This window comes from Enterococcus rivorum (genome assembly GCF_001742285.1).
In the GTDB taxonomy this organism is placed as follows: domain Bacteria; phylum Bacillota; class Bacilli; order Lactobacillales; family Enterococcaceae; genus Enterococcus_L; species Enterococcus_L rivorum.
This window is the reverse complement of record NZ_MIEK01000056.1, coordinates 1-57,671: the sequence shown is the minus strand read 5'-3', so window position 1 is coordinate 57,671 and position 57,671 is coordinate 1. Positions and strand designations below refer to the sequence as shown.

At 35.8% G+C, this 57,671-nt stretch carries 55 protein-coding genes, 1 tRNA gene, 2 pseudogenes and 1 other annotated feature (1 of these 59 running past the window's edge); of the genes and pseudogenes, 48 read left to right on the top strand and 10 right to left on the bottom strand.

From position 1 onward, the window contains the following. The 12 genes from xdh to nifJ form a co-directional block, all read left to right on the top strand. Nucleotides 1-658: the end of a selenium-dependent xanthine dehydrogenase gene (gene xdh, locus BCR26_RS15060; RefSeq protein WP_069699794.1), read on the top strand. It extends 1,919 nt beyond the left edge of the window; only the last 658 of its 2,577 coding nucleotides appear in the window; its start codon lies off the left edge, out of view; it ends in the stop codon at nt 656-658. Nucleotides 659-810: 152 nt separating this feature from the next. Then, a complete protein-coding gene (locus BCR26_RS15055; RefSeq protein WP_069699793.1) occupies nt 811-1,386 on the top strand; it encodes an NTP transferase domain-containing protein in 576 nt (191 codons plus the stop codon). A gap of 27 nt (nt 1,387-1,413) precedes the next feature. After that, nucleotides 1,414-2,568, top strand: a complete 1,155-nt coding sequence (gene sclA, locus BCR26_RS15050) for a selenocysteine lyase SclA (RefSeq protein WP_069699792.1) — start codon at nt 1,414-1,416, stop codon at nt 2,566-2,568. 21 nt (nt 2,569-2,589) lie between these two features. Continuing rightward, on the top strand, nt 2,590-3,612 hold the full coding sequence (gene selD, locus BCR26_RS15045; protein ID WP_069699791.1) for a selenide, water dikinase SelD: 1,023 nt from the start codon (nt 2,590-2,592) through the stop codon (nt 3,610-3,612). 16 nt (nt 3,613-3,628) lie between these two features. After that, a complete protein-coding gene (yedF, locus tag BCR26_RS15040; RefSeq protein WP_069699790.1) occupies nt 3,629-4,219 on the top strand; it encodes a sulfurtransferase-like selenium metabolism protein YedF in 591 nt (196 codons plus the stop codon). An 18-nt stretch (nt 4,220-4,237) separates the two neighbouring features. Continuing rightward, nucleotides 4,238-4,495 carry a putative Se/S carrier protein gene (locus BCR26_RS15035; protein WP_069699789.1) on the top strand — a complete coding sequence of 86 codons (258 nt, stop codon included), beginning with the start codon at nt 4,238-4,240 and terminating at the stop codon, nt 4,493-4,495. Continuing rightward, nucleotides 4,483-5,217 (top strand): selenium cofactor biosynthesis protein YqeC, encoded by a 735-nt coding sequence (yqeC, locus tag BCR26_RS15030; protein ID WP_069699788.1) that lies wholly within the window; start codon nt 4,483-4,485, stop codon nt 5,215-5,217. Before BCR26_RS15035 ends, yqeC begins: the two co-directional genes overlap by 13 nt. Then, nucleotides 5,202-6,023 carry a selenium-dependent molybdenum cofactor biosynthesis protein YqeB gene (gene yqeB / locus BCR26_RS15025; protein ID WP_069699787.1) on the top strand — a complete coding sequence of 274 codons (822 nt, stop codon included), beginning with the start codon at nt 5,202-5,204 and terminating at the stop codon, nt 6,021-6,023. Before yqeC ends, yqeB begins: the two co-directional genes overlap by 16 nt. 414 nt (nt 6,024-6,437) lie before the next feature. Further along, the gene (locus tag BCR26_RS15020) at nt 6,438-6,881 is read left to right on the top strand and encodes a flavodoxin (protein ID WP_069699786.1); all 444 of its coding nucleotides are present in this window, start codon (nt 6,438-6,440) and stop codon (nt 6,879-6,881) included. A 62-nt stretch (nt 6,882-6,943) separates the two neighbouring features. Beyond that, nucleotides 6,944-7,783 (top strand): sulfide/dihydroorotate dehydrogenase-like FAD/NAD-binding protein, encoded by an 840-nt coding sequence (locus BCR26_RS15015; protein WP_069699785.1) that lies wholly within the window; start codon nt 6,944-6,946, stop codon nt 7,781-7,783. Continuing rightward, entirely contained in the window at nt 7,776-9,203 is a 1,428-nt protein-coding gene (gene gltA, locus BCR26_RS15010) for an NADPH-dependent glutamate synthase (protein WP_069699784.1), read from the top strand. Before BCR26_RS15015 ends, gltA begins: the two co-directional genes overlap by 8 nt. A 21-nt stretch (nt 9,204-9,224) precedes the next feature. Beyond that, nucleotides 9,225-12,761 (top strand): pyruvate:ferredoxin (flavodoxin) oxidoreductase, encoded by a 3,537-nt coding sequence (nifJ, locus tag BCR26_RS15005; RefSeq protein ID WP_069699783.1) that lies wholly within the window; start codon nt 9,225-9,227, stop codon nt 12,759-12,761. Between the two features lie 231 nt (nt 12,762-12,992). Here nifJ and BCR26_RS15000 read toward each other — a convergent pair whose 3' ends face one another. Further along, on the bottom strand, nt 12,993-14,393 hold the full coding sequence (locus BCR26_RS15000; protein WP_069699782.1) for a TrkH family potassium uptake protein: 1,401 nt from the start codon (nt 14,391-14,393) through the stop codon (nt 12,993-12,995). A gap of 223 nt (nt 14,394-14,616) precedes the next feature. Between BCR26_RS15000 and BCR26_RS14995 the strand changes: the two genes are divergently transcribed. From BCR26_RS14995 to upp, 6 genes are all read left to right on the top strand, one after another. Next, on the top strand, nt 14,617-15,201 hold the full coding sequence (locus tag BCR26_RS14995; RefSeq protein WP_069699781.1) for a thymidine kinase: 585 nt from the start codon (nt 14,617-14,619) through the stop codon (nt 15,199-15,201). A 146-nt stretch (nt 15,202-15,347) separates the two neighbouring features. After that, nucleotides 15,348-16,421, top strand: coding sequence for a peptide chain release factor 1 (gene prfA, locus BCR26_RS14990; RefSeq protein WP_069699780.1), 1,074 nt, complete (start codon nt 15,348-15,350; stop codon nt 16,419-16,421). After that, nucleotides 16,414-17,259 carry a peptide chain release factor N(5)-glutamine methyltransferase gene (gene prmC / locus BCR26_RS14985; protein ID WP_069699779.1) on the top strand — a complete coding sequence of 282 codons (846 nt, stop codon included), beginning with the start codon at nt 16,414-16,416 and terminating at the stop codon, nt 17,257-17,259. Before prfA ends, prmC begins: the two co-directional genes overlap by 8 nt. Nucleotides 17,260-17,306: 47 nt before the next feature. Continuing rightward, nucleotides 17,307-18,326 (top strand): L-threonylcarbamoyladenylate synthase, encoded by a 1,020-nt coding sequence (locus BCR26_RS14980; protein WP_069699778.1) that lies wholly within the window; start codon nt 17,307-17,309, stop codon nt 18,324-18,326. 71 nt (nt 18,327-18,397) lie between these two features. Continuing rightward, a complete protein-coding gene (gene glyA, locus BCR26_RS14975; RefSeq protein WP_069699777.1) occupies nt 18,398-19,636 on the top strand; it encodes a serine hydroxymethyltransferase in 1,239 nt (412 codons plus the stop codon). Nucleotides 19,637-19,745: 109 nt separating this feature from the next. Then, entirely contained in the window at nt 19,746-20,375 is a 630-nt protein-coding gene (gene upp / locus BCR26_RS14970; RefSeq protein ID WP_069699776.1) for a uracil phosphoribosyltransferase, read from the top strand. A 94-nt stretch (nt 20,376-20,469) separates the two neighbouring features. On the opposite strand, the gene BCR26_RS14965 is transcribed toward upp, so the two are convergent. Then, nucleotides 20,470-20,724: a hypothetical protein gene (locus tag BCR26_RS14965; RefSeq protein ID WP_069699775.1), complete on the bottom strand. Its 255-nt coding sequence runs from the start codon at nt 20,722-20,724 to the stop codon at nt 20,470-20,472. 122 nt (nt 20,725-20,846) lie between these two features. On the opposite strand from BCR26_RS14965, the gene BCR26_RS14960 reads away from it, so the two are divergent. Continuing rightward, nucleotides 20,847-20,919, top strand: a tRNA-Thr gene (locus tag BCR26_RS14960). Nucleotides 20,920-21,099: 180 nt separating this feature from the next. On the opposite strand, the gene BCR26_RS14955 is transcribed toward BCR26_RS14960, so the two are convergent. After that, complete coding sequence (locus BCR26_RS14955) at nt 21,100-21,501, bottom strand: VOC family protein (RefSeq protein ID WP_069699774.1); 402 nt, start codon at nt 21,499-21,501, stop codon at nt 21,100-21,102. A gap of 696 nt (nt 21,502-22,197) precedes the next feature. On the opposite strand from BCR26_RS14955, the gene BCR26_RS14950 reads away from it, so the two are divergent. Beyond that, complete coding sequence (locus tag BCR26_RS14950; RefSeq protein WP_139124966.1) at nt 22,198-23,922, top strand: glycerophosphodiester phosphodiesterase family protein; 1,725 nt, start codon at nt 22,198-22,200, stop codon at nt 23,920-23,922. A 246-nt stretch (nt 23,923-24,168) separates the two neighbouring features. On the opposite strand, the gene BCR26_RS14945 is transcribed toward BCR26_RS14950, so the two are convergent. Continuing rightward, complete coding sequence (locus tag BCR26_RS14945) at nt 24,169-24,597, bottom strand: universal stress protein (protein WP_069699772.1); 429 nt, start codon at nt 24,595-24,597, stop codon at nt 24,169-24,171. A 241-nt stretch (nt 24,598-24,838) separates the two neighbouring features. Between BCR26_RS14945 and BCR26_RS18610 the strand changes: the two genes are divergently transcribed. From BCR26_RS18610 to BCR26_RS14875, 15 genes are all read left to right on the top strand, one after another. Further along, nucleotides 24,839-24,997, top strand: a complete 159-nt coding sequence (locus BCR26_RS18610) for a hypothetical protein (protein WP_169818903.1) — start codon at nt 24,839-24,841, stop codon at nt 24,995-24,997. A 246-nt stretch (nt 24,998-25,243) separates the two neighbouring features. After that, nucleotides 25,244-26,428 carry an FtsW/RodA/SpoVE family cell cycle protein gene (locus tag BCR26_RS14940; protein WP_069699771.1) on the top strand — a complete coding sequence of 395 codons (1,185 nt, stop codon included), beginning with the start codon at nt 25,244-25,246 and terminating at the stop codon, nt 26,426-26,428. A gap of 21 nt (nt 26,429-26,449) precedes the next feature. Next, the gene (locus BCR26_RS14935; protein ID WP_069699770.1) at nt 26,450-26,806 is read left to right on the top strand and encodes an arsenate reductase family protein; all 357 of its coding nucleotides are present in this window, start codon (nt 26,450-26,452) and stop codon (nt 26,804-26,806) included. Then, nucleotides 26,806-27,144, top strand: a complete 339-nt coding sequence (locus BCR26_RS14930) for a glycine cleavage system H family protein (RefSeq protein WP_069699769.1) — start codon at nt 26,806-26,808, stop codon at nt 27,142-27,144. Before BCR26_RS14935 ends, BCR26_RS14930 begins: the two co-directional genes overlap by 1 nt. 50 nt (nt 27,145-27,194) lie before the next feature. Beyond that, nucleotides 27,195-27,440 (top strand) — a binding site (T-box leader). Between the two features lie 99 nt (nt 27,441-27,539). Then, nucleotides 27,540-28,574, top strand: coding sequence for a methionine ABC transporter ATP-binding protein (locus BCR26_RS14925; RefSeq protein ID WP_069699768.1), 1,035 nt, complete (start codon nt 27,540-27,542; stop codon nt 28,572-28,574). A 52-nt stretch (nt 28,575-28,626) separates the two neighbouring features. Continuing rightward, nucleotides 28,627-29,256, top strand: coding sequence for a methionine ABC transporter permease (locus tag BCR26_RS14920; RefSeq protein WP_069699870.1), 630 nt, complete (start codon nt 28,627-28,629; stop codon nt 29,254-29,256). A gap of 31 nt (nt 29,257-29,287) precedes the next feature. After that, the gene (locus tag BCR26_RS14915) at nt 29,288-30,136 is read left to right on the top strand and encodes a MetQ/NlpA family ABC transporter substrate-binding protein (protein WP_069699767.1); all 849 of its coding nucleotides are present in this window, start codon (nt 29,288-29,290) and stop codon (nt 30,134-30,136) included. A 171-nt stretch (nt 30,137-30,307) separates the two neighbouring features. Next, nucleotides 30,308-31,843 (top strand): flavocytochrome c, encoded by a 1,536-nt coding sequence (locus BCR26_RS14910; RefSeq protein WP_069699766.1) that lies wholly within the window; start codon nt 30,308-30,310, stop codon nt 31,841-31,843. A 107-nt stretch (nt 31,844-31,950) separates the two neighbouring features. Beyond that, the gene (locus BCR26_RS14905) at nt 31,951-32,565 is read left to right on the top strand and encodes a Type 1 glutamine amidotransferase-like domain-containing protein (RefSeq protein WP_069699765.1); all 615 of its coding nucleotides are present in this window, start codon (nt 31,951-31,953) and stop codon (nt 32,563-32,565) included. Between the two features lie 294 nt (nt 32,566-32,859). Further along, entirely contained in the window at nt 32,860-33,630 is a 771-nt protein-coding gene (gene sufC / locus BCR26_RS14900; RefSeq protein WP_069699764.1) for a Fe-S cluster assembly ATPase SufC, read from the top strand. A gap of 14 nt (nt 33,631-33,644) precedes the next feature. Beyond that, complete coding sequence (gene sufD / locus BCR26_RS14895; RefSeq protein ID WP_069699763.1) at nt 33,645-34,931, top strand: Fe-S cluster assembly protein SufD; 1,287 nt, start codon at nt 33,645-33,647, stop codon at nt 34,929-34,931. Then, nucleotides 34,928-36,163, top strand: coding sequence for a cysteine desulfurase (locus BCR26_RS14890; RefSeq protein WP_069699762.1), 1,236 nt, complete (start codon nt 34,928-34,930; stop codon nt 36,161-36,163). Before sufD ends, BCR26_RS14890 begins: the two co-directional genes overlap by 4 nt. After that, complete coding sequence (gene sufU / locus BCR26_RS14885) at nt 36,150-36,617, top strand: Fe-S cluster assembly sulfur transfer protein SufU (RefSeq protein ID WP_069699761.1); 468 nt, start codon at nt 36,150-36,152, stop codon at nt 36,615-36,617. Before BCR26_RS14890 ends, sufU begins: the two co-directional genes overlap by 14 nt. Nucleotides 36,618-36,795: 178 nt before the next feature. Then, nucleotides 36,796-38,190 carry a Fe-S cluster assembly protein SufB gene (gene sufB / locus BCR26_RS14880; RefSeq protein WP_069699760.1) on the top strand — a complete coding sequence of 465 codons (1,395 nt, stop codon included), beginning with the start codon at nt 36,796-36,798 and terminating at the stop codon, nt 38,188-38,190. A gap of 525 nt (nt 38,191-38,715) precedes the next feature. Further along, the gene (locus BCR26_RS14875) at nt 38,716-39,585 is read left to right on the top strand and encodes a hypothetical protein (RefSeq protein ID WP_069699759.1); all 870 of its coding nucleotides are present in this window, start codon (nt 38,716-38,718) and stop codon (nt 39,583-39,585) included. A gap of 141 nt (nt 39,586-39,726) precedes the next feature. Here the strand turns inward: BCR26_RS14875 and BCR26_RS14870 are convergent. Beyond that, nucleotides 39,727-40,843 (bottom strand): annotated as a pseudogene (locus tag BCR26_RS14870) (ISL3 family transposase). A 521-nt stretch (nt 40,844-41,364) separates the two neighbouring features. Here BCR26_RS14870 and BCR26_RS14865 point away from each other — a divergent pair. From BCR26_RS14865 to BCR26_RS14845, 5 genes are all read left to right on the top strand, one after another. After that, nucleotides 41,365-42,840, top strand: coding sequence for a TIGR02677 family protein (locus tag BCR26_RS14865; RefSeq protein WP_069699758.1), 1,476 nt, complete (start codon nt 41,365-41,367; stop codon nt 42,838-42,840). Further along, nucleotides 42,837-43,961: a TIGR02678 family protein gene (locus tag BCR26_RS14860; RefSeq protein ID WP_069699757.1), complete on the top strand. Its 1,125-nt coding sequence runs from the start codon at nt 42,837-42,839 to the stop codon at nt 43,959-43,961. The genes BCR26_RS14865 and BCR26_RS14860 overlap by 4 nt, the downstream gene beginning before the upstream one ends. Then, complete coding sequence (locus tag BCR26_RS14855) at nt 43,951-48,027, top strand: TIGR02680 family protein (protein ID WP_069699756.1); 4,077 nt, start codon at nt 43,951-43,953, stop codon at nt 48,025-48,027. Before BCR26_RS14860 ends, BCR26_RS14855 begins: the two co-directional genes overlap by 11 nt. Further along, a complete protein-coding gene (locus tag BCR26_RS14850; RefSeq protein WP_069699755.1) occupies nt 48,020-49,279 on the top strand; it encodes a DUF2399 domain-containing protein in 1,260 nt (419 codons plus the stop codon). Before BCR26_RS14855 ends, BCR26_RS14850 begins: the two co-directional genes overlap by 8 nt. A 203-nt stretch (nt 49,280-49,482) precedes the next feature. Continuing rightward, a complete protein-coding gene (locus tag BCR26_RS14845; RefSeq protein WP_069699754.1) occupies nt 49,483-49,716 on the top strand; it encodes a hypothetical protein in 234 nt (77 codons plus the stop codon). A gap of 366 nt (nt 49,717-50,082) precedes the next feature. Here BCR26_RS14845 and BCR26_RS19030 read toward each other — a convergent pair. Together BCR26_RS19030 and BCR26_RS19025 are read right to left on the bottom strand one after the other, a co-directional pair. Further along, nucleotides 50,083-50,241, bottom strand: a pseudogene (locus tag BCR26_RS19030) (tyrosine-type recombinase/integrase); the annotation flags it as partial. 74 nt (nt 50,242-50,315) lie between these two features. Then, the gene (locus BCR26_RS19025; RefSeq protein ID WP_069699753.1) at nt 50,316-50,552 is read right to left on the bottom strand and encodes a site-specific integrase; all 237 of its coding nucleotides are present in this window, start codon (nt 50,550-50,552) and stop codon (nt 50,316-50,318) included. 344 nt (nt 50,553-50,896) lie between these two features. On the opposite strand from BCR26_RS19025, the gene BCR26_RS14835 reads away from it, so the two are divergent. After that, on the top strand, nt 50,897-51,574 hold the full coding sequence (locus BCR26_RS14835; RefSeq protein ID WP_069699752.1) for a hypothetical protein: 678 nt from the start codon (nt 50,897-50,899) through the stop codon (nt 51,572-51,574). Between the two features lie 36 nt (nt 51,575-51,610). Continuing rightward, nucleotides 51,611-51,787, top strand: coding sequence for a hypothetical protein (locus BCR26_RS18605; RefSeq protein ID WP_169818902.1), 177 nt, complete (start codon nt 51,611-51,613; stop codon nt 51,785-51,787). A gap of 101 nt (nt 51,788-51,888) precedes the next feature. On the opposite strand, the gene BCR26_RS14830 is transcribed toward BCR26_RS18605, so the two are convergent. Both BCR26_RS14830 and BCR26_RS14825 read right to left on the bottom strand, forming a co-directional pair. Further along, complete coding sequence (locus BCR26_RS14830) at nt 51,889-52,353, bottom strand: DUF3592 domain-containing protein (RefSeq protein ID WP_069699751.1); 465 nt, start codon at nt 52,351-52,353, stop codon at nt 51,889-51,891. 19 nt (nt 52,354-52,372) lie between these two features. Then, complete coding sequence (locus BCR26_RS14825; protein ID WP_069699750.1) at nt 52,373-52,852, bottom strand: hypothetical protein; 480 nt, start codon at nt 52,850-52,852, stop codon at nt 52,373-52,375. Between the two features lie 188 nt (nt 52,853-53,040). Here BCR26_RS14825 and BCR26_RS14820 point away from each other — a divergent pair, with 188 nt between their 5' ends. After that, on the top strand, nt 53,041-53,508 hold the full coding sequence (locus BCR26_RS14820) for a DUF1307 domain-containing protein (RefSeq protein WP_084387160.1): 468 nt from the start codon (nt 53,041-53,043) through the stop codon (nt 53,506-53,508). 123 nt (nt 53,509-53,631) lie between these two features. On the opposite strand, the gene BCR26_RS18600 is transcribed toward BCR26_RS14820, so the two are convergent. Then, the gene (locus BCR26_RS18600; RefSeq protein ID WP_169818901.1) at nt 53,632-53,787 is read right to left on the bottom strand and encodes a hypothetical protein; all 156 of its coding nucleotides are present in this window, start codon (nt 53,785-53,787) and stop codon (nt 53,632-53,634) included. 510 nt (nt 53,788-54,297) lie between these two features. Between BCR26_RS18600 and BCR26_RS14815 the strand changes: the two genes are divergently transcribed. The 5 genes from BCR26_RS14815 (at nt 54,298) to BCR26_RS14795 (ending at nt 57,428) form a co-directional block, all read left to right on the top strand. Next, nucleotides 54,298-54,549, top strand: coding sequence for a hypothetical protein (locus tag BCR26_RS14815; RefSeq protein ID WP_069699748.1), 252 nt, complete (start codon nt 54,298-54,300; stop codon nt 54,547-54,549). A 10-nt stretch (nt 54,550-54,559) separates the two neighbouring features. Continuing rightward, entirely contained in the window at nt 54,560-54,922 is a 363-nt protein-coding gene (locus BCR26_RS14810; protein ID WP_069699747.1) for a hypothetical protein, read from the top strand. Then, on the top strand, nt 54,913-56,511 hold the full coding sequence (locus tag BCR26_RS14805; RefSeq protein ID WP_069699746.1) for an HNH endonuclease: 1,599 nt from the start codon (nt 54,913-54,915) through the stop codon (nt 56,509-56,511). The genes BCR26_RS14810 and BCR26_RS14805 overlap by 10 nt, the downstream gene beginning before the upstream one ends. A 15-nt stretch (nt 56,512-56,526) precedes the next feature. Further along, a complete protein-coding gene (locus BCR26_RS14800; protein ID WP_069699745.1) occupies nt 56,527-56,979 on the top strand; it encodes an SMI1/KNR4 family protein in 453 nt (150 codons plus the stop codon). Between the two features lie 89 nt (nt 56,980-57,068). Continuing rightward, nucleotides 57,069-57,428, top strand: a complete 360-nt coding sequence (locus BCR26_RS14795) for a hypothetical protein (protein ID WP_069699744.1) — start codon at nt 57,069-57,071, stop codon at nt 57,426-57,428. Nucleotides 57,429-57,671 lie beyond the last annotated feature (243 nt).

Here is a 57,671-nt window from a genome sequence, read left to right as displayed (position 1 = left end):
AATGATTATTGCTGAAGCACCAGATACTCGCCGGACACCAAACTCTGGAACGACAACTGCTTCAAGACAATCACTCTTTACAGGGGAAGCAATAAGACGGGCTGCTGTGCAGTTGCGTTATGAATTAGATATGGGAAGAGCCTTAAATGACTTGGAAGGACAGGAATTTTATGGTGAATACTCTGCTGTAACAGATCCACTAATCAATGATAAAACAAATCCAGTCAGTCATGCTGGTTATGGTTATGCTGCTGAAGTAGCAATCCTAGATGAAAAAGGAAAAGTTGAAAAATTTGTGGCTGCCTATGATATGGGGCAAGTCGTTAATCCAAAATCTGCCGAAGGACAAATCGAAGGTGGAATTGTTATGGGAATGGGTTACGCTTTAACTGAAAAATTCGCAATGGATCAGAGTTATGTAAAAGCAAAATATGCGACATTAGGTTTATTGAATGCTACACAAGTACCGCCAATTGAAACAATTTTGGTACAAGCAAAAGAAATTCATGATGGACTTGCTTATGGAATTAAAGGGGTTGGTGAATTAGCAACAATTCCAACTGCACCAGCATTGGCAGGTGCCTATTATGCACTCGATGGGAAATTGAGACCAACCTTACCAATGGAAGATACTTTCTATCAAAAAAAGAAAAAATAAAAGTTAAACATAAATAAGCGATAGTGTAATCGAATTATTTACAAAAGCAAGAAATACATTCATACTTAGTACGTAGCTAGTGAATGTGTTTCTTGCTATACATAGTGTTTTTTAGAAAAAGTAAATAAATAGTTAGAGGAAAGGAGACGATAATGATTGATGTAAGTGTTATTATTATGGCTTCTGGTTATTCTAAACGAATGGGAGAAAACAAACTATTTTTAAAATATAAGAATAAGACCTTTTTAGAACATACCTTAACTTTAGTCAATAAAGTTGATTTTTTTGAGCGAATCCTTGTTATTTCACCTGAAAATGTAAAGGATATTGTGCTACCTGAGAACATAACTGTTGTTCTCAATAGTGAGCCTGAGCTTGGTCAAAGTGCTAGTGTTCGTTTGGGAACCAAAGTAGCTTCAGGTCAAGGCTACTTATACTTGCCGATTGACCAACCATTATTGAATAAAGAAATTATTGAGCAGTTATTAAAAGTTTCCACTAATGAAAATATTGTCTTTCCAGTTCATGAAAATGGTCATCCAAGTAGCCCTGTTTTTTTTGGAAAAGATTTTCGTTCAGAGTTATTGGCGGTATCTGGAGCGTCAGGAGGGCGAGAAGTTCGGAAAAATCATCCAGAAGTCTGGAAAAAAGTGAAGATCGATGAGCCAGAAAGGTTATTGGACATTGATACTCAGGAAGATTTTACCTTTTTAAAAACATTCAATTAATTTTACAACGACACCTAGGAGAAGAATATGAATGAACCTGTCTACTTAAATTATGCAGCGACCTCAAATAAGCGACCAAAAGTAGTAATCGATCAACTTTGTAACTATTTACAAAATAATAACAGCAAAGCAAGCAATCGTGGACTTCAAGAAAATGATGATGCCAGTATTGCTTTTGAAACACGCCTAATTTTATCTTCTTTTTTTAACGCACCTGATCCAGCCCATGTCCTTTTTACACAAAATATAACGACTTCATTAAATATGTTGCTTAATGGGCTTTTACAAAAAGGCGACCATGTAGTCACCACTTCCATAGAGCATAATGCCGTTGCGCGTCCATTGCACTTATTAGAAAAAAAGAGGGCGATTTCTGTTACCTATGTGAATTGCTCTTTAGAAGGACAATTGACCGCTAAACAAATAGAAACAGCCTTTCAACCAGAAACAAAGCTTTTAGTGATGAATCATGCATCCAACGTTTTAGGAACTATTTTGCCGATTAAAGAGTGTTTTGAGATTGCGAAAAAGCATGGCATTATTACTGTTTTAGATACTGCGCAAACAGCTGGTTTTTTGCCAATTGATATGAAAGAAATGAACATTGATATTTTAGCTTTTACTGGGCATAAAGGATTAATGGGAATCGCTGGTATTGGTGGTTTTGCATTAGGAAAAGGAATCTCAACAACCATTTCTCCTTGGCTGACAGGAGGGACAGGAAGTACGTCTCAGTCCTTTCAACAACCTGATTTCCTACCTGATAAATTTGAACCAGGAACGCCAAATACACTAGGGATTCTAAGTTTAGGAAGCTCAGTCAGCTATCTTCAAGAAGTTGGTTTAGAAACTATTTACACGCATGAAAAAAAGCTGACAGAACAATTTTTAACAGGAATCACAGGGTTGCCTTTAAACATTTTAGGAACAAAAAATGCGGCGTTGTCAGTTCCAGTCGTTTCCATTGTTGATTTTAAAAAAGATCCTGGGGAGTTAGCCCAGCAATTGTATGAAGACTATGGCATTATTACTCGTTGCGGCTTACATTGTTCTCCTTTAGCTCATCAAACTGCTGGAACCATTGAGACTGGGGCGGTTCGTTTTAGCTTTGGTTGGCATACAACGCCGAGTGAAGTGGACTATGCAATTTCTGTATTAAATAAGATTTACCGAAAATCATAATGGTTTAGAGGAGAGGAAAGAATGAATTTTTTATCTGAATGTACATCAGGAGGCTGTGGAGCTAAAATTGGTCCAAATGAACTAGCTGGATTTTTAACGAAACTACCTAAAGTAACAGATCAAAACCTACTGGTAGGATTTGATTCTTCTGACGATGCAGCTGTTTATAAAATTTCAGAGAGTCAAGCATTAATTGCTACAATGGACTTTTTTTCACCGATGGTTGAAGATCCCAAAAGATTTGGCAAAATTGCTGCTGCAAATGCTATGAGTGATGTTTACGCGATGGGTGGAGAAATTTTATTTGCTTTGAATATTGTTTGTTTTCCTGAAAGAATGGATAAGGAAGTTCTCTCAGAAATTCTGCTTGGTGGTGCTGAGAAGATGCAAGAAGCAGGTGTTTCACTTGTTGGAGGACATTCTATCTATGATCATGAACCCAAATATGGCTTGTCTGTAACCGGACAAGTTCATCCAGAACAAGTGATTCGCAATGATACCGCTCAAGTAGGTGATGTTTTAATTCTTACAAAAGCATTAGGCGTTGGCTTAATCTTATCTGCGCTAAGAGGTGGGGTAGGAGCACCAGAAGCAGAAAAGGCAGCATTAGACTCGATGGAACGATTAAATAAATATGCTGCCGAAAAAATGAAAGATTATGATGTTCATGCGTGTACGGATGTTACGGGATTTGGTTTGCTTGTCCACGCAGCAGAAATGGCTGGGGTAGATAAAACATTTGTCATTGATACCGCTCAGTTACCATTATTACCACATGCTTATCAATACGCAGAAGAATTTTTAGCCACTGCTGCAGGACAGCGGAATCGAAACGCCATGGAAACACAAGTTGATTTAAAAAATATAAGTCCCGCTTTTCAAGAGATTCTTTTTGATCCCCAAACGTCAGGGGGGTTACTAATTAGTGTGGCAGGAAAAGATGCGTCGGCTCTTTTGGAAAAAATAAAAGAAGCAGATCCGGCGGCAGCCATTATTGGCGAAGTCATAGAAAAAGAAGCAGATCAAGTCATCATTGTCTTATAGGAAAGAAGGAAATCTGATGGAAAAAATAAACGCATTAGGCAAACCTTGTCCCATCCCTGTTATTGAAACAAAAAAGGCGATTCGAAAATTAGCTGGGCAAGCTGGAACTATTGAAGTATTAGTTGATAACGATATTGCTCGGCAGAACATTGAAAAAATGGCTACTGGAATGGGGATTCAAACGATCTATAAAATTCAGGAAAATAATGAAATTCTTGTGACACTGACTGTTGCAGCAGCAGATGAACTTAGCCCTGAAACAAAATCAGATAGCGGATTTGTTGTTGCATTTGGCAAAAAAACGATGGGAGAAGGGGCACCAGATCTGGGAGAAATGCTTTTGAAAAGTTACATTTATTCTTTGACAGAGCTAGATACGCCACCAGAACATTTGCTATTTTTTAACAGTGGTGCTTATTTAACCAGTCAAGGTTCTGATGTAATAAAAGATTTAAAAACATTATCAGAAAAAGGAACAATGATTAGTACTTGTGGAACTTGTTTAGATTTTTATGGTATCCAACAAGATTTAGCCATTGGAGAAATTACGAACATGTATGGCATTTCAGAAATCATTGCGCAAGCAAATAAAGTAATGACTTTTTAAAAAGAGAGTGTGACTAGAATGGAATATCTTTTTACTTTTCAAAATACCCACTATGCTATTCATAGCGAAAAAATCTTGAAAAAGGGCCATCTCCCAGTCTATGTGATGTCATTACCTTCAAAGCTAGGCGATTTTTGTGGTATTTGTTTGAGAGTAGAGCCTGAACATTTTTTAGAAGGGAAAAGCCTATTAGAACAGCAAAACATTCCCATAAAAAAAGTATTTACCATAGAACAAATCAATGGTGAAAGGATTTATAAGCCATGGAAGAATTAAGTAGATGCTTTGATTTTCAAGGACAGCAAATTATTTCTATTATTGGTAGTGGTGGCAAAACTAGCTTAATGTGGTATCTAGCAAATTGCTATCGCCAAGAAAAAGTCCTAGTCAGTACGACCACTAAAATCGGTTATCCAGTGAAAAGAAGGCATGATTTTTTTTACAGCAGTCATTTTTCAGCTTTGGAAAAGGTCGGTCAGGGTATTACTCTTGCTGGAACTCTGGTAGCAGATGGAAAAAAATTAGGCATGATTCCTCTGAAAGCGTTAAAAAAGAACCTTTTAACCTTTGATAAAATCTTTTTAGAAGCTGATGGTTCTAAACAATTACCCTTAAAAGGCTGGGCAGATTTCGAACCGGTTATTTTACCTGAAACGACCGTTACAATAGGAATCTTACCAATTATCGCTCTTGGAAAAAAGGCTAATGAAGAAACGGTTCATCGACTGCCTATCTTTTTGAAAACAACTGGAATGGCAGAAGGGGATACTATTACTGAAAAAAGTATGGCTTTGATTATTTCTAGCGCCTTTGGTTTATGGGAAAAGAGTCGAGGGGAAAAGATTTTATGCTTAAATCAAGTAGAATCCACAGAACAATTAAATCAGGCGAAAAAAATTGTTGCTTTACTACCAAGCGATTGCTTAAAAAGCGTAACAAAAGTTATCGCTTGCAGCGTTAAAAATGGAAAAGGTGTGATTATATGGAACAAAAACTAGCAGAGACGATTGTTGCTGTCAGAGGTGGGGGGGATTTAGCTACTGGAGTTATCCAAAAATTATATCGTGCTGGATTTAAAGTCGTTATTTTAGAAACGGCTATTCCATTAGCTATTCGGAGAACCGTGGCTTTATGTTCAGCGATTATCCATGGGAGTTTTAAAGTGGAAGATGTAGAAGCCGTTTGTATTTCTGACATTTCTCAATGTTCTGACATTTGGCATAATAATCAAGTGCCGATAATTATTGATCCCGAGGGAAACTCAATAGACAAACTGCAACCAACGATTGTTGTAGATGCAATTTTAGCTAAAAGAAATTTAGGAACAAAAAAGGCAATGGCGCCAATCGTTATTGCTTTAGGTCCCGGCTTTTCTGCACCCCAAGAAGTAGATGTTGTAATCGAAACAATGAGAGGTCATCAGCTAGGGAGACTCTATTTTGATGGCATGGCTATTCCTAACACAGGAATTCCTGGAGAAATTGGTGGGAAAAGTGCAGAACGAGTAGTTCATTCTCCAGCTACAGGAAAGGTCAAGCATATTCGAGAAATTGGCGATATTGTGCAAGAAAATGATGTTCTATTTTATGTGAATCAAGTGGAAGTCCGTTCTCCAATAGATGGTGTTCTAAGAGGGCTAATTACAAACGGCATTGAAATTACCAAAGGATTGAAATGTGCGGATGTCGATCCGCGTTCGGCAGATAAAGTTGATTGCTATACAATATCCGATAAAGCTAGGGCTTTGGGTGGGGCAGTACTAGAGGGAGCTCTCTATTTAGGAAGACAAAAGAATTTATTTTAAATAGTTAAAATATTAATAAAAATCTCTTATTTCTATAATATATTTATAGAAATAAATAGGTTGTTTTCACTTTACTTGAATTAAAGTAAGAATAAAATCGGACACTAAAAATTATTTTTTTTAACTAAAAAATATTGTTTTATTTCCGCTGTATGGTATAGTATAGATAACGTTTGCATCCCGATAATTTGCGTTTAAAACAATAAGTTATAAGTTACTTTTCTCCTCTTGTGAAAATAGTAACTTAATGGTATATTCAATTAAAAGATTTTCAATTTTCTAAATAATTTACTTAGAAATATGGTTCAAACAATAGGTTATTAAGTACTAACGAATGAAAGTGGTTACACAATCGTCGTAGTACTTTAAAATATTAAACACTAAATAAAAGACAAATGGAAAGGATGAGTACAAATGGCACTAGTAAAAATCGTTTATGCAAGCATGACTGGAAATACGGAGGAGATTTCTGAAATTTTAGAAAGCACCATTCAAGAAGCAGGATTTGATGTAGAGAGAGAAGAATGTTCGGAAGTGGAAGTAGATTTTTTTGATGATGCAGATGCATGTGTAATTGCAACCTACACATATGGAGATGGAGAACTGCCATTTGAGTTCGAAGATTTCTTTGATGAATTAGAAGATAAAGATTTATCAGGTAAAATTTTTGGCGTTGTAGGTTCAGGGGATAAAGAATATGGAGACTTGTACTGTAAATCTGCTCATGATTTTGTTGAAGCATTAGAAAAAACTGGTGCTGAAAAAGTTGCAGAAACCGTTGAAATTGAAAATAATGCTGAAGAAGAAGATATTGAAGCACTGAAAAAATTTGTTCAACAATTAGCTGCTAAACTATAAAAGAGTAGATAGGAGATCAGTTGATTAGACGCAACTTATCTGAAAAGGGGTAACTAGTAAATATGTATAAAATAGTAAAAACCGCGAAGCTCTCTGAAAACCAGTATGATTTCTGGATTGAAGCACCCAAAATAGCAGCAAAAACTAAACCTGGACAGTTTATCATTCTTCGTACTAACGAGGAAGGAGAACGGATTCCATTCACTGTTGTTGAAACAGATCAAGACAAGGGATTGATTCGTTTTATTTTTCAAGTAATTGGAAAATCAACATCAGAACTAGCTTTACTGAAGGCCGGTGATTCAATCAAGGATGTCTCAGGACCTTTGGGCATGCCTACTGAAATAGAGAATTACGGAACTGTGATGATTGTTGGCGGCGGCGTTGGTATAGCGGTAATCTATCCTGTACTTAGAGCATTAAAAGAAGCTGGAAACAAGGTAATTACCATCTTGGGTGCAAAAACTGCTGATTTGCTTATTTTAAAAGATGAGTGTCAAGAGTACTCTGATGAGTTGATTATAACGACAGATGACGGATCTTTAGGCATGAAAGGTCTCGTTACAGATGCAATGGAAAATATCATTGCAAAAAATAGTATTGATCACTGTTGGGCGATTGGTCCTGGGATCATGATGAAGTTTTGTACCATGACAGCAGCAAAACATGATATACCAATTTTCGTTTCTTTAAATCCAATTATGATTGACGGTACTGGTATGTGTGGTTGTTGTCGTGTGACCATTGATGGCGAGATTAAATTTGTTTGTGTGGATGGTCCTGAATTTAAAGGGACTGAAGTAAATTGGAAAGAATTTTTGGGAAGAATGAAACAGTATGAGGAAGAAGAGGGAGTCAGTTTAACAGACTATCAAAAAGTGCAGGTGAAGGATCATGGCTAGAAAAAGTAGAACGAAAACACCTATTGCTGAACAAGCTCCAAATATTCGTAAATCGAACTTTGAAGAAGTCTGTTTAGGCTATACCGTAGAAGAAGGTATGGAAGAAGCTGTCCGTTGCCTACAATGTAAAAATGCTCCATGTATCGCTAACTGTCCTGTAATGATTGACATCCCAGGTTTTATTTTAGCGATTAAAGATGGCAATATGGAAGAAGCTGCGGAAATTCTAGGAAAATACAGTAACCTCCCAGCAATTTGTGGTAGGGTTTGTCCACAAGAAAAGCAATGCGAAGAAGTTTGTAAGCTAGGGATGGCAAAAAACTTTGAACCAGTTGCAATTGGAAAGCTAGAAAGATTGGTTGCAGATTGGGCATTAGAAAATAAAGATTTTTCTAAAGCGATCCAATCAGACACACCAAAAATTGGGAAAATTGCTGTAATTGGTTCAGGCCCTTCTGGTTTAACGGTAGCTGGGGATTTAGCAAAACTAAACTATGAAGTCACTGTTTTTGAAGCCCTTCATGAACCTGGTGGTGTATTAACGTATGGAATTCCGGAATTTAGATTGCCAAAAAGAATTGTAAAAAAAGAAATCGAGAGTATTGAAGCTTTAGGGGTAAAAATCGAAACGAACGCAATCATTGGAAAAACGATTACTATGGATGAGATTATAGAGGAGTTTGATGCTTGTTATATTGCAGTTGGTGCCGGAACTCCTAATTTTATGGGAATTACTGGAACGTCACTTAATGGAGTTTATTCATCTAGTGAATATTTAACGAGAATCAATTTAATGCATAGTTATGAATTTCCTAAGTATGATACACCCATTAAACAATCAAAAAATGTGGTCGTAATCGGCGGCGGAAACGTAGCAATGGATGCGGCTCGTTCGGCTAAACGTCTTGGAGCAGAGAATGTAAGCATTGTTTACAGAAGGTCATTAGAAGAACTTCCAGCAAGAATTGAAGAGTACCATCATTCTGTTGAGGAAGACATTCAATATTACTGGTTAACTAACCCAGTCGAGTATTTGGATGACGGTACTGGAAATCTTAGTGGAGTAAAATGTATTCAAATGGAATTAGGAGAACCAGATGATTCTGGTCGCAGAAGACCCGTTCCTATTGAAAATAGTGAATTTATTATCGAAGCTGACACAGTCATTGAAGCAATTGGTCAAGGATCCAATAAAGTGTTGTTATCAACATTCCCTGAATTAAAATTAAACAAATGGGGTTACATTGAGGCGGATCCAAAAACTGGGATTACATCAATTCCAGGAGTATTTGCCGGCGGAGATATCGTAACGGGGGCTGCAACCGTTATTCTAGCTATGGGTGCTGGAAAAGTCGCTGCAGTTGAAATAGACAAATATGTAAAAAACGAAAAACAAACGCCAGTAACAACAAATGTCTAATGAAAGATAAGGGATGAAATGATGAAAAAAACAAAAACTATGGACGGAAATACGGCTGCGGCTTATATTTCCTATGCGTTTACAGAAGTTGCAGCAATCTATCCGATTACTCCTAGTTCCAATATGGCTGAACTAGTGGATGAATGGGCTGAAGATGGGTTAAAAAATATCTATGGACAACGTGTCCAAGTCATCGAAATGCAGTCTGAAGCTGGAGCAGCAGGTGTCGTTCATGGCTCTTTAAAAACAGGCGCTTTGACAACCACCTATACAGCTTCTCAAGGACTATTATTAATGATTCCTAATATGTACAAAATTGCAGGAGAATTATTGCCTACCGTATTTCACGTAGCAGCCAGAGCGATTACTACAAGTGCTTTGAGTATTTTTGGCGATCATGGGGACGTGATGGCAGCTCGTCAAACTGGTTTCTGTATGTTAGCTGAATCTAGTGTTCAAGAAGTAATGGATCTATCAGCGGTTGCTCATTTAGCCAGTATTGAAGGGAGTCTGCCATTTGTAAACTTCTTTGATGGTTTTAGAACGAGTCATGAATTACAAAAAATTGAGGTTCTTGATTATGAAGATTTAAAAGGGATGTTAAATCAAGAAGCTGTGGATCGTTTTAGAGCTGGGGGCATGAACCCTAACCATCCAACTATTTCAGGTACTGCGCAAAATCCAGACATTCATTTCCAACAAAGAGAAACAGTTAATGCGAATTATGAAGTTATGCCAGATATCGTTCAAAAATATATGAAAAAAATTAATGCCTTACGCGGCACTAACTACGATTTAACGGATTATTACGGTGCAGAAGACGCAACAGAAGTAATTGTTTCAATGGGTTCTGCTTCGCCAGTTATTCGACAAACGGTAGATTATCTAAACCAACAAGGACGAAAAGTTGGTTGTATTAATATTCACTTATATCGTCCATTCCCAACAGAAAACTTTTTAGCAAAACTACCTAAAACAGTAGAGAAAGTAGCTGTCTTAGATCGTACAAAAGAAGCTGGATCAGACGGAGAACCATTGCTTTTAGACGTTCAAAGTGCATTGTATCAATTTGAAAGTAGACCAGTTGTGATTGGTGGACGTTATGGATTAGGTTCTAAAGATGTTACACCAAGTCAAATTAAAGCCGTGTACGATCATTTACTATTGCCTTTTGAAGAAATGAAACAGCGTTTTACTATTGGAATTGTAGATGATGTTACGTATCTTTCCTTACCACAAGGAGAAGTATTAGATTTAACACCAAGCACTACTTTCCAAGCAAAATTCTGGGGATTTGGTTCAGATGGAACAGTCGGAGCCAATAAACAAGCAATTAAGATTATAGGTGACAATACTGACTTGTACGCACAAGCATATTTCAGTTACGACTCTAAAAAATCTGGTGGGTTAACTCTGTCTCATTTGCGTTTTGGAGAAGAACCGATTAATTCAACGTATTTAGTAGAACAAGCAGATTTCATCGCCTGTCACAACGCATCTTATATTCATAACTATGATTTATTAAAAGGCTTGAAAGATGGTGGTATCTTCCTATTAAATACAATCTGGGATGAAGAGAAAACAAAACGTTTGTTGCCAGCTAAATTAAAAAAATATATTGCTGAACATAATATTCAATTTTATATTATCAATGCGGTAGAATTAGCTCGTGAAGTTGGCTTGGGTCGCAGAATCAATACCGTGATGTCAACAGCTTTCTTCGAAGTGACAGATATCATGACGCGTGATGAATATATGCCATTACTAAAAGGAGAAGTCCAAAATACGTATGGTAAAAAGTCAAAAGAAATTGTAGAGAAAAACTTTGAAGCAATTGATCGTACCTTTGATTCTCTTCAAAAAGTTGATGTGCCAGCTGAATGGGCAGAGCTAGTAATAGAGCCAACAAAAAAGAATGAAAACGTTCCAAGCTATATCACAAATATTGTTGAACCAATTAATCGTCAAGAAGGAGACTCTCTTTCAGTTTCTGATTTAATTGAAAATGGAATGAAGACAGGTGAAATGCCATTAGGAACAGCTGCCTATGAAAAAAGAGGGATTGCATTAGAAGTACCAGAATGGCAAATGGATAAATGTACAATGTGTAATGAATGTGCCTTTATCTGTCCTCATGCAGCAATTCGACCATTTTTAGCTGATGAAGAAGAATTGAAGGAAGCACCCGAAGGCTTTACTATGAGAGAAATGCGTGGGGCCGATGGTCTAATGTATCGCATTCAAGTATCATTAGAAGACTGTACCGGTTGCGGACTTTGTGTGGAAGCCTGTCCTGTTAAGGAAAAAGCGATTCTTATGAAACCATATGAAGAACAAAAAGAACAGGCAATGAATTGGGCATTTGCAATGACATTAAAACAAAAAGCGAACCCTGTGAAAAAATTATCTGTTAAAGGATCACAATTTAATCAACCGTTGCTAGAATTTTCTGGTGCCTGTGAAGGGTGTGGTGAAACGCCTTACGTTAAATTACTAACTCAGTTATATGGTGACCGTATGATGATTGCTAATGCAACAGGCTGTTCTTCTATTTGGGGCGGATCTTCACCAGTATCACCGTATACAACAAATGAATGCGGACAAGGACCTGCTTGGAGTAATTCACTGTTTGAAGATAATGCAGAATATGGTTACGGGATGTATATTGCGAACCAGACGAAGCGTCAATATTTAGCAGACCAAATAAAAGAAGCGTTAGATAAAAAGTTAGGCTCTGAAGATCTACAAGCCTTATTGCAAGACTGGCTAGACCATCATTTAGAAGGCGATGGTACGCAGCAAAGAGCAACGAAGCTTGCGGCAGCATTAAGTGAGGAAGCACAAACAGACCCACTTTTAGCAACGATTTATAAACAAAAAGATTTATTTGTTAAAACAAGTCAATGGATTGTTGGCGGAGATGGTTGGGCGTATGACATTGGATTCAGCGGAATCGACCATGTTTTAGCAAGTGGAGCAGATGTGAATATCTTTGTTATGGACAATGAAGTTTATGCAAATACAGGTGGACAAACCTCTAAAGCAACGCCTTCAGCAGCCATTGCAAAATTCTCTGCTGGTGGTAAGCGAACTTCTAAGAAAGACTTAGGAATGATGGCAATGACCTACGGGAATGTTTACGTTGCTCAAATTGCTTTAGGAGCTAACTCAATGCAAACCATCAAAGCCATTGATGAAGCAGAAAGATACCCTGGGCCATCGATAATTATTGCCTATACACCGTGTATCGCTCATGGTATTAAAGGCGGAATGACAGAAACCTTGACATTAACTAAAGAAGCTGTTGAGTCTGGTTATTGGCAATTGTATCGTTACAATCCTATGTTACTTGAAAAAGGAAAAGATCCAATGGTGATTGACTACAAAAAAGCTGATTTCACCAAAATGCGAGATTTCTTGGAGAAACAAACTCGTTTTTCTGCATTGCATAACATTAAAGAGGACAAAGAAGTCGTTGATGATATGTTAACGAAAACTAAAGTAGATGCACAGGATCGTTCTGAAAGCTATGGAAAATTAATTACTCCAAAAAAATAAGGATTTAAGCAACCGTCTAATCACTTATTTTTAATAGTTGAAAGAGGTTGAGCCAAAAGTCGTTTAGGTTTGAGCAATTGAAGGGATAACGTACAATACGCTTTTGGTATTACTCGTTTTTGTAAAATTGCCGAAAAATCTGACTTTTGGTTACCGTTTATAAAGAGATAGAGTCCGTGATAAAACTGGTCTTTCGTTTTATCACGAACTCTTTTTTATTATTTAAAAATTTTAACCGATAATAATCTTTTCAGAAGGATACTCATAGCCAATGTCGCGGGTTTCTTTAGGAACAAACAACATTAAGGTATAAAGCATTCCAATGCGCCCAATAAACATTAGCAAAGCAATCATTAATTTTCCAACAGTGGTCAAACTAGCTGTAATTCCCAATGAAAGACCAGTCGTTCCAAAAGCAGAGGCAACTTCAACAATAATTGCGATTAAGGGATGTTCTTCTGTAGCAGTTAGAAACAGAACGGCAAAAAAGCACATTAGGAGAGATAACATGAACACAACAATTGATTTTTTTACGTCATCATCGTCAATTCTTCTACCAAAGATATTGATATTGTCTTCTCCTTTTAAAAATGCGTAAAGGTATAATCCGAGAATAGCAATCGTTGTGGTTCGTACACCACCGCCAACAGAACTAGGGCTACAGCCGATAAACATTAATAGAGAAAAAACAATCAAGGTAGTTACTTGGAAATCCGCAAGATTGTTGATTTGTAGTCCTGCGTTTCTGGTTGTCATTGAATAAAACATTGAGGTAATCCAGCGATTAAATTCATCCACACCCGTAAAGAGATGATCTTTTTCTAATAGGTAAATAAGGATGGTTCCGCCAACAAACAGAATGACAAATGCCAGCAATGCTAATTTACTGAAAAGTGAGAAGCGAAACGGTAAACCACGTTTCTTTTTCTTAAAAAATAACCATTCTCTGAACTCCATTAATACTGGAAAGCCAATACCACCAATAAAAATTAAAAACATAATCACAATTAAAAACAAATAGTCATGGGCAAAAGGCATGATAGAATCCCCAGTAACATCAAATCCAGAATTTGTTACGGCAGAAATAGATTGATAGAAGCCAAAGAAGATAGCTTCACTCCAACGGCTATAATAGCCACTTAAATAGAAGTAAATAGAGAAAAAAGTACCAAAAATCAGTTGAAACCATAAAATAATGGTAAATGTTATCCGAATCAAACGAACGATTCCACTAAGACGTGGTTGATTCATATCAGTCATAATCAATTGTCGTTGCTTCAATGTAATTTTCTTTTTTGAAAAAATAAAGAACGCTGTGGAAATCATCATAATACCGAGTCCGCCAACCTGAAAGAGAAATTCTAAAAGAATAACCCCCCGATCATTGAAAACTGAATTGATATCAAATGTTGTGAGACCAGTTACACTTACAGTGCTAACTGCCATGAAAAGTAAATCAATAAAACCAACTTGAGAGTTGGGTTCTCTAAAAAAAGGTAAAGTAAAAAGTATGTAAGAAACAATTGTCATGATAATATAGTATGAGACAATGATTTGAATAGATGTAAAATGCCGTGAAACAAACTGTCTTCCTTTTCTTTGGGTTGTCCATAGAAAGCGTGTTGGGTTCATAAATACCTCCAGAATATCATTAATGTAAGTATAGCAGAAAAAGAAAATGTTTCGAAATAAAGTTTTAGCTATAATCGCTTTTTAAGTCTATTTCTTAAGACGATTTCCACTCATATGTTACTTTCTTATGAAAAATTGCCGCCTTTTCGTCAAAAATACTGATTTTTTCTCGAAAATATAGTAAAATACGAGAGGAACAAAATTGAAAGGTGAAGACTGACAAATGGCACAGTTATTTTTCAAATATGGCGCTATGAATAGCGGAAAAACAATTGAGATACTAAAAGTAGCTCATAACTATGAAGAACAAAATAAACCAGTTGTCATTATGACAAGTGGATTGGATACAAGAGATGGTGTAGGAAATGTCTCTAGCCGTATCGGCCTTCGCCGTGAAGCAATTCCAATTTTTGAAAGTACCAACGTATATGATTTAATGAAAGAACTGGATTACCACCCGTATTGCATTTTGGTAGATGAATCCCAATTTTTAAGTAAACACCATGTCATTGAATTTGCTCGAATAGTTGATGATTTAAATATTCCCGTGATGGCATTTGGACTAAAGAATGATTTTCGAAATGAATTGTTTGAAGGGTCAAAATACTTACTCCTGTATGCAGATAAAATTGAAGAATTAAAGACAATTTGTTGGTTTTGTCATAAGAAAGCGACGATGAATCTACACTATGTAGATGGAAAACCAGTTTATGAGGGCGACCAAGTTCAGATAGGTGGAAACGAAGCCTATTACCCTGTCTGCCGCAAACATTATTTTAATCCTCCGATTAGTGAGGAAGAACACTAGATAATTTGCTGGGATACTATTAACAAAAGATGTAAGACCTCTAAGCAAGAAACGAAAAGAAGAGTTTCCATGAAATAAATAGAGCGTTTAATGATGGAATAAAAGACTATTAAACGTAATGTATAAATGAAAAGGAGCACGCAATTATGTACGATCAGTTACAATCGATTGAAGATCGCTACGAGGAGCTAGGGGAACTACTTAGTGATCCGGAAGTCATTAGTGATACGAAGCGATTTATGCAATTATCAAAAGAAGAAGCCAACACGCGCGAAACCGTTGACGTTTATCGTCGCTATAAACAAGTGGTAGAAGGCATCAGTGATACAGAGGAATTACTAGGTGAAAGCTTAGATTCTGATATGGCTGAGATGGCGAAAGAAGAATTATCTGATTTAAAGAAAGAAAAAGAAGTTTTGGAAGAAAGAATTAAGATTTTACTATTGCCAAAAGACCCTAATGATGACAAAAATATTATCATGGAAATCCGGGGAGCCGCTGGTGGAGACGAAGCAGCACTCTTTGCTGGAGACTTGTTTAACATGTATCAGAAGTATGCTGAAGCGCAAGGGTGGAAAGCAGAAGTTTTAGAAGCAAATGTGACAGGTATCGGCGGTTACAAGGAAGTTATCATGATGATCTCTGGAGATAATGTCTTTTCTAAATTGAAATATGAAAATGGCGCTCACCGTGTTCAACGTGTACCTTCTACAGAATCTCAAGGACGTATTCACACTTCAACTGCAACGGTTGTTGTTATGCCAGAAGCAGAAGAAGTTGAAATCGATATTGCTGACAAAGATATCCGAACAGATATTTATCATGCTAGTGGAGCGGGTGGTCAGCACGTCAATAAAACGGCATCTGCTGTTCGTTTAACCCATTTACCAACAGGAATTGCTGTTGCAATGCAAGATGAACGATCTCAAATTAAAAATAGAGAAAAAGCAATGAAAATTTTACGTGCTCGTGTTTATGATATGATTCAACAAGAAGCGCAAAGTGAATACGATGCTAACCGTAAATCAGCGGTAGGAACTGGGGATCGATCTGAAAGAATTCGTACCTATAATTTCCCGCAAAACCGAGTAACGGATCATAGAATCGGATTGACGATTCAAAAACTAGATCAAATTTTAGCTGGAAAGCTAGATGAAATTATCGATGCGTTGGTTTTATATGATCAAACATCGAAGCTTGAAGAGTTACAAAATGGCTAAAACATATTTTGAAGTCCTACAACGGGCTTCTTCTTTTTTAGAGTCATTAGGAAAAGAAGGGCACGGCATTTTATTTGTATTTTTACAAAGAAAGAATTGGACGAAAACAGATTGGCTAGTTCATATGCATGAAGCTATACCTTTAAACGAGCAAAAGCAAGTAGAAGCAGATTTAAATGCCCTAGCTAAAAACTTTCCACCACAATATCTTTTAGGGTATGCTGAATTTTATGGACATCAATTTTTAGTAAATGAGCAGACCTTGATTCCAAGGCCGGAAACGGAAGAGCTAGTGGAACTTTGCTTAAAAGAAAATAGTGAGGAGCCTAAAACTGTAGTTGATGTTGGTACTGGAACCGGAGCTATTGCATTGAGCTTAAAAAAAGATCGACCTAACTGGCAAATAACAGCGATAGATATCTCCGAAGAGGCGTTGAAGATAGCTGAAAAAAATGCAGAGGGTTTAAATGCAAAGGTAACTTTTATTTTAGGAGATGGCTTAAAACCAGTTGGAAATAAAAAAATAGACATTTTAGTTTCAAATCCACCATACATCAGTGAGGATGAATGGGACTTGATGGATGAAAGTGTGCGAACCTTTGAACCGAAGACTGCGCTTTTTGCGAATGATAATGGCCTTGCTATTTATCGTCAACTTGCAAATGAAGCCAAGCAATGTCTTAAAGAAGATGGTAAAATCTACTTAGAAATCGGATTTTCTCAAGGGACAGCAGTGAAAAAAATATTTACAGAAGCTTTTCCTAACAAGGACATCAGCATAATCAAAGATTTATCTGGAAATAATCGTATAGTTAAAGTGGTACCTACTGGAAAATAATGAATAGACGACAAAAAAACGTACTTATACAAGGGAGGGAAAGAAAAGTGGAAACTAAAATATTTCAAGCTGATATACTAGACGCAGCAAGACTTATTCAGCAGGGTAAATTAGTCGCTTTTCCTACCGAAACAGTTTATGGTTTAGGTGCCAATGCCCTAAATGAAGAAGCGGTAAAGCAAGTTTATCAAGTAAAAGGAAGACCTAGCGATAACCCACTAATTGTTCATGTTAGTAGTTTTGAAATGGTAGAGCAGTATGCAGAGGACATTCCAATCTTAATGAAACCCTTAGTAGAAGCTTTTTGGCCAGGACCTTTGACACTAATCGTCAAAGGAAAAAAAGGTGTTTTTCCTGATTGTGTCACAGGTGGTCTAGCGACTGTTGCGTTTCGAATGCCTGATAATCAAAAAACATTGCAGTTGATCTCTCAAGCAGGCGTTCCGTTAGTTGGCCCTAGTGCAAATACTTCTGGAAAGCCAAGCCCAACAACAGCTGCTCATGTCTACCATGATTTAAAAGGAAAAATTGCTGGTATTTTAGATGATGGCGCCACACAAATTGGTGTCGAGTCAACCGTATTAGATTTAACATCAGAAGATAACATACCTATGATTCTTAGACCAGGAGCGGTTACTAGAAACGATTTAGAGAAGGTTGTCGGAACAGTTGCAATAGACCAACATCTAATCAAAGAGAATGAAGCACCTAAGGCTCCTGGGATGAAGTATAAACATTATGCTCCAGATACGCCAGTACTGATTGTTGAAGGCTCTAAGGAGCAGTGGAAAGAAGCAATCAGTTGGGCAACAAATAATAAGAAAAAAGTAGGAATTTATGTTAGCCAAGAGATAGTAGATTTTCTGGGAACTAATGATTTTATAGCAGTTTCATTTGGTAAAAATACTGTAGAAAATGCGACTAGGTTTTTATTTGCTGGGTTACGAGAACTGGATGGAAAAAATGTTGATATTATTTTTGCGCAAGCTTTTCCAGAAGAATTATTAGGCGCTGCTTACATGAATCGTCTAAAAAAAGCTGCAAATCAAAATTTTTTTAAAAGTTAGTCTCTTTTCTAAGTAGAGTTAATTTAAATGTGATACAATCGTAAAAAAGAAATCAAATTGGAGGTTGTTTAATGAACTACAAAGCATTTGATCCAGATTTATGGGAAGCGATAGAGAATGAGCATCAACGTCAGGAAAATAACTTAGAGTTAATTGCCTCTGAAAACGTTGTGTCAGAAGGAGTAATGGCAGCTCAAGGCAGTATCTTAACAAACAAATATGCAGAAGGTTATCCAGGAAAACGCTACTATGGTGGTTGCGAATTTGTTGATGTTGTTGAAAATTTAGCAATCGAGCGAGCAAAACTATTATTTGGGGCGAAATTCGCGAATGTCCAACCTCATTCAGGTTCACAAGCGAATACAGCAGCGTATCTTTCTTTAATCGAACATGGAGATACCGTTTTAGGAATGGATTTATCTGCGGGTGGGCATTTGACTCATGGTTCTCCAGTCAACTTTAGTGGAAGAACCTACAATTTTGTTAGTTATGGTGTAGACCCAACCACTGAAGTGATTGATTACAATGTTGTTCGTATTTTAGCAAGAGAGCATCAACCTAAATTGATTGTTGCAGGGGCAAGTGCTTATTCTAGAACGATTGATTTCGCCAAGTTCAAAGAAATTGCGGACGAAGTAGGGGCAAAATTGATGGTCGATATGGCACATATTGCTGGTTTAGTTGCAGCAGGCTTGCATCCTAGTCCAGTTCCATATGCTGATATTACAACAACGACAACTCATAAGACATTGAGAGGTCCTAGAGGCGGTCTGATTTTAACAAATGATGAAGCTTTAGCCAAAAAAATAAACAGCAATATTTTCCCAGGGATTCAAGGGGGACCTTTAGAACATGTTATAGCAGGAAAAGCAGTTGCTTTTAAAGAAGCCTTAGATCCTGAATTTAAAGAATATAGTGAACAAGTGATTGAGAATGCCAAAGCGATGACAAAAGTCTTTAATCAAGCGCCAGAAGCTCGTTTAATTAGTGGTTCAACGGATAATCACTTATTATTAGTTGATGTGACTGGTTTTGGCTTAAACGGAAAAGAAGCGGAAGCTATTTTAGATCGTGTGAACATCACTGTTAATAAAAATTCCATTCCATTTGAACAATTGAGTCCATTTAAAACGAGTGGGATTCGTGTAGGAACACCAGCAATCACTACTCGAGGCTTCAAAGAGCAAGATTCAGTTGAAGTTGCAAAATTGATTGTAAAAGCACTACGTGAACATAAAAATGAAGAAATGTTAGCAGAAGTTCGAGAAGAAGTAAAAGTATTAACTGAAAAGCATCCATTGTATAAATAAATTTCTTTGATTTTATGAAAAAAATATGAAAAGATTAGAGTGATTGACTAGTCAATCACTCGTTTTTGTTTTACAATAGGTAAGAATAAATTATTGAAGGAGAATGAACATGGGAAAATTCCAAGTAATTGATCATCCACTGATTCAACACAAATTAACAATCATTAGAGAAAAAGGCTGCGGAACAAAAGTTTTTCGTGAAGTGGTTAATGAGATTGCTATGTTAATGGCATACGAAGTATCACGTGATATGCCTTTAGAGGATGTTGTGATTGAAACACCAATGTGTACAACTACTCAAAAAATGTTATCTGGTAAGAAAGTAGCAATTATTCCAATTCTTAGAGCAGGAATCGGTATGGTTGATGGTATTTTAGAATTAATCCCAGCAGCAAAAGTGGGGCATATTGGATTATATCGTGATCATGACACTTTAGAGCCAGTTGAATATTTTGTTAAAATGCCAGAAGATATTGATGCACGTCAACTATTTGTAGTGGATCCAATGTTAGCAACTGGTGGTTCTGCAATTATGGCGATTGATGCATTGAAAGAACGTGGCGGAAGCAATATCAAGTTTGTTTGTTTAGTTGCTGCACCAGAAGGCGTAAAAGCATTGCAGGATGCACATCCAGATATTGATATCTATACAGCTGCATTAGATGAAAAATTAAATGAAGATGGTTACATCGTACCTGGTTTAGGTGATGCTGGTGACCGTTTGTTTGGAACTAAATAAAGATAAATGAATTTTATAGAGTGATTTTGTTGAAAGAAGGTAATGACTTTTTCAACAAAATCACTCTATTTTTTTGAAAAAAAAACCCATCCAATTAGTTGGATGGAGAACTGTATAACTTTTGAAGTTTTTTATAGTTGATGACAATGACCCCATTGTTTTCTACAAGCATGCGGGCATTCGTTTGGTTTTCATCAATTTCTACAACAGCTGAGTTAGTCAATTGCTTCGTTATAACACCAGTGTGTTGTTGGCCATGAATCAAGAAAGTGACAGGAGTATCGACAGTGAACAATTCACCTTCAGAAGAAGGGACAGTGGGACGATTATAGTAACCGAAATTTGACATTCACAAAAACTTCCTTTCCTATTATATCCATTATACCATAGTTGAAGAAAAGTTTCAGAAGTGTTTTTTTGTCTGCATTCCTTTACAAAAAAAGAAGCAACGGTTATAATTTTTTTAACAAAGCCAGCTTAGCTCAGTAGGTAGAGCAATGCACTCGTAACGCATAGGTCACAGGTTCGATCCCTGCAGCTGGCATAGAGAAGGAAAGCTGATCTAACAATGGTTTTAGGACATTGTTAGATCGGCTTTTTGTTTTCTGAATATTTTATTGGTTGATTTTGAACTTTCATGATGTGATTACTTCATCGATTGATATTCCGTAGGCAAATAAAAAAGAACCTAAGTTCAAGTACTTAAGTTCTTTCGTAAATAATGTTAAGCCCAAACCAGTTGCCAGGTAACATTAAATTTATCTGTTACCCATGCCACTTTGCGAAGGTTCATAATCGGTTCTGGCCCCATCATTACAGTTCCCTCTTTAGCAAGGTTAGCAAAAATCGTATCAAGTTCATTCTCAGTAGCACACTCTGTATAGATTGATATAGCCCAACTTAATTGAGGTGCTTGTTCAGGCATCATGTCCATAAAGTATATAGTTTGACCTTGGATTTCAAGTTCTCCATTTAAAACTTTTCCAATCATTTCTTTTGAAGCATTTGGGACGTTCTCAGTATATCGAGTAATCCGTTTGATTTGTGCTTTAGGAAAACTAGTTTCGTAAAATTTCATAGCTTTTTCGGATGTAGCAGGCAATGTTAAAAATGTTGTCATTTTCATAAAATAAACTTCCTTTCTTATGAACCAGGATACAGTACTAATTAAAAAAATTGTATCACATCAAATGAAATAGAAGAAATATATCTATCTAAAAAGAACCTTTATTTCATCTTTAATCAAAAAGTAGCGATAATTCCCCTAAAGATAGCAATGAGTTCGATAACATATAGGACAATAAGAGGGGATTCAATAGCGTTGATATATGTTATGGTTTTTACAAGAAATTAGTGATTAATAGCTAGTTCTTTATTATTAACATTTTGTTTGATTGCAACTGTGCGATAATCTGCTTAACTAATATTTTTTCCTGTAAAATAAAAGCAACTGTGGTGTTACGGTTTATTCTAATTGACTTATTATGATTGCCAAAAATCAGTGATGTCAATTGTTCTTTAGTCAAAGAGAGTAGTAAAAATGGTTTACTCGGTTACTGAAATTCTCAAATATTGAGAGGATTTTGGTAACTATTTTATTTACAATAATTCTTCCCAAATAATGTGGTTTCAAGCCATAGTTCTGTTATAATTGGTAAAATACAACCTATTTTTATATTTATTAGAAATCGTAACATTGATAGATTGACTTATTTTAAACAAGAGGGGTTCTAACGTGAAGAAAAAACATCGGAGAAGAAAAAAAACTCACTACATAAAATGGATTGCGCCTTTTGTTCTTTTAATAATTGGAGGGGTTTGTTTGGGTTATTGGGGGTATAGCACTCTAGATTATCAGAACAAAGAGTCTACTAGCCAAGATCAAGCGTATCAACTTTCAACCCCTGAATTTATAAAAACATCAGCTTCTATGTTTTCTGAACAAGAGAAGCACACCATGATAAATAATATTTGGAGCAACCCTAATTTTTCGGAAGATCCAATAAATAAATTCATGAAAGGTTCAGGTCAAATAAGTTCAAAGAATTATTTTTCTGTTCATCCAGTTTTTCATTTGATTGATATAGATGGCAAGCAAACCAATTTTCGCTTAATTGCTGATCTTTCAACGATAAAAAAAGTAAAGAGTGTCACATTTCCTACTTGGGGTGAAAAAGAAGGGCCTGGCGATCTAAAAATGTATGAAGGAATCTTTGATCCTGATACAAATACTTGGCAAGTGACAGTTCAAGTTAAGGATCATGGAGAAGCAGGATTGTACAAATCTCAAATTTTAGTGAGGAAAGAGAATGGTAAAGTTGAAGAAACCGAATTTGGTCAGTTTCTAATTTCTGAACCAAGCCTTGAAGCAACAGTAGATACTAGTAGAGTAAGTAAAGGACAATTTTCAGTAAATATAACGGTAAATAGTGTCGCCGATGTTGAAAAGTTATCTATCCCTATCTGGTCAAAAAATGATCAAAGTGACGTGGCTTGGTACGAGGGAGAGCGCCAAGAAGACGGTACGTATAAAGCAAATATGGACTATGAAAAGCATCAATTCAATAATGGAACCTATACTGCAAATGTCTATTTGACAACAGCTAATGGTTTGAAAGTTGAAAAAAATGCGGGAAGCGCTGAGATTCATATGAGTCATCCGGTTCGCATACGCTTGTTACAGAACACGACTATTTTTCAAGATAGAGCTTTGACGAAAATAAAGAAAGAAGCAGCTATTAATAGTATGGCTTATGTTAAGGGGATTGTTTTTAATGGAGAGGAAAAAATTTATAAAACAACAGAAGGCTATATTTTAGCCAAGGATAATCAAGTCAATGAAATGGCAGAGGATATTCGCTATGTGGCGCATCGGGGAAATAAAAAATCGGCGCCTGAAAACTCACTTCCAGCCTTTCAACAAGCCAATACTTGGGGCGTTGAAACCGATATCTGGTTAACAAAAGATAAGCATTGGGTCGTGATGCACGATGAAAGTGTAGATCGTATGACAAACGGGAAGGGAAAGGTCAGTGATTTGACCTTAGAGCAAATAAGAGCGTTACGTATTCGTTCTGGTTCAAACGTCACTAGTTATGATGAAAGTCAATTGATTGTCCCAACGTTAGAGGATTATCTGGTTATAATGAGAGACTATCAGAAAACACCTTTTATTGAAATAAAACCAAAAGCTTTAGCACCAAGTGATTATGACAGCCTAATCCAGCTCATCGGTGGGTATGGTTTTTCAGCAAGTGCGCGCGTTATTTCTTTTGACTTTAACAATTTAGTTGAGATGAAAAAAAGAATGCCTGGGCTACAAGTTCAGTTTTTGACCAACACGTTGAATGAGCAAACAATTTCTCAAGTGAGCAGTTTGGGAAGCAATGCTGGGTTAGACATCGAATATAAAGATGTTTTATCAAAAATTGAAATGGTTACGAAAGCACAGAGTCAAGGACTATTAGTTAATTTGTGGGTAGTTCCTAAAAGCAATCTAGATAACGCGAAAGCTTTAGGAGTGGATAATTTAACGGTAAATTTTTAAACGAAGTTATTGACAGGAGGAATCATTCTGTTTTTCCTCTTGACTAATCGTAGGAAAGAGGATGAGGCAAAACCAAACATCAGTTTTGCTTCATCCTCTAAATCGGAATAAACGGTGGTCAAAATTCTGGGCTTTCGGAAATTTCCCGAAAATCAAACAATCCATAAAGCGTATTGTGCGCTTTGCGGTCCAATTTCTCGTCCCAAAACGACTTCTCCCTTAACCTCTTTTTAGTCTACAGAAACTTTATCTTACAATTTGGACACTACATTCGGCATGTATTGCGACATGATACGTTAATGAGCCCATCAAAGCGCCAGAAATAAAATGTTTTCCAGTGGCTCCTAAAACGATTAAATCAATATTTTCTCTTTTCGGAATCGATGTTGCAATAACTTCTTTTGGTGAACCGACTTCGATAACAGAATGTACATCTTCAAAATCTAAATTTTTGGCTTGGTCTTTTAATTCTTGGAATAAATTTTTACAATCTTCAACAAGAATATCAATCGATTCTTTTGGTAAATAATTCAATTTGTTATTAATGACTTGAGCAACATACAATTTAGCATTATTTCTTTTAGCGATATAAATCGCTTCTTTAAAAGCTATATTAGAAGCAGTTGAACCATCCACCGCAACCAAGATATTTTTGTAACTTCCTTTATTAGGCATAATTAGCTCTCCATTCCAAAATGATTTATTTCATATTTAATTCTATCAATAAGGAGCCGATAAGGAAAGGAATATATAAACGATTACTTTTGGCTTTAAAAATTTTTACAAGGTTCTAAAACCGTGCAGGGATATTTTTCGAGGGAATTTGTTGAAATAGTTGTAATTTTGAGCGAACTATGTGACAAGACACCTAAACAAGTGTACACTTAATCTATAATAAAAGAAGGAGATGATTCTCATGTTTGCGACCTATTTATTCGTTCAAGTATTATTGATTTTAGCTTTCTATTTAATGGTATACCTTGTTGAAGCAGTTCATTGGGCAAAAGTTCGGGTAAGAGTTCGTAGCCAAAACATGGATGATCATTCTCATAGAAAAAATAATCAGATGAAATGAAGCTAATGTTGTACCTATGAAGTATTAAAAAATAGTTTTCGATAGCAACCTCAAAAGGCTGAGAGAAAAAAGCTTTTTGAGGTTTTTTATGTTTTTATGCAAAGAAGAAAGCTCTTCAATCTTGTCTTTTTTTGAAAAATAATTTGATTCTCTAAAGTTTTTCTGAAATAATTCAGTCAGTACTTTCTTTTCTTCACTGAGAAAGATATAATTAAAGGCGTATGATTTAAGGAAAAGGGATGACGAATGGAAAAAACTAAAAGAGTAAACATAGATAATAGAATTGATTATGGTGTGATATTACCGGTTTTTCTTTTGTCTTTAATTGGAATATTGTCATTATATGTTGCGTTAAGTCAAGACCCCAATAATCCAAACATCTCAGCAATGATGTGGAAACAAGGGTTATGGTACTTGATTGGTGGGATAAGCATTGTAGTAGTGATGCATTTTAGTTCAAAATTATTATGGCGTTTAACCCCATTCTTTTATGGGATTGGCTTGTTAATGATGGGGCTGCTATTAAAGTTTTATGATCCATATTTAGAATCTCAAACTGGTTCTAAGAACTGGATAAGTTTTGGTGGTACGACCTTTCAGCCTTCCGAATTGATGAAAATTGCTTTTATCTTAATGTTGGCTTATGTTGTTACGATGCACAATGTGAAACATACTGATCGAACAACGAAATCTGATTTTTGGTTAATCGGTAAAATGGCCTTGGTAGCATTGCCGGTTATTGTGCTGATTCTATTGCAAGATGACTTTGGAACAATGTTAGTATTTATCGCAATTCTTGCGGGTGTATTTTTGATGTCAGGTATATCTTGGAAAATTATCGTGCCTGTTTTTGCAGCAGCTTTTATAATCGGAGCTGGAACGATTTATTTAGTAACTACGGATACTGGACGACATCTGCTTTACGGCATTGGTTTTAAACCCTATCAGTTTGAGCGAATTGATTTATGGTTGAATCCTTTTCATGGAGATAAGGATCGCTCATTCCAACCTGCTCTGGCATTAACAGCGATTGGCTCTGGTGGCCTTTTTGGAAAAGGATTTAACGTCAGTAACGTCTATGTTCCTGTCAGGGAATCAGATATGATTTTTACCGTTATTGGCGAGAATTTCGGCTTTATTGGTGGTTGCTTAGTCGTATTGCTTTACTTTATTTTAATTTATAGAATGATTCGCGTTTGTTTTGAAACAAACAATGAGTTTTATGCGTATATCGCAACCGGGATTATTATGATGATTCTGTTCCATGTTTTTGAAAATATCGGAGCAAATATCGGACTTCTTCCATTAACGGGAATTCCGCTGCCGTTTATCAGTCAAGGTGGTTCTTCTATTTTAGGAAACATGATTGGTGTCGGATTGATTATGTCTATGAAGTATCAAAAGGAACTAACAGTCAAAGAGCAAGAATAAAAAGAGAAAGAAGGCGTTAAAATGTATACATTTTTCTGGTATCCTAAATGTTCAACTTGTAAGAAAGCAAAAGCGTGGTTAGATCAAAATCAAGTCCCATATGAAACCATCGACATGATTGAAACACCACCAACTGCTAAACAATTAGCTGATTGGATGGAACAAAGTGATTTACCGATTCGTCGTTTCTTTAATACAAGTGGTATTCGTTACAGAGAACAAGGTCTGAAAGACAAAGTCAATGATTTTTCAATTAAACAAGCTAGTGAGTTATTGGCTACAGATGGAATGTTAATTAAGCGTCCGATTTTTATTAAGGATAACCAATTTATAGCAAATGGCTTTAAAGAGTCTGATTATGAAGGGGCTGTTAAATAGTGACCTCAGAAAATCTAAAAATTGCTGATAGCTTATGGGTTTTGAAAACGGCAGAGGGCTACAAAATTGGCTTAACTAACGCAGCCCAAGAAGAGTTAGGAAAAATATCATTTGTAACGATGCCTAAAGTGGGAAAAGAAATCAAGCGTGGAGAGTCTCTAATCGAACTTGAAGCAGAAAAATCAGTTAGTGATTTTAGCACTCCGATAAGCGGTAAAATTGCCCTTATTAATGAAGCAGTGGAAGAAGATCCAAGTGTTTTAGATCACGCAGATCAGAAGGAAGCATGGATTGCTGTTTTGACTGACGTAAATGAAGAAGACTTTAATCGTTTATAGATAGTTGACATTTGTTTTTGATGTTGCTATAATTTTTGTATTAGTATAGTAGTAAAGCTTTGAAAAGAAGAGTACATGTCAAGAACGTTTGCAGAGAACCCTGTTTGCTGAAAAGGGGTAACATGATTGAGGTGGAAGATGGTCTTTGAGCAGAATAGGTGAGCGTAAGTAAACTTATTACGGAAGTGCCCGTTACAGCACCACAGTATGCGAGATTCAAGTACTGGATAAGACTATTATTGTGAAATGATAGTGAATCAAGGTGGTATCACGAAAGTCAAGCTTTCGTCCTTTCGTCAATTTTGGCGAGGACGGAAGCTTTTTTGCATGCGAATATACGTCAGTCCATCAAGTTAAAACGCATTTAGAATAATCAAGGAAAGCAGGGAAAATACATGGCTCTTATAGAATTACGTCATGTCAAAAAAGAATTTTCAGGAAAAAATGGCAAAATCACGGCTGTTAATGATGTTTCTTTAGACATAGAGCAAGGAGATATTTATGGGATTGTAGGTTACTCAGGTGCTGGTAAAAGTACCTTAGTTCGTTTATTAAATGGATTGGAGTTACCTAGCTCAGGAGAAGTCATTGTTCAAGAAAATAATGTTGCAACGATGAATAATGCTCAATTACGCTATTTTAGAAAAAAAATAGGTATGATTTTTCAACATTTCAATTTGTTGTGGTCACGGACGATTCTTGAAAATATTATGCTGCCGTTAGAACTTGCGGGAGTTCCTAAGAGTGAAAGAGAGAAACGAGCAGAAGAATTATTAGTTTTGGTTGGGCTTGAAGGAAGAGGCAAAGCTTATCCTAGTCAATTATCAGGGGGCCAAAAGCAACGTGTTGGTATTGCAAGAGCATTGGCAAATAGCCCAGAAATCCTGCTATGTGATGAAGCAACTAGTGCTCTAGATCCTCAAACGACAGATGAAGTGCTGGATTTACTTTTAGAAATTAATGAAAAGTTAGGTTTAACCATTGTTTTGATTACTCATGAAATGCATGTTATTCGAAAAATTTGTAACAAAGTAGCAGTGATGGAATTAGGGGATATCGTGGAAGAAGGTAATGTAATCGAAGTCTTTAAAAATCCTCAAGAAGAAGTGACAAAACGCTTTGTACAGCAAGAACTAGAACCAGAAGAAGATACTAAAGAGTTATTGCAAGAGCTGATTGTAGAAAACCCTAATGGACTTATTGCGACGTTACAGTTCAAAGGAGATAATGCTAACGAACCCATTATTTCTCAAGCAATCCGGAAATTTTTAATAGATATAAATGTTGTTCAAGGACAAGTTCAACAAGCAAAAGAAGGAGCGTTTGGTTCTTTAACAGTTATGATTACTGGCGAGAAAAGCGAAATCGAAAAAGCGTTGTCTTTCTTTAAAGAAAACGAAGTGGGCTTGGAGGTGATTCATCGTGGCTAATCAAACTTTTGCAGAGAAGTATTTGGATTTTAGTCGAGTAAACCCTGAAACAATGAAACAAGCTACGATTGACACGCTCTTTATGACAGCAATATCGATGGTATGTGTGATTATTCTTGGTTTTTTACTAGGCTTAGTCCTTTATAATTTAAGTCGAAGCAGTCATCCTTTTGGAAAAGTTGCTTACGGTGTTTTATCGGTAGTCAGTAACATTTTCCGATCGATTCCTTACATTGTATTGATTATTCTATTGATGGATTTTTCAAGAGCATTGGTGGGAACAGGAATCGGGGCAGTGGCGGCCATTCCATCATTAGTTGTTTCAGCAGCACCATTTTACGCTCGTTTAGTAGAAATTGCCTTTCGTGAGGTTGATAATGGCGTATTAGAAGCAGCAGATGCGATGGGGGCTTCAAAAATACAAAAGATTGTCAAAATTTTAATTCCAGAAAGTAAACCTGCGCTATTATCAGGGATTACTTTAACAACTATTACCATGATTGGTTTTACTGCGATGGCAGGAATCATTGGTGGTGGCGGCTTAGGAGGATTGGCCTATCAAGAAGGGTTTAGTCGGAATAACAATACCGTGACCTTAGTCGCAACAGCCTTAATTTTAGTGATTGTATTTATCGTACAATTTGTTGGAGATCAATTAGTTAAACGCTCTGATAAACGATAACAAATAAAAAATATATGGGAGGAAATTACGTATGAAAAAGAAATTATTTGGTTTAGCAACACTAGCAGTCGTGGCCCTTACATTAGTAGCTTGTGGAGGCAAAGGGAAAACAGAAGACAGTAAAACAGCTACATCGGACAAAGAATCCAATGTACTAAGAGTTGGAGCGTCACCTACTCCACATGCAGAAATTTTAGAACAAGTGAAACCAATTCTTAAAAAAGAAGGCATTGATTTAGAAATCATTAAATTTGATGATTACATTTTACCCAACAAAAATTTAGCTGAAGGAGATTTAGACGCTAACTATTTCCAACATATTCCATACTTTAATTTAGCAGTCAAAGAAAACAATTATAAATTTGCCAATGCTGGTGGTATCCATATTGAACCAATGGGCTTATATTCAAAACGGATTAAAGATATTAAAGATTTGAAAGAGGGAGCAACCATTATTACCTCTAACTCAGAATCTGATTGGGGTCGTATTATTACTATCTTGCAAGATGCAGATTTAGTAACGGTGAAAAAAGGGGTAGAGCTTGAAACAGCAACCTTTGAAGATATTGATAAAAATCCTAAAAACTTAAAATTTGTTCATAATATTAATCCAGAAGTATTAGCAACAACTTACAATAATGATGAAGCAGATTTAGTCGCTATTAATGCAAACTTTGCTTATAATGCAGGTTTAAACCCATTGAAAGATTCAGTGTTACTAGAAGCTGATAATTCTCCTTATGTGAATATTGTCGCAGTTCGTGAAGAAGATAAAGATAGCGATAAAATCAAAAAACTAGTGGAAGCACTACGCAGCAAAGAAGTTCAAGATTGGATTTTAGAAAAATGGGATGGTTCTGTCAAACCAGTAGATAAATAATTCACAATTATATTTTTAGTTATTTAAGAAGGAAAGAGCGTAGTCTCTTTCTTTTTTATTTATCTTAGAATAATCTAATAAAAACTTTGTGTTTTGATTCACAATTATATGCTAAAATAATATAAGGGCAAAATAATTTTGGCCTGTAATCTTATTTTAGGGAGAGAAATGATGAAAAAGAAAATGTTTAAAGGGCTTATTGCCTCACTATCAATTGTATTCTTACTTGCCGGCTGTGGGAGTGGCGGCAAAACTGCAACAAGTAGTAAAGAAAGTGAAAGCAAAGAAAAAACAGCTGAAACTTCTGACGTTACCTCGGGGGCATCTGAACAAAAATATACTGATATTAGTGAACTAAAAGATGAATATGATGTTATTATTGTTGGAGCTGGTGGAGCTGGAATGGCTTCGGCAATAGAGGCAAAAGAGGCTGGAATGAATCCGGTAATCTTTGAAAAAATGCCTTATGCTGGTGGTAACACACTTAAATCTTCAGCGGGCATGAACGCATCAGAAACAAAATTCCAAAAAGAACAAGGAATTGAAGATTCCAACGATCTATTTTATGAGGAAACATTAAAAGGTGGAAATAACACTAACGACAAAGAATTGTTACGCTACTTTGTAGATCATTCTGCTTCAGCGATTGATTGGTTAGATGGCATGGGTATTCGCTTAAACAACCTAACTGTAACAGGTGGGATGAGTGAAAAAAGAACCCATCGTCCGGAAGATGGTTCAGCAGTTGGAGAATATCTAGTGGCTGGTTTATTGAGAAATATTGAAGAAAAAGAAATTCCGCTATTTGTAGATGCTGATGTCAAAGAAATTAAAGAAAAAGATGGTCAAGTAAATGGTGTGAAAGTTGTTTTCCAAGGAAAAGATAAGAAAAATATTTCATCAAAAGCAGTCATCGTTACGACTGGTGGTTTTGGTGCAAATATGGATATGGTAACCGAAAATAAACCTGAACTTAAAGGCTATGTTTCTACGAACCAAGAAGGTAGTACTGGCGATGGAATTAAAATGATTGAAAAATTAGGTGGCGCAACGGTTGATTTAGATCAAATCCAAATCCATCCAACTGTTCAACAAGAAAAAGCCTTTTTAATTACAGAAGCTGTTCGAGGTGAAGGCGCCATTTTAGTTGCTCAAGATGGAAAACGTTTCTTTAACGAATTAGAAACACGAGATAAAGTATCGAAAGCGATAATTGGTTTAGAAGATAAATATGCCTATCTAGTCTTTGATGCTGGGGTTAGAAGTCGTGTCAAAGCAATTGATTTCTATGATAAACAAGGATTTGTAAAAACTGGCGATACAATTGAAGCTTTAGCAAAAGAAATTGATGTGCCTGCGGATCAATTAAAAACAACCCTAGATCAATGGAATGAAAATGTAAAAAATAAACAAGATCAAGAATTTGGTCGTACAACTGGGATGGATGAAGATTTATCTAAAGGACCTTTTTACGCAATTAAAATTGCGCCAGGAATCCATCACACAATGGGTGGAGTAAAAATTAATACTAATACTGAAGTAATGAAAAAAGATGGTTCTACAATTAAAGGATTGTACGCTGCTGGTGAAGTAACTGGTGGGTTACATGGTGGGAATAGAATTGGCGGAAACGCTGATGCTGATATCATTATCTTTGGACGCCAAGCAGGTGCCCAATCAGCCATTTTTGCTAAAGAACAAAAATAAGAAGTGCTCTAGACTTGATAATTAAAATAAAGCTTGGTGTATAATAGAATTATGCATCAAGCTTTTTTGCCTATTTTAACAAAAAAATTTTTTAAGGAGGGATAGCATTGAAAAAATTATTATTGGTTTCTACGTTTCAAAATGTTTCACAAATAGTAAAAAAAGTTGAACCGGATCTAAAAAATAAAAAAATCACTTTTATCCCAACAGCAAGTAAAGTAGAAAAGCTAGGTTTTTTTGTGAAAATTAGCAAATGGAAGCTAAAAAGACTAGGTTTGGTTGTAGATGAATTAGATATAGCTAACGCGTCTCATGAAACTATCAAACAAAAGTTGCAAAACAATGATTACATATACGTATCTGGCGGCAACACTTTTTACTTATTACAGGAACTAAAAAGAACGGGGGCGGATAGGTTAATCATTGAGGAAATATACAAAGGAAAATTATATATTGGGGAATCGGCTGGTGCAATCATTGTGGCTCCAACGATTGACTATTCTACAGAAATGGACGATAAAACCAAAGCTCCTAATTTAACAGAATATACTGGCTTAAATCTTGTTGATTTTTATGTTGTCCCTCATGCTGAACATTGGGAATTTAAAAAGGCTGTCGCAAAAATCATAGCTAGCTATTCAAATAAACTGAAATTGAAAGTCATTAACGATAACCAAGCGATATTCGTTGAAGGAGAAAAGGTAACCATTTTGGAAAAATAAGAAAACCGAATGGAGTCAGATTATTCTAATAAGCATTTTAGTTTTATTTTAATGAAAGCGATATCTTTAAAAAGCTGAGTTCCATGCTTTTTTTGCCAATCAACCCCATGAAACAAGGGAATACTTGATCTAAAGAGAATTTCTAATTTAGAAATATTCTAAATTAGAAGTCAGTTCTTAGAAAAAAAATCAGAATCGTTAGGATTTTTCATGTAAAGAGATTGCTTATCATTCTCAATTAGGATAAAATGAATGAGAAAGCAAAATATATTTTAAAGTTGGAGGGAATTGTGAATGTCCGTATTAGAAATTAAAAATTTACATGTATCAATAGAAGATAAACAAATTTTAAAAGGTGTGAACCTGACAATGAAAACAGGGGAAATTCACGCAATTATGGGACCAAACGGAACAGGGAAATCAACTTTATCTGCTGCTATTATGGGAAATCCTAATTATGAAGTGACTGAAGGCGAAATTTTATTTGATGGCGTAAATGTATTAGAGCTTGAAGTAGATGAACGCGCTCGTTTAGGCTTGTTCTTAGCAATGCAATACCCAAGTGAAATCCCAGGAATTACCAACGCTGAATTTATGCGTGCGGCAATTAATGCGAAACGCGATGAAGATAATAAGATTTCAGTGATGGAATTCATTAAAAAATTAGATAAAAAAATGGACTTATTAAATATGCCAGAAGAAATGGCTGAACGTTATTTAAATGAAGGCTTTTCTGGTGGTGAAAAGAAACGTAACGAAATCCTGCAATTGTTGATGTTAGAACCAACCTTTGCAATCTTGGATGAAATCGATTCAGGTCTTGACATCGATGCCTTGAAAGTTGTTTCTAAAGGAGTTAACGAAATGCGTGGAGAGAATTTTGGCGCGTTAATTATTACCCACTATCAACGTTTGTTGAACTATATTACACCAGATGTTGTCCATATTATGATGGAGGGCCGTGTTGTTAAAACGGGTGGTGCTGATTTAGCGAAACGCTTAGAAACGGAAGGTTACGCTGGAATTAGTAAAGAATTAGGTATCGAATATAAAGAAGAAGCATAAGGGGGACAAGATAAATGAAAGAAATAACAACAAAGAATTATCTTGATAACATCAACGCTTTTTCTGCTAGTAAAGAAGAACCTACTTGGATGACGGACTTCCGTATTGATGCTTTGGAAAAAGTAGCAGGGCTAGAGCTTCCTATGATTGAGCGCGTGAAATTTCATCGTTGGCCTTTATTCAACGTCAATAATGAAGACTACACACCAGAAACGCTCAACATCCCTAGCTTTGATGAAATGAAAGATAATCCAGTGATTGTACAACAAGGGTCAGTAACAGCTTTTGAACAACTTTCAGCTGATTTAGCGGCAAAAGGAGTCATTTTTACAGACTTGTTTACAGCTTTACAAGAACACCCAGAATTGGTAAAAGAATACTATATGACGAAAGCTGTGACAGTCGATGAAGACAAACTGACTGCATTTCACGGTGCTTTTATGAATAGCGGTGTCTTCTTATATGTACCGAAAAACGTAGTCATTGAAGAACCGATTGAATCTATTTTTATTCAAGATGGAAATAGCGAAGAATCATTCTTTAAACATGTTTTAATTGTAGCGGATGAACACAGTGAGTTTAGCTACTTAGAACGATTCCAATCAATTGGTGAGAAGCAAATGAAAGTCTCAGCTAATATTGTCGTGGAAGTGATTGCTAAAGCAGGAGCAAAGGTCAAATATTCTGCCGTGGATCAATTAGGTCAAAATGTTTCAACTTACATGAATCGTCGTGGTCATATTATGCGTGATGCATCTGTTGATTGGGCGTTAGGTGTCATGAATGATGGCGATGTGATTGCTGATTTTGATTCAGATTTAGTTGGCGAAGGGTCACATTCTGAAGTAAAAGTAGTTGCAATCAGTGCTGGCAAACAAACACAAGGAATTGATACTCGAGTAACGAATAAAGCGTCTCATTCTGTAGGTCATATTTTACAACATGGGGTGATTCGTGAACGTGGTACTTTAACATTTAATGGCATTGGTCATATTCTAAAAGGAGCTAAAGGTGCGGATGCGCAACAAGAAAGCCGTGTACTAATGCTTTCTGACAAAGCTCGTGGGGATGCGAACCCAATTCTTTTAATCGATGAGAATGAAGTAACTGCTGGACATGCTGCCAGTGTTGGCCGTGTTGATCCAGAAGAAATGTACTATTTAATGAGCAGAGGGTTGCGTAAAGAGGATGCAGAACGCTTAGTAATTCGTGGCTTCTTAGGTTCAGTTATTACAGCAATCCCAGTTAAAGCAGTTCAAAAGGAATTTGTAGAAGTTATTGAAGGGAAGTTAGATGCATGATAAACGCAGATAAGATTCGGCAACAGTTTCCCATCTTGTTTCAAGAAGTAAATGACGAGCCGCTTGTTTATCTGGATAATGCAGCAACCACTCAAAAACCAAAAGCAGTTTTGGATAAACTGACTTATTACTACGAAAATGATAACGCCAATGTCCACCGCGGTGTGCATACCTTAGCGGAACGTGCAACGAAGGATTACGAAGGAGCTCGTGAAAAAGTTAGAGCTTTTATTAATGCCAATGAAACAGCTGAGACATTGTTTACTAGAGGAACGACAACTAGTTTAAATTGGATTGCTAAAAGCTACGGCGATTTGGCAGTCAGTGCTGGCGACGAGATTGTAATCTCTTATATGGAACACCATTCCAATATTATTCCTTGGCAACAATTAGCAGAACGAAAGGGCGCTACCCTTAAGTATATAGAGATTACCAAAGAGGGCTTTCTAGATATGGAAAGTGCTAAAAAACAAATCACAGCTAAAACCAAAATCGTGTCAATTGCACATGTTTCTAACGTTTTAGGCGTGATTAATCCTATCAAAGAGTTAGCTGATTTAGCTCATAAACATGGAGCGGTAATGGTAGTAGACGGTGCTCAAGCTGTTCCTCATATGCCAGTTGATGTTCAAGCGTTAGATGCTGATTTCTATGCATTTAGCGGACATAAAATGTGCGGACCAACAGGAATCGGTGTTTTATATGGCAAACGTGCTCTTTTAGAAAAAATGGCCCCTGTTGAATTTGGTGGCGAAATGATTGATTTTGTTAATCTTTATGACAGTACTTGGAAAGAGTTACCGTGGAAATTTGAAGCTGGAACGCCTAATATTGCTGGAGCCATTGCTTTAGGTGCAGCTATAGACTTTTTAACTGAAATAGGTTTAGAAGCGATCCATCAACATGAAGCGGAGCTAGTAGCCTATGTATTGCCTAAGTTACAAGCGATTGAAGGGATTACCATTTATGGCCCTCAAAATCCTAAAGATCATACAGGCGTTATTGCCTTTAACTTAGAAAATTTACATCCTCATGATGTTGCAACGGCTTTAGATATGGAAGGCGTAGCTGTGCGAGCAGGACACCATTGTGCGCAACCACTATTGAAATATTTAGATGTACCAGCAACAGCGAGAGCAAGTTTTTATTTATACAACACTAAGGCCGATGCGGACCGATTAATCGAAGCTATTTTAGCGACAAAGGAGTTTTTCCAACATGGCTCTATCTAGATTAGATAATTTATACCGTCAAGTAATTCTTGACCATTCCAGCCATCCTCATCATCATGGGACACTGGAAGATTCAAGTAAAAAAATTGAAATGAATAACCCGACTTGTGGGGATGTCATCGAATTACAAGTAGACATCCAAGATGGCATTATTAAGGACATTGCCTTTTCTGGTAGTGGCTGTTCCATCAGTACAGCAAGTGCCAGTATGATGACAGATGCTGTTATCGGAAAATCACTCGCTGAAGCAGAAGCACTTGCAGAAGATTTTTCTCAACTTGTGCAAGGAAACGAAGTGTCAGACGAAGAAAAACTAGGCGATGCGGCGATGTTAAGTGGCGTAGCGAAATTCCCAGCCCGAATTAAGTGTGCAACATTGGCTTGGAAAGCCCTAGAACAAGCGGTTGAAAATGATGGTGAAGGCACAGCAGGACAATTACACTGTGAAGAATAATCAATAAAACGAGAATTCAAAATGAGCTTTAACCTAAGAATAATCAGTGAGAAAACAAGCAGATTCTCGGCTATTTCCTAAAAGAATCAAAATCCGAAAAGCAGATTGTGATTCTTTTAGTCCAATAGCTCGAACCTAAACACTTGTTTCTCAACCTAAGAAAAGGACGTGAGATAATTTGAGTACTGTACCAGAGTTAGAAGAATATAAATTTGGTTTTCATGATGATGTGAAACCAATCTTCAGTACGGGAGATGGACTAACAGAGGAAGTCGTTAGAGAAATTTCACGTAAAAAAGAAGAACCAGAATGGATGTTAGATTTCCGTTTGAAGTCATTGGAGCAGTTTCATAAAATGCCGATGCAAAAATGGGGTCCTGATTTATCGGATATTGATTTTGCTAAAATCAAATATTTCCAAAGAGCCAGTGATAAACCAGCTCGTGACTGGGAAGATGTACCAGATAAAATCAAAGAAACCTTTGAAAGAATCGGAATTCCAGAAGCCGAAAGAGCTTACCTAGCAGGCGCTTCTGCTCAATACGAATCCGAAGTAGTTTACCACAACATGAAGGAAGAATTTACGAAACTAGGGATTGTTTTTACTGATACAGATTCGGCTTTAAAAGAATATCCTGAACTGTTCAAAGAATACTTCTCAAAATTAGTTCCACCAACGGATAACAAATTAGCTGCTTTGAACTCTGCTGTATGGTCAGGGGGAACCTTTATTTATGTCCCGAAAGGCGTTCAAGTAGACGTGCCATTACAAACATATTTCCGGATTAATGCTGAGAATACAGGACAATTTGAGCGAACACTAATTATCGTTGATGAAGGGGCAAGCATTCACTACGTTGAAGGCTGTACAGCACCGACTTATACAAGCAACAGCTTGCATGCTGCGATTGTTGAAATCTATACACGTAAAGATGGCTATTGCCGTTACACAACCATTCAAAACTGGTCAGATAACGTTTATAACTTGGTAACAAAACGTGCCAAAGCTTACGAAGGGGCAACGATTGAGTGGATTGACGGAAACTTAGGGGCCAAAACAACCATGAAATATCCAAGTGTTTATTTAGATGGAAAAGGCGCTCGCGGCACAATGCTTTCAATTGCCTTTGCTGGCGAAAACCAAATTCAAGACACTGGAGCTAAAATGATTCATAATGCACCAAATACCTCTAGCTCAATTGTTTCTAAATCAATTGCTAAAGATGGTGGCGAAGTAAACTATCGTGGTCAAGTAACCTTTGGCAAAGATAGTGCAGGATCAATTTCACATATTGAATGTGATACGATTATTATGGATGATAAATCAAAATCAGATACCATTCCGTTTAATGAGATTCATAACAGCCAAGTGGCATTAGAACACGAAGCAAAAGTTTCAAAAATTTCAGAAGAACAACTTTATTACTTAATGAGTCGTGGGTTGAGTGAAGTTGAAGCCACTGAGATGATCGTAATGGGCTTTGTCGAACCATTTACCAAAGAATTACCGATGGAATATGCGGTGGAACTTAACAGATTGATTAGTTATGAGATGGAAGGCAGTGTGGGCTAACCTTTAAATATGAGCTAGAACCCTTGATACATATAGGTTCTAGCTTTTTATTTTGCTTAAAATGTGAGTTTGTAGCCAATTTTGTAGCCAAAAATTAAAAGTTGACGTATTGAGCGAATTTCTGGCCAGTTTCTTCTTTAGCCTTTTCTGTGACATGAGCATAAATGTTCATAGTAGTTCATGAACCACACTTTGTTATTCTTGATGATATTAAGTAAAAATAGTTATTAAACGTGTGGAGTTTAAGCATATTTGTTTCTATTTTAGCAGTAAATTATATATAAAAACAATGACTGTAAGACAGATGGATAGAGAGGTGTTCTTTTTGAAAGAGCATCTCTTTTTTTTGTTATATCAACAGTTATGCTACCCCTGTCGAATAATTTTGACTGATTTTATTAATTTTGGGAACCGGTGGATGGGGTCTACTGTCCAAATATATGCGATGAAAATTTTTACTAGGGGGTGGGGGGCTTAACAGAGTGTGTTTCTTTATGTATAATTTGAGTTGTGAGGAGGAAGAATATGGATATTAAATATTGGATAAAATTCATGCTTGGTGTAATGTTTTTTAGTTTAATTTTTGCTTTATTAATAATGCTGATTCCAGAATTAGCTATTATAAGCGGAACACCTGATGGCTGGTTGGGTTATTGGGGAGGGATTATTGGTTCTTCTTTAGGAGTATTTGGAGCTTATCTAGTTATGAAAAATCAGCTTGATTTTGAAAAGAAAGAGACCAAAAAAGAAAAAGAGGCTAATGTTTTAATGTCTAATACTAGTATAAAGAAAGGTGCAATGCTAATAGATAGCTACTTTGATAAAGAGAAAAAAGAGATTTTACGAGGAATACCACTAGTCAATATTGGCGCTACAGCTATTTCTCATATTGAATATTCATTTAGTATCATTAATTTTGAAGATGCCACATCAGATTATTTTTCTGGAGGAGAGGAGACGAGAATTACAGAAGGTTTCAATCCATATACAAGTTATTCTGGTTTAGATAGCGTTCTTAGTGTTAGCCCAATTAAACTAGGAACAGGTGATGGTTTTATTTTAACGTTATCTGATGGTAATGAACATCAGAGCATTAGGTATGATACATCGAAATCTAGTGGAACAATCCCAGTATTAATGCCAGGTAATATTTCCTATATAACTATTCCCAATGAAATTGTAGGATTATATATATATCATATGGTTTGTTTTATGGTTGCACCTACTGTGGACTATGATGATATGGACCCCAGTGTAGGAGGGTATCCACAACTGAAAATTGATGTAACCTTTTTAGACTATTTAAATGTAAAGCATAAAAGAAGTTTTGAGGTATATTCAAAAAACTGGAACTTTGATGATTATTCTTTTGATCTTCAATCAAAAGCTATTTAAATATACATATATGCCCTCATGAATGATAGAAATGTGTACCTATTTTTGTAGTCAAAAATATTTTTAGGCTCATTGTCAACTAGTGTTGGTAAAGAAAAATCAATAGAATAGTGTCAAGGAAGAACAAGTATGCAGAAGAGATTATTTCTCTACAGACTTGTTCTTTTTCATGGGATTGAAAAGGGTGGTTCCTAGGGTTGATAGAATTCTCAGTTTGAAGTTATAGAAGCTTCTAAAGCCATACGCATTTCGTTTCAATACTTTAATGTGATTATTCAAACACTCTAAGGGACCATTAGAGTAGGGGTGTTTAAGTGCGTTTAAAATACCTTACTGATACTGTTTAAACGTCTTAATGGTTGTCGCGTATTTCTCTGGTAGGTGAGAATAGTTTTGTTCTAAAAGCTCTTGAAACCAGTGAGAATCTTTCGTCCGAATCGCCGCTAGAAAGTCTTGATAAACCTCATATCCTTGCTTGAGCTCTGGGCTATAGGAAAGCAAGCGGTCAACGACTTCTGATTCGGTCAAATGCGCCCTAAAATTAGGATGCCAAACCTGTTTTTGACCTTCTAAATGCCAAGCATTTTTTTGAAGCAATTTCCAATACTTCTTTAAATGCTTGTAGTGTTGTTTTTCTTGATAATTTTTTCGATTCAGCTGATTCATCTGTTGGATTCGGTGCGTCAGAAAGGTACGTCCAATATGTTGAACAATATGAAAACGATCAATGATCAATTTTGCATTGGGAAAAAGTTTTTTTACAAGAGTGACGTAAGGCTTATACATGTCAATGACAATATATTGAACGGTGGCTCTTGTTTTATAAGCATAGGAATAAAAGTATTTTTTCAAAGAGTTTAGTTTTCGATTCTCTACAATGTCCAGTAACTGCCATGTTTGTTCATCCATAAAAACAAAGCTCATTGCCCCAGAACTTTCTTTCACAGACTTAAATTCATCAAAACAAAGAACGGTAGGTAGTGTCTTTTTCTTTTGAGGGAGCGGTGTATAGTATTCTTTTAGAACCCGATAGATAGTGGTTATAGAGACATGTTTGGTTCGAGCAATCCCTGTCATAGAAGTATTTTCTTTCAGTTTCTCTGTAATGGAGACATTTTTCAGGAAAATACGTCAGAGTACCACTATAAACCTTACAACTATCTTCGCCTATTTTCTCATGGGTCAAACAATTTTCAGTAAAAATAAGGTTTAGGTCTAGAATATCGAGGGTTTCTTTGATAAGATTTGAGAGAGACATCTTCATTCCTCCTATAGATCGGTTTTCGTCGACTTTATTCTACAGGTTTTGAAGATGTCTGTCTTTTTTTATGCAAAAAAGTGCTGGCGACATCTGTCACCAACACTAGATATTATAGAGCCCTTAATGGAGAAAGTATTTGAATAATAAATTTTGTGAGATGAAAGCGGAAATACTTTGAATGAGGTATTTCTGTTTTTTTTATTGTCCAAAATAAGACTTTGAAACGAATAAAGATTATGAAGTAAATGTTTTAATTATTTTAATTGACCTTTGCAAATTGTGATATAATTTTAGGTGTACATATATGTAGATAAAAATTCTAAATAGTATTGCATTTAATTTACAGATAACTAAAAAACAGGAATGATAACGCTTTATTTTTGTGTAAAGGAGATTATATGAAAAACATATTCGAAGTAGTTCCAGCAAATTTTTTTAGTGTATTGAGCAGTGAAAACAGAGATGAATATAATGACTGTTTGCTTACCTATGCTATATTTTTGGGAGGTTTTTAAGTAATGAAGAAAATAATGCCAGCCAATTATTTGACAGTAGAAAATTTTGAACGTTATAGACGAATTATGGGGCGTTTTTATCAACGACATCGGCAAATGCAAGGCTCCTTATATCGACCAGAAGTGATAGAAATGATGCAGCAGGACTATTCGGAAGATTATGGCGCATTAGAAGTTGATCAAGATTTGGAAAATTTAGTTTCGTGGGGAAATTTAGAGAAGCAGCAAGAGATGATCCAACCTCGATCTATTGAAGAGTGGCGTAACAAAAATTTCCGTTATCAAATCACTGAAGCGGGTGTATTGGTGGAAGAAATGGTCTATCAAATAACACATTCTAAGCAAGTTTCAAAAGGGGCGCTAGATGAAGGGGACTTCCGTAGATTATTACAATTATTAACGGATTTAATTAATAATGCTGGAGATCCAGTAGAATTATGGTTGGACATTCGTACCGAGTTTGGGCAGATTCGTAAAAAAACAGCAAATTACATCCGCTATATTACAAGTCCGGAAGTTGATAGTCGAATGAAGACAGAGGCTTTTCTCATTTATAAAGATAATTTCATGAATTATTTGCGGGATTTTATTGTTAGTGTACAAAATCTTTATTTTCGATTTCAAGAAGTGATTCTAAAATTTTCAACGATCAATCAGCAGGGGTTAATTGCAGGTTTATATTTAAAAGAACAAGAAGTTCCCATTTTTGATGGAATAACTGAAGCAGAGGTAGCTGATCAGGTAGTTGGGGAAATGAATGCACTTCATGATTGGTTTATTGGCAATGGGCAACGCCCTAGTGAATATGATAACTTGATGGAGCAAACCAATCAAATGATCGCCAAAATCACGAACTTGATTTATTATTTTGGACAGGAAATTAGGCAATATCAAAGTCGGAAAAAGGATTATCTCCATCTAGCAAGTTGGTTTTCCAAAGTAGAGGATTTGTCAGAAGCTCAGAAAATGTATGCTGGAATTTTTGGTTTAGAGCATACTCGTCATTTTTATGTTACTGAAGGTATGGATGCAACAAGTAATCGGGAAAATAGTTGGACATTAACGCCTGGGACTCTTTTTCTTAATAAACGGGGACATGGAGCGCGTCAGGAACGGAAAGCTTCTAGCTTCAAAATGAATGTAACCGCTCAGTTTGAAGTACAAGAGCAGTATCGTCAGAAGGTATTAGCGCAGCGTGAACGGATTGATAGCTATTTCAAGGAGGGCTTACTTGATTTTTCAACGCTTGATCGATTAGATACTGGAGCTCGTCAGATGTTTTTAAAATGGATTAGTAGTGCAATTTCAATGCAAGTACCTAATCATCAGAAGATAGAAAAAATAGTACAGCAGACAATCGTGACTGAATTAGACTTTGAAGTTACGATTAAAATCGATTTAAGTCAAAGTATTGAAGTAGCATGTGTTGATGGTCAGCTAACCATGCCTCATGTTGTGATGGAAAGGGTGGAAGAATGAAACCTGAAGAGTTTGGACTGGCAGTAAAATTGTTAGTTGAAAATTTTTGGATTATTCGAGAAGATCAACCTGAAAACTACAACTTTTTACGTCGTCATCAGCAGTATATTCAACGAGAATTTCGGCAACGTTTTGGGTTAAATTTTACGATACGTCCTCAATATATACAAGTGCTAAAACGTCCATTTCAATTAGAAGCATGGATGGGCAATCATGAATTCATTATGCCTATGGATTTTTCTTTATTTTGTTGTGGTATGGCTTATGTAGAGGAACTGGAAACAGATGCGCCTTTTATGATGCATGAGTTGGTACAAGGCATTCAATTGATGATTCCTGAAGCGTTGATTATAGATTGGACAAATTACAATCATCGTAAAAGTTTAGTGCGAGCAGTAAAAAAAATGGAGCAATTACGGTTAATTAAGAGAATTGAAGGAGAAGTGTCAGATTTTGAGCAAGGGGAAGACAACACAGAGATTTTATTTATGACGACACCAATGGCTCGTGCTTTTTTGGCAAGAGCACCACAGTCTTATACACAGTATGAGTCCTTTAATGAATTTAAAAAAGATTTAGAGGATAGTCGTAGTAGTTTAGAACGGAATCAAGTGATTTATCAACGATTGTTAATGACACCTCAGATTAAGCGAACGGTCCAAAATGAAGATATTTTTGCTTTAATGAGAAATTATTATCGATATACTCAGGAATATGTTGAAAGCAATACACCCTTTCATTTTGAGCTTTATCGAGATTATGCGGCCTTTACATTGGAACAGCGAGATAATTGGCAGGAATTATTCCCTAGTAGACAAGTAGTGGATGAGATTTTAATACAATTAGCCACGATTTTACGCCAGAATGAATTCGTTCCAACAGCTTACGGAGAGATCTACCTGGCAGAGGATCAATGGTATAGGCTTGTAAAGGAGCTGCAAGTAAATTATTGCATCTTTTGGTCAAAGGAATTTAAAGAGAAGTCTTTAAGTCAGCTATCTGACACTTTATTTCATCGAGGCGCTTCATGGGGGATGTTTGAGTGCATAGAAGATAAGATAATTATCCAACCGGCTTTCGGTCGTTTGGTAGCGGAAATGAGGAAAGAAAATGACGAATAGATGGGTAATGAATCGAGTTGGCTTGTTAAATTTTTGGTATTACACAGAAGAAACTTTTGAATTAGCAGAAGGCCGAATGCTCCTTAGAGGGACAAATGGGTCAGGAAAGTCATTGACGATGCAAAGTTTATTTCCAGTGCTATTTGATGGAGACACCAGTGCCTATCGTTTGGATTCTTTTGGTTCCAGAGATCGAAAAATGGAAGATTATTTGTTAGGTGAAAAAGGTGTATCTCAACGAGATGAGGGGATAGGCTATCTATTTTTAGAAGTAAAACGGGAAGTTAGAGAGGAATATTTGACCGTTGGAATTGGGATGCATGCGAATCGAGGGGGGAAACTCACAAAATGGTTTTTTGCTATTGAAAATAATCAGCGAGTAGGCAAAGATTTTGAGCTTTATGAAGAACTTCATCGAGATGAATTGACGCCTTTAACCAAAGCAAAATTAAAGAATCGTATAGCGGGAAAAGGCCGCATTTTTGAAACACAAAGAGAGTATAAGCAATTTGTTAATCAGCGGATTTTTGGTTTCGATCATTTAGATCAGTTTGATGAATTGATTACGTTATTGTTGCAGCTACGTTCCCCAAAACTATCTAAGGATTTTCGGCCATCTGTGATTTATGGCATTTTGCGTAACTCTTTACCAAAAATGAAAGAAGACGAATTATTGACATTGTCGAAAACGATTGAAAAACTAGATCTTCATCGAGAACGTTTGGAGGATTTAACCCGTGAAATGAAAGAATTGAATTCTTTTGCTAAAAATTATCACAATTGGCATGATGAGTTAGTCTCTCAAATTGCTGGAAAGTGGTACCAGCTTTTTAATGATATGAAACAATTAGAGAAACAAGTTGCTGAACTTAAACAACAATTGGAAAATCATAACATAGATTTATTGAAAAACAGGAAGAATTTTGAGAGAAATGAGCAGGAAGTAGAGGCCTTGACGGCCACTATCTCACAATTAAGTCAGCACGAAGGAATGAATTTAGTCCATCAGGGGTTAGAACTCAACAAGCGACTTACTCAAACATCAGAGGATTTAGCTTATACGAAAGAGCAATTGGTGAAAAAACAACAGATAGTGAAAGAGCAACAAATGGAATTGGAAAATCGAAAATATTTACAGGAGGAGCTTTACAATGATTTAGAAGAACTCATTCAAGATAACCAACAATATCTTTCTTATTTGCGTTTTGAAGAGTTAGATAGTTCCTATTCAGAAAAGTTGCGTACAACCATTACAACCTTTGAACGAAAATATTGGTTAGAACAAGTTCGTCAAAAACAAAGTCATTTCCGTAAAATATTGCAAATGTTATCGAAATTGGTCCATTTAGAGAATCAGAAGGTGGATCTGGAACGCTTGGTTGGTAATGTGCAGCAAGAACTGGATGAGTTACAACGAGATCTTCGGCATTGGCAACAAACACGACTCGATGAGCTAGAAAAGTGGAAATTAGCGATTGATGCCTGGTTGACTAGGTCTCCCTTTCAATTATCAAAGAATCAATATCATGATTTGCTTTATTGCATTGATAGTTTGTTGGAAACAGAAGAGCGTGAGGAAGTTGTTCTATCTCCTTTGACAGATTCTTATCAGGAGACGTTGAAAAAGGAGCAATTAGAATTAGTACCTTTGGAATCTCGTTTAGAAGAAAATCAAACTAAAATTGAGTATATTCAACTGGAGATTGAAGAATGGAAGGAGCAGAAAGCGCCAAAACCGTATCAGAATGAAGGGCGAAAAAATAATCGAAAGAGCTGGAGTGAGGCTGCCAAGTATGTTTTATTTTATGAAGGAGTAGACTTTCAAGCAAATGTAACAGAAGAAGAACGAAATCGCATCGAAGGAGCTTTATTCACGTCAGGTATTTTAGATAGTGTCATTAGTGAGGAATCGTTACAATTGGCAGATGACTGGATGATTAAATCCAACCCGCAGTTAATGTCTTCTACTTTAGCAAGCGTTTTGACTGTAAATTCAGATTTGCCTCTTGAGTTGCAGAGTCAGGTTGCAAATGTGCTAGATAGTATCTTTTACAATGAGATGAACCCGATGATAGACTTACCAATAATACATCAAGATGGCCGTTTTCAGATTGCCAACCTTAGTGGTGAAATGCCTGTTGATTATAAGGCTTCCTTTATTGGTGTTGCCAGTCAAGAACGATATCGTCAGGAGCAAATTGAGAGACTGAAAACAGAGATTCAGCGATTAGAAGAAGCAAATCAGGAGCTTTCTACTCAAATTAGAGAACAAAAGCATAAGCTTAAATTAATTGAAGAAGCTTATCAAGAGCGTCCTAGAGGAACAGAAGTGTATCAAACATATATGGAAACAAAAAATTTGGCGCTAGCATTAACAGTTAAGGAAAAGGAATTAACAATTAAAAATGCTGAATTAGGTACCTTGCAGCAGCAACTTTTAATGATGAAGACGCAAATAACGGAGAAAGCAGCTGGGGATAAACTAAATCAAAAAGAGGAAACGTATGAAGAGGCGTTACAATATGCACTAAACTATGAACAGAACCTTCATGAGGCTTTCAGTAAATCATCAGAACTCGATCGGCAACAGGAAATGTTAGAGACCATTGTTTCCCATGTTAGTAACTATCAAGAAGAAGAGCTTAGTTTGTTAGATAAAGTGAGTATGTTAATAGGTGAAATAACTAAATTGGAACGACTGATTAAAGAGAATGAAACACAGCAGCAAATCATTAATGTTGCTGAACTTACTGCTAAATTGATGGCAGCAACAGAGGAGCAACGGCAGTACCAACAAGAAATCAAACAGTTAAATCAAGAGCAAATTAAGTTAGAAAAGGCTAGGACAAAAATTACAGGGAATATAGAGCATGAAGACCTTCGCTTGGTTCAATTAATCAAGTTAGAAAGTAATTGGCGTGCTTTATTTGAAAAAGAGCTACAAAGATTCAATCTTCCAAGCACGGATCTGTTAATGATTGCTAAGGAGCAAGGCAAAGAATTAAATGTTAAAGATTTGAAAAGGTTAGAAGATCGTTTTTCGAATCAGTTTAGTTTTATCGCAGATCAATTACAGAGTTATCGACCTGAGTTGGTGAATGTTAGTGGTGTGGACTTGTCAGCGGAAGAAGAACAAAGACTGGGCGAATTTGCTTCCTTTAATCACAATAAGGAACCAAGATTTTTAGAAGATGGACAGCTAACCACAACTAGTGAGTTACTGGAGCGACTGAGAGAACAGCGTTTGACATTACGAGAGTTATTGAAGATGGATGATGAGCAACTCTTTAAAAAGGTTATTTTGGAATCTGTGGGAAAAGTCCTTCGGATCCGCATTCGGCAAGCCCAGCAGTGGGTAGCGCAGATGAACGAACTGTTGCAAGAACAAAAAAATTCTTCAGGATTATCTTTAAGTATTTGCTGGAAAGGAGTTTCTGCTAATTCTGACCATGATCTTAGTACCAATCAACTTGTTCGCCTATTAGAAAAACCAACGGAACTCTTGTCAGAAGATGATCGAGAGGTAGTTTCTCGCCATTTTCAGGAAAAAGTTCGTTTAGCTCAAGAACAATTACACAATGAACCAGATGATCGAAGTACTTTATTCCAAGCCATTGCAAGTGTGTTAGATTATAGAGATTGGTTTGAATTTGAGCTGAAATATAAGCGGGCAAATGAAGGCTATCAGCCTCAACCATTAACTGATCGTCGTTTTAATCAATTCTCTGGAGGAGAAAAAGCGATAGCAATGTATTTACCGCTATTTGCTGCAACTTATTCTCGTTATGAAGATGCTGGAGAGCAATGTCCTCGAGTCATTACATTGGATGAAGCTTTTGCTGGAATTGATGATCAAAATATTGCAGAGCTTTTTAAAGCCTGTGAGCAGCTTAATTTTAACTATGTGATGAATTCACAGGCACTTTTTGGTGATTACCCTACCGTTTCTAAATTAGCGATTTATGAGTTGTTACGACCACAGAACGTCAATTTTGTTACAACAATCCGCTATTATTGGGATGGACAAAAGAAGCATTTGCTAACAGGAGGTGTGGAACTTGTCTGATCCTAAAGAATACTTTAAACAACCTGTTTTTCATTTGTTGGGTAAGGAATTATTGCGTCGGTACTGGTTGAAAGGAGCATTTGGAAATAGTGTTGGTTTGTCTCTTTTTAGTAAAGTTGACACTGATCCATTGCGATCTTTTCTTGGATTGACAGTACTTTCTTGGGATCAAAAGAAACGAATTCAGATTGTAGATTTAGAGCAAGCTTTTATAGAAAGTATTTTAGAATGGTCATTATCAGATTTTGTTGTTTTCATTACAAAGAAACCATTAACTCTAAAAGCAACGTTTGAACAGTCAGAAGCACTTGCTTTTGAACATTTTAAAGCAACTGTAAAAGCTATTGATGCTAGCTTTACCTCATTACTAACAGAGCGTCAACTGAAAGAGTGGTGGAAGAAGAAACTGCCGAATTTGCTTATCTTTAATCAAGTATCAAACGCTATAAAAAGCTTGCCTAAAAATGATTTTTTACGCTTGCCAGTATTTGCTTATAAAGTTACAGGTTTGCCACATGCATTTGATGAAAATAATGATGGCGGAGTGTTATTTTTACAAATGCTGACAGCAATGTCAAATCAACTGCTGGAGAATCAAATTGAACTGGAAAAAGCGGAACAACGTCATGGTTTACTAAATGAATTTTACTTATTGAAGGATGACATTATGAATTATGCAGCTATCCGAGGATTGACTGCACGAGATGCAAAAAATAAAGAAAATAAAATGTGGCGACAGGCTTGTATTGAAGGAATTAGTTGGAATGTTCCTTTAAAAGAAATTTTACGAATGACGACGATTCATCCCTATGTTGGTGAAAAGGTTTTGGTAGTAGAGAACTCTGGTATTTACTCGATTTTAGTGGAATTACTACCAGAGCTGCCAATTCTTTGTTCTAGTGGTCAATTAACCTTTGCTATTTGGCAGCTATTGCGTAAATTAGCAGCTACTGGAACCATTATCCATTATAGCGGTGATATTGATCCAGAAGGTCTAGGAATGGCTCAAAAATTGAAAAACACTTTTGATTCTCAATTAAAATTTTTAGGAATGAACCAACAAAATTTTAAATTAGCAAAATCTGATTTGACTATGAGTAACAGTCGATTGAAGAAGCTAGATAGCCTTAGGGATTATCAATTAGTAATGCTAGGAAAGTTGATTCATAAAGAACAAAAAGTTGCCTATCAAGAGGGCTTCTTACAAGAATTGATAAAACAGATTATTTGTGAGTTTAAAGATGAGACATAGTAGCGGTTAAGGTTATCATTAATAATCAGTGATTTAGTTTTTGATGTTTTGCTGGAGCTACTGATACCTCTTGTATTGAAACGTTATCCATTAATCAGGGGTATAAAATATTTTAATTATTTTTCTCTCCATCTTTCTTTTACTTATTGCATTTGTCTTTTGAAAAGAACTGTCATTCAAGTGGAAACTACTAAAAATTATATATGAATGAAAGTATGATGAATATGGCAAGAGATTTGGAAGAAAGTTTATATGAAAGAGAAACGAAAGCTGAACAGATTAGAGCTCTAGAGTTAATTGAAAGGGATGGTATTGAAGAGACTTATCGAACAACTAAAAGAATTACAAAGAATGATGATGAACTTTTTTTTGGTTGGGGTATGATTTTAATATTTTATTTAAAGAACAATTTCAATATTTACTGGAGCTTAGGATAAAATTAAGTGAAGAAATAAAAGAACTTGTTAAAGAGATACAGGAATTGGCTAGAACGTAAATTCTTATCATTCTTTGATGACAAAATATCTATCAAGCGTTCGCCCACGAAAGTCAAATTTTTATACACCGCAACTTACATCGGTTGACTTCAAAATTAATGAAAATCATTGAAATATTTAATTTCTTAAACTACCTAAACCCCTTGATATGACAGATATTTCAATCTGTATCAATCAAAAATCGGTATTGTGAGGCAGTGTGGGCTAACCATATTATATAGGCTAGGAAAGGCGATACAAAGCCAATCCTAGTCTTTTTTTGATGTTTAAAAAGCGAAAGGTCTGTGCTTTTGTCTGTGAATTGCTTTAAAATCCAACAAATTTAGAAGCGGTTTTTTCAGCTTCTTTTGGCATAACATGAGAATAGATTTCAAGCGTTATTTTAATATTTTTGTGTCCTAAACGCTCAATAACTTCTTTCACTAATATACCAGCTTGCAGTAATAAATTAGCGTGTGAGTGTCGGAAGTGGTGGGGGGGATTCTAGGTAGTTTGTACTTATTTATTACATAGTTCAGCCAATCATTTACCACTTGTGGCTAATGCAGTTCATTCCTGTCATTAGTGAAAACGTATTGATCCTCACTGGTTGTATTAAAGCCCATTTTGTAATAGTCTTGCCGTTGAAATGATCGCCAGTTCGATAGAATCTTGATTGTTTCATCATCAAGGCTTATTTTACGTGTACTAGAGGACGTCTTAGGCGTTTGAGCAACTACTTCAGTGTTTTCATCAAGCGCTAGCATTTTACCTATAGAAACGTTCTTATTGAACATATCAATATATTTTCATTGCAACGATAGATCTTCACTTTTACGAACTCCAGTAAAGGCTAATACACTAAAAAAGCCAGTTGTTTATAATTACCAAAGTCTTTTAAGCAATCAAAAAAATGAGCCATCTCTTCTTTAGTGCAGAACTGCAGCTTTTTTCTTCTTCTTTTTTTCGTGGAAGAATTATTTTACCATTCAAAGAGCCATAATCCTTGATAGAACAACATTCTATTTCAATGACGTACTTGATTGTAGTACTACAATCGGTAGGGGTGAAGTACTACAAAAGGTTGTACCCCTGAAAAATAAAACATGAGTATCTAAAATAAAAGAGAAGAGGAAGCAGTATGAATGAAACAACGGAATTTGACGACATTTTAGGCGAAGTGAAAAAAGAGAGGGAACTTGATCGAAGACATACAAATTTATTAATGAGCGAACATAATATTGATGAAACCAAGCGGAATGAATTAGAAGCCTTGAGCTACAAAGAACGTGAAGCAAAGGCTAAAGAACTTGCCAACTCAAAGGAAAGCTCACAGAAGCAAACCCCAGGACAATTAGGCAAGCGATTAGGACAAGTAGCCAAAAGTATTTTGGACAATAAAGAAAGTCATTACTTCAAAAATAATCAAAAAAATAGCTATTTCAATCAGGAAGACCAGAAAATGAACGAATCAATTAAAGAACAGCTAACGAAACAAATGAATATCCTAGTGGAACCAGAACAGAAATTAACCAGGATCAAAAATGAATTGGGCAAAGTGATCAGTGAGGGAAAAGCACTGGCGGAAGAAATTGAACAATTCCCATCTGCTGAGAAGCTGAAGAAACTAAGCGAATCAGAAAATGCTCGTAAGTATCTTGATACTCGTATCAAAACAGAGGAGAAAGCCTACAATGAGCTTAAAAGGAATCCTAGCATTGCGATTAAATCCATTGCGAATAATTTTATTAAAAGTGAAATAGAAAGCAGTGAACGTTTGGCAGCTAAGAAAAAGGAGCTAGACGAACGACTGCTGTAGCTTAAACAAGTAGTCAAGGAATACAATGAACTTTGGGTGGAAGAAGAGAGGAGCGCTATAGAACATCTAGCTGAATGTGATGTCGAGCGATTTATCGATCATTCAACTGGTCGCCCGTATCCAGATGTTTATAGCATTAGGAATAATCGCTACAGCATGGAATTCTTACATTCTGTGGATAGGGAGATTATGAATAGAGGGTTAAAAGAATAACTGATTCTTTTGTATAGAAACGAAAAGACACTTTAATGAGTTGGGTTTAAAACCTACTTGTTGAAGTGTTTTTTTAGATTAACTTATTTGTTCATCTAGTTTTAAAAAACGTCAAATAGCATGTCGATAGTAAACAAAATGGGAAACAGCATGATAAAAGCGCCAAAAATGAAAAATATGATTCCACTCATTTTCTTATTAAATTCTTTGTCAGCTTCAACTAAAACATGATACTTATTTTTAGGGTTATATAATAAAACAAAAGTTTCTCCTATTTTTGTTTTTGTATAATGTCCTATAGGAATATTTTTGAATCGGATGGGTCTATTAATGACAAAATCCTTTTTATATAATTTGTTATCAATCTCATATTCAACGAGGGATATACATTTACTATGACCGGCCTCTGTAGAATGTAAAGTTTGATGTTTTATGACAGTACCTATTGTTTTAAGTGAACATTTTTTAAAATTGTTTTTTCGAATGACAAAATTTAATATTCCAATAAAAAAACAAATGGAAGATAGTGAAAAAGATACGGCAATGACAATTAATGTATCAGACAAATTGTTTTCTCCTTTTGATTTATTTTAATTCCTTCACCCTGTCATAGTCATCAAAAAAGACTTCGAAATTAGATTTCTGATTAGTTGTCCAACTAGCAGTACTTACTAAATTACTTTTAAATTTACTGGCAAAAACCGGAGCTCCAAGAACTTTTTTTACATCTGTATAACTATTTCCAAGTTTTATTTTATCGATTTTATACTTTGATACTTTAACGGATTTATTAGAATTAAATAGCATTAAATTGAAATCTGAATACTCTAAAGCTTCTCCTATTTTTGAGATAGATACATGGTTATTACTTGATTCAAATTTGTAAGAGTGTAACATACTAATTAATTTCATTTGATAATACATAGAGTTATACGAAGTTTTGGAATAATCCGTTCGATAGAATATCCTCTCTATTTTAGTTAGTTCAAAAACCCCAATAAATAAAAAAAACAGTAAAACTAAACAAATGCCAATAAATTTCTTTTTAGTCCATTTTATATCCATTTGTCACTCTCCTTCTAAACTATTATTAATCACCTTTTCATACTACTGCAATCCTATTTTTACACCATCGTTCAAAATCAATGAATCTAAGATAGGTAGAACAATTTTTTTCATAGTATCAGTTTAGCATTAATTCTGGAAAAACTTGAAAATAGAAAAAAGTTACGATAAAATTAATAGATAAAATCATGAAGGAGAATGAAATGAAAAGGAAGATTGCTAAGGGATCAGTGCTTTTATTTTTAGTATTTTTTTTAGTGGCATGCGAAAAAGAATTGAGAGAAGTGAAATATAACTATAAAATTGGAAAATTTGAAATTAGTTCTACATATTTAGTTAGAGGTAACGAGATTACCCAACAGATATCAACTGTAACCGTTCCGTATTTCATGATGGATGTTTCTAATGAAGAAGAAGCAAAAGTAAAGATAGAATCAGTATTAGAGCTTGTTGCGAATGTCAAAGGGGTGGAGTACAAAGTTAAGTATGAAGATGTTAGAATTGTTCAGGAGTTTAAAATTGATTATTCTGAAGCTGATCCTGTAGAAGTATCAGAAATTACGGGAATAGCAGTATATCCTAATAATAGTGGGAAAGTAAATTTTGAAAAGACAGAGGAAATATTGTTAAAAGGTGGATATAAAAAAATAGATTAATAAACAAGTCAGCCACTAATCATTCTGAGGTTGGCTTTTTTTGTATTTACATCATAATAAATAGAACTCGAAACCATCTTTAGGCTCTCCTACCTCGTACCCCATTACTACAGATGCTTTCTTCTAGAAAAGTTCAATCCATTCATTCCATTCGTCCTGGGGAAGCTCTGCATAAAAAGATAGACCACTAGGCTCCACAGAAACATCTATCATTTTGCCATCAGTTCCATACCAAGTGGGAGTATTATCGATATAGCCATTCCAATTATGTTTTTCCATAAAAACTCCTCTATTTGTGTCATATTTAGTAAGTACTATTTTATATTGAATTTAGTTTTTTAGGAGTGCATTTTTATGATTAAATATTTTTTTGATTCTAAACTTAATGTAGTAAGAAGATAAAATAATGAAGAGGGGAATAAAATTCTCTTACAAAACTGTTTGGATTACGTGTAGCTAATTTTTGTACAATAAACTGTTTTTTTATTATCAATCATAAGTCATTGACATCACTTAAAGACAAATGTTACCATTTTATTACAAGTTCAAGCCTAGACATTATACTATTTTTAGCGGTTAAACAATCAAGCTTTGACAATAGAAAATCGAGGTATAAAAATTAATGTTTTTTTATTTGCTTGCATCTATAGAAATAGTACTTTTTACAAATATAAGGTGGCAAAGAACATTCTATGAGTCGGTTCTTCAAAAAGAGATATTGAGAATTATTAAAAAAGAGAGGAAGTAGTGTTAATAGTACGTTAGACAATTGGTGAAAGGCGTGAGTATATGGGGAAAATTGCTTCAGATATCAGTGCTGCTTCGGGAGCAGTCGCAGGAATAGAATCGGTAGCCGTATCAAAAGGAAAACAAGTTTCTTTCGGTAAAAGTACGATTAGTAGTATGAAACAAGGTAAAGAAGTGAATAATCAGTTGTTGACTAATTTGTCAGAATTAGTTGAATGTGTCAAAAAACAAAGTCAGAAATTTCCTGAAATTGCTGAAATCATGGCAATTGAAGATAGTAAAATGAAATTCTGAGAGGGGAACTATGGATAAGAATAACTATGACCAAGAACGAGCAAGGTATAATCGGCTGATTCTTGAAAATGAAAATAAGAGTGATTCATTGAAACAAGAGCAACGGAAAGTAGAAGAACATCTGTACCAATTAAAAGAAGATTTACAAAGAGGCTATCGTACCTTAACGATGTTGAACGAAGAGGAGAAGAGCACAGAAAATCAGAAGATACATCAGAATCAACAACAAGAAGACGAGCAAGAATACTTTTTTAGGCGACAGATACAAGGGCTGGAAGAAGCTTTTACGGAGAGCTATTCTTCTGCTAAAAAAGTCCTGGAAAAAGAAACAGAAGAACTCTACAGGAAACGAGGGGATATTCCTTGGGATTAATTTACTCCAGTTCTGATTCAGACCAATTAATGCAAGCCTTACAAAGTAATCTACAAGCTGGTAAAGAAGCGACACAACAGTTAAAAGCAGGCAGCCAAACCGTTATTTCAGCGGTCAATGGAAAGACACTTTCGGGTGCTGCTTATACCGCTGGTAAAGGATTATTTAGCGAGCTTGTTCTTCCAACCATTGGCAAAGTAACGACTGCCATGGGGGAAATAGAAGCCGACTTACAAGCCTATCGTTCTGCCGACGCACAGGTGGCCAGTGAAGGGCTTTTAGACGAAGACAAACTTATGCAACGGTTGGCAACGAAAAAAGCTATGAAAGCATCGGTAGACGCTTCTGCTTCCTTTGTGAGATCACTCTCTCGGAGCAATCCTGTCGCCAGTCTCTTAGATACCTTGTTAAATGCACAAGCTATGTTGAATCGAATGTCGAACGATTTAGACAACGATATTCGAGAGATTGAAAAGAAATTAGAAAAACTTCACAACTTTTCTTCTCGAACCAATGGTCTTTTTAGCAATAGTTTGAACGAAATGAAACTAGCTATGCAAGGGGTTCTCGTGTTAAACAATACTGTTGTTAATAGTGATGGAACGTATACGTTGCCTACTGGTGTTGATAAGAGTTGGTTTACTTCTACAAAAGGTAAAAGTCAGAAAGAAATCCAACAACAATTGGTATTATCTAAAGGAATGACAGGACTTCATTTACCGAAAGAAGCGCAAAAATATTACGAAGAAATTATGAGAAAAGCGTTGGAAAATGTTCCTCTGGAGAATTGGGAAACGGCGTTAAAAGAGTTAAATCAATTATTGATATTTGATGATGAGGGGAACATTTTACGTGTTTTACCAGTCAACATGGGTGCAGGTAATGGTGTAATTATCCTTAAAAATGGTGTCAATAATCCTGAATTGACAGCAATAGCCAATCGAGAATTAACTAAGCAACAACGAGAATTGTTGAATCAATCATTGTTACAACTGGCGACAGGAGTGACAACGGCTCTTACTGGTTTAGGTATTACAGGGTTAGATTTAGCAGGCACTTATTTCTCTGGAGGAACATTAGCATTAACAGGAATCACACAAGCTGGTGTCGTTGCAGGGACAGCTACAACAGGGGTAGGTCTTGCGATTGTTTCAGATGCCGTTAGCAAAATGGGTGTGGCTAACTCTAACGTAAGTTATAGCTTTGCGAATAATTATAATCAACAACTAAAAAATGGACATTTAGCAGGCCAAAACCACCCAACAACAGACGTTCCTTTTGATTCAGATGGTTTTCCCATCTTCGAATCTGAATACAAAATGAAATTAGATCCCGCTGATTTTTTAAAAACTAGAAAAACACATTTTAGTCGAGCTAGTAAGGATTTGTACAATCAAGCGATGAACGACAGCAACCTAGCGAGTAAATTTACAGCTGAAGAATTGGCAATTTTTAAGAAAGGTGGAGTTCCAGAAAACTATACTTGGCACCACCATCAGGACACTGGTGTAATGGAATTGGTTGATAGTCTGATACATGGAAAAACAGGTCATACCGGAGGCTTCAGTATATGGGGACGCGGAAACTAAGGAGGTAAACATTCAATGTCTAGTAAAATTATTTGGAACTTTTCCAAAGGGACTTTAACAGGTCAAGAGATTAGCTATGCTGAAAATACTTTAGGAATAAAATATCCACAAGATTACATCGAGGTTGTATCGAAATACAATGGTGGATTTCCTGAACCAGATACATTTGTTATAAATTCTAGAGAAGAAATGATTAATAATTTAATTAATTTGAAAGCTGATATCAACTATAACATTTTTCAAATTGTAGAGGCTGTTTCTGATAGACTTGTTAGTGGTATTATTCCATTCGGAAGAGATGCCGGAGGGAATTTAATTTGTTTTGATTATCGTTCAAGTCAAAATCCGACAATCGTATTTTGGGATCATGAAATAGCAGGAGGTGGCGACCTAGAGGAAGCCATTACACCTATCTGTGAGACGTTCACTGATTTTTTAAATATGCTACATGAAGCTTCAGAAGAATAATGATGTTCAAACGAGCGTAATTGCTGTTGTAAATGGTATTGAATTTTCTAAAATGATTAAACAAGTATTAAAAAGGGAGAGAACAAATATTGAAAAATATACAATCAATAGCATTAGAAAAATATAGCAGCAAGAAACTCTATGAAGAAGTAGAAAACGGAATATATAAAGACTTAAAAAATAAGCGATATGTGACTACTCTAAGGTTTGAACTTGAAGAAAATGAGAATTTTCAATATCCTTTGGAAGATATCCTTGATAAATTTTATGTTAATTGTACTGAACACATGGTAGAAGAAGGAAATGAAGTGGAGGTTGAACTTGAAGACGGAAATGATGATAATTTTGAAAGTCTGGATACTATAAAAGAAATAGTTGCATTGGTTGGTAAAAGAGTCTTTAATGAAAAACAAAATGGAGTCTTGAAGTTAGTGATAGCAGACAAATAAAAATAATTGCTAATAGTAATTTATTATCCTTCTTGGTATGAGTAGGTAAAAAGGAGTGTTTCTGTGAGTTCATATTATCATATTGTTAAAAAGGAAATACTAAAAAAGAAGCAATTTCTAGGGATTGATTTAAAGGTTTTTTATTATTTGATTTGTCAAATTAAGCTGGACAAATGCTTATCATTTACGTAACTCAAAAATACCTCTAATGGTGTCTGATACTTTAATGATTTTCTTGGTATA

What these genes read in the sequence shown, in the direction of transcription:
- BCR26_RS15000 (WP_069699782.1), bottom strand. Translation starts at nt 14,393, where the DNA reads ATGAACCCAACACGCTTTCTATGGACAACCCAAAGAAAAGGAAGACAG.
- BCR26_RS14810 (WP_069699747.1), top strand. Translation starts at nt 54,560, where the DNA reads ATGGATAAGAATAACTATGACCAAGAACGAGCAAGGTATAATCGGCTG.
- upp (WP_069699776.1), top strand. Translation starts at nt 19,746, where the DNA reads ATGGGAAAATTCCAAGTAATTGATCATCCACTGATTCAACACAAATTA.
- yedF (WP_069699790.1), top strand. Translation starts at nt 3,629, where the DNA reads ATGGAAAAAATAAACGCATTAGGCAAACCTTGTCCCATCCCTGTTATT.
- yqeC (WP_069699788.1), top strand. Translation starts at nt 4,483, where the DNA reads ATGGAAGAATTAAGTAGATGCTTTGATTTTCAAGGACAGCAAATTATT.
- BCR26_RS14915 (WP_069699767.1), top strand. Translation starts at nt 29,288, where the DNA reads ATGAAAAAGAAATTATTTGGTTTAGCAACACTAGCAGTCGTGGCCCTT.
- BCR26_RS14835 (WP_069699752.1), top strand. Translation starts at nt 50,897, where the DNA reads ATGAATGAAACAACGGAATTTGACGACATTTTAGGCGAAGTGAAAAAA.
- BCR26_RS14935 (WP_069699770.1), top strand. Translation starts at nt 26,450, where the DNA reads ATGTATACATTTTTCTGGTATCCTAAATGTTCAACTTGTAAGAAAGCA.
- BCR26_RS14890 (WP_069699762.1), top strand. Translation starts at nt 34,928, where the DNA reads ATGATAAACGCAGATAAGATTCGGCAACAGTTTCCCATCTTGTTTCAA.
- BCR26_RS18610 (WP_169818903.1), top strand. Translation starts at nt 24,839, where the DNA reads ATGTTTGCGACCTATTTATTCGTTCAAGTATTATTGATTTTAGCTTTC.
- yqeB (WP_069699787.1), top strand. Translation starts at nt 5,202, where the DNA reads ATGGAACAAAAACTAGCAGAGACGATTGTTGCTGTCAGAGGTGGGGGG.
- BCR26_RS15055 (WP_069699793.1), top strand. Translation starts at nt 811, where the DNA reads ATGATTGATGTAAGTGTTATTATTATGGCTTCTGGTTATTCTAAACGA.
- BCR26_RS14940 (WP_069699771.1), top strand. Translation starts at nt 25,244, where the DNA reads ATGGAAAAAACTAAAAGAGTAAACATAGATAATAGAATTGATTATGGT.
- BCR26_RS14865 (WP_069699758.1), top strand. Translation starts at nt 41,365, where the DNA reads ATGAAGAAAATAATGCCAGCCAATTATTTGACAGTAGAAAATTTTGAA.
- BCR26_RS14955 (WP_069699774.1), bottom strand. Translation starts at nt 21,501, where the DNA reads ATGAAAATGACAACATTTTTAACATTGCCTGCTACATCCGAAAAAGCT.
- BCR26_RS14875 (WP_069699759.1), top strand. Translation starts at nt 38,716, where the DNA reads ATGGATATTAAATATTGGATAAAATTCATGCTTGGTGTAATGTTTTTT.
- sufU (WP_069699761.1), top strand. Translation starts at nt 36,150, where the DNA reads ATGGCTCTATCTAGATTAGATAATTTATACCGTCAAGTAATTCTTGAC.
- BCR26_RS14845 (WP_069699754.1), top strand. Translation starts at nt 49,483, where the DNA reads ATGAATGAAAGTATGATGAATATGGCAAGAGATTTGGAAGAAAGTTTA.
- nifJ (WP_069699783.1), top strand. Translation starts at nt 9,225, where the DNA reads ATGAAAAAAACAAAAACTATGGACGGAAATACGGCTGCGGCTTATATT.
- BCR26_RS15020 (WP_069699786.1), top strand. Translation starts at nt 6,438, where the DNA reads ATGGCACTAGTAAAAATCGTTTATGCAAGCATGACTGGAAATACGGAG.
- sclA (WP_069699792.1), top strand. Translation starts at nt 1,414, where the DNA reads ATGAATGAACCTGTCTACTTAAATTATGCAGCGACCTCAAATAAGCGA.
- BCR26_RS14800 (WP_069699745.1), top strand. Translation starts at nt 56,527, where the DNA reads ATGTCTAGTAAAATTATTTGGAACTTTTCCAAAGGGACTTTAACAGGT.
- BCR26_RS19025 (WP_069699753.1), bottom strand. Translation starts at nt 50,552, where the DNA reads ATGTTCAATAAGAACGTTTCTATAGGTAAAATGCTAGCGCTTGATGAA.
- BCR26_RS14820 (WP_084387160.1), top strand. Translation starts at nt 53,041, where the DNA reads ATGAAGGAGAATGAAATGAAAAGGAAGATTGCTAAGGGATCAGTGCTT.
- BCR26_RS14815 (WP_069699748.1), top strand. Translation starts at nt 54,298, where the DNA reads ATGGGGAAAATTGCTTCAGATATCAGTGCTGCTTCGGGAGCAGTCGCA.
- BCR26_RS15035 (WP_069699789.1), top strand. Translation starts at nt 4,238, where the DNA reads ATGGAATATCTTTTTACTTTTCAAAATACCCACTATGCTATTCATAGC.
- sufC (WP_069699764.1), top strand. Translation starts at nt 32,860, where the DNA reads ATGTCCGTATTAGAAATTAAAAATTTACATGTATCAATAGAAGATAAA.
- prmC (WP_069699779.1), top strand. Translation starts at nt 16,414, where the DNA reads ATGGCTAAAACATATTTTGAAGTCCTACAACGGGCTTCTTCTTTTTTA.
- prfA (WP_069699780.1), top strand. Translation starts at nt 15,348, where the DNA reads ATGTACGATCAGTTACAATCGATTGAAGATCGCTACGAGGAGCTAGGG.
- BCR26_RS15015 (WP_069699785.1), top strand. Translation starts at nt 6,944, where the DNA reads ATGTATAAAATAGTAAAAACCGCGAAGCTCTCTGAAAACCAGTATGAT.
- BCR26_RS14860 (WP_069699757.1), top strand. Translation starts at nt 42,837, where the DNA reads ATGAAACCTGAAGAGTTTGGACTGGCAGTAAAATTGTTAGTTGAAAAT.
- gltA (WP_069699784.1), top strand. Translation starts at nt 7,776, where the DNA reads ATGGCTAGAAAAAGTAGAACGAAAACACCTATTGCTGAACAAGCTCCA.
- BCR26_RS14995 (WP_069699781.1), top strand. Translation starts at nt 14,617, where the DNA reads ATGGCACAGTTATTTTTCAAATATGGCGCTATGAATAGCGGAAAAACA.
- glyA (WP_069699777.1), top strand. Translation starts at nt 18,398, where the DNA reads ATGAACTACAAAGCATTTGATCCAGATTTATGGGAAGCGATAGAGAAT.
- BCR26_RS14910 (WP_069699766.1), top strand. Translation starts at nt 30,308, where the DNA reads ATGAAAAAGAAAATGTTTAAAGGGCTTATTGCCTCACTATCAATTGTA.
- BCR26_RS14855 (WP_069699756.1), top strand. Translation starts at nt 43,951, where the DNA reads ATGACGAATAGATGGGTAATGAATCGAGTTGGCTTGTTAAATTTTTGG.
- BCR26_RS14920 (WP_069699870.1), top strand. Translation starts at nt 28,627, where the DNA reads ATGAAACAAGCTACGATTGACACGCTCTTTATGACAGCAATATCGATG.
- sufD (WP_069699763.1), top strand. Translation starts at nt 33,645, where the DNA reads ATGAAAGAAATAACAACAAAGAATTATCTTGATAACATCAACGCTTTT.
- selD (WP_069699791.1), top strand. Translation starts at nt 2,590, where the DNA reads ATGAATTTTTTATCTGAATGTACATCAGGAGGCTGTGGAGCTAAAATT.
- BCR26_RS14945 (WP_069699772.1), bottom strand. Translation starts at nt 24,597, where the DNA reads ATGCCTAATAAAGGAAGTTACAAAAATATCTTGGTTGCGGTGGATGGT.
- BCR26_RS14825 (WP_069699750.1), bottom strand. Translation starts at nt 52,852, where the DNA reads ATGGATATAAAATGGACTAAAAAGAAATTTATTGGCATTTGTTTAGTT.
- BCR26_RS14965 (WP_069699775.1), bottom strand. Translation starts at nt 20,724, where the DNA reads ATGTCAAATTTCGGTTACTATAATCGTCCCACTGTCCCTTCTTCTGAA.
- BCR26_RS18600 (WP_169818901.1), bottom strand. Translation starts at nt 53,787, where the DNA reads ATGGAAAAACATAATTGGAATGGCTATATCGATAATACTCCCACTTGG.
- BCR26_RS14925 (WP_069699768.1), top strand. Translation starts at nt 27,540, where the DNA reads ATGGCTCTTATAGAATTACGTCATGTCAAAAAAGAATTTTCAGGAAAA.